At 39.8% G+C, this 57,671-nt stretch carries 49 protein-coding genes, 3 tRNA genes and 1 other annotated feature (2 of these 53 cut by a window edge); of the genes, 38 read left to right on the plus strand and 14 right to left on the minus strand.

What is annotated here, in order from left to right:
• The 6 genes from JG30_RS02675 to eno form a co-directional block, all read left to right on the plus strand.
• A tRNA-Arg gene (locus JG30_RS02675) sits at window positions 1–59 on the plus strand; it begins 13 nt to the left of the window's first position.
• Window positions 60–331: 272 nt separating this feature from the next.
• A complete protein-coding gene (locus JG30_RS02680) occupies window positions 332–1,372 on the plus strand; it encodes a sugar-binding transcriptional regulator (RefSeq protein ID WP_046315939.1) in 1,041 nt (346 codons plus the stop codon).
• A 30-nt stretch (window positions 1,373–1,402) separates the two neighbouring features.
• Window positions 1,403–2,422: a type I glyceraldehyde-3-phosphate dehydrogenase gene (gene gap, locus JG30_RS02685; protein ID WP_046315941.1), complete on the plus strand. Its 1,020-nt coding sequence runs from the start codon at window positions 1,403–1,405 to the stop codon at window positions 2,420–2,422.
• 100 nt (window positions 2,423–2,522) lie between these two features.
• Window positions 2,523–3,737 (plus strand): phosphoglycerate kinase, encoded by a 1,215-nt coding sequence (locus JG30_RS02690; RefSeq protein WP_046315943.1) that lies wholly within the window; start codon window positions 2,523–2,525, stop codon window positions 3,735–3,737.
• A gap of 20 nt (window positions 3,738–3,757) precedes the next feature.
• On the plus strand, window positions 3,758–4,513 hold the full coding sequence (gene tpiA, locus JG30_RS02695) for a triose-phosphate isomerase (protein ID WP_046315945.1): 756 nt from the start codon (window positions 3,758–3,760) through the stop codon (window positions 4,511–4,513).
• A 70-nt stretch (window positions 4,514–4,583) separates the two neighbouring features.
• Window positions 4,584–5,879, plus strand: coding sequence for a phosphopyruvate hydratase (gene eno / locus JG30_RS02700; RefSeq protein ID WP_046315946.1), 1,296 nt, complete (start codon window positions 4,584–4,586; stop codon window positions 5,877–5,879).
• A 73-nt stretch (window positions 5,880–5,952) separates the two neighbouring features.
• Here eno and JG30_RS02705 read toward each other — a convergent pair whose 3' ends face one another.
• Window positions 5,953–6,618 (minus strand): hypothetical protein, encoded by a 666-nt coding sequence (locus JG30_RS02705; RefSeq protein WP_046315948.1) that lies wholly within the window; start codon window positions 6,616–6,618, stop codon window positions 5,953–5,955.
• A 114-nt stretch (window positions 6,619–6,732) separates the two neighbouring features.
• Here JG30_RS02705 and JG30_RS02710 point away from each other — a divergent pair, with 114 nt between their 5' ends.
• From JG30_RS02710 to JG30_RS02720, 3 genes are all read left to right on the plus strand, one after another.
• Window positions 6,733–7,905, plus strand: a complete 1,173-nt coding sequence (locus JG30_RS02710; protein WP_046315950.1) for an SAM-dependent methyltransferase — start codon at window positions 6,733–6,735, stop codon at window positions 7,903–7,905.
• Between the two features lie 242 nt (window positions 7,906–8,147).
• Entirely contained in the window at window positions 8,148–9,356 is a 1,209-nt protein-coding gene (gene metK / locus JG30_RS02715; RefSeq protein ID WP_084616639.1) for a methionine adenosyltransferase, read from the plus strand.
• The gene (locus JG30_RS02720; protein ID WP_084616640.1) at window positions 9,356–10,849 is read left to right on the plus strand and encodes an MDR family MFS transporter; all 1,494 of its coding nucleotides are present in this window, start codon (window positions 9,356–9,358) and stop codon (window positions 10,847–10,849) included. Before metK ends, JG30_RS02720 begins: the two co-directional genes overlap by 1 nt.
• On the opposite strand, the gene JG30_RS08590 is transcribed toward JG30_RS02720, so the two are convergent.
• Complete coding sequence (locus JG30_RS08590; protein WP_052725170.1) at window positions 10,785–11,411, minus strand: phosphatase PAP2 family protein; 627 nt, start codon at window positions 11,409–11,411, stop codon at window positions 10,785–10,787. The two genes, JG30_RS02720 and JG30_RS08590, sit on opposite strands and share 65 nt — an antisense overlap.
• A gap of 139 nt (window positions 11,412–11,550) precedes the next feature.
• Between JG30_RS08590 and JG30_RS08595 the strand changes: the two genes are divergently transcribed.
• From JG30_RS08595 to JG30_RS02740, 3 genes are all read left to right on the plus strand, one after another.
• Window positions 11,551–12,819 carry a glycoside hydrolase family 73 protein gene (locus JG30_RS08595; protein ID WP_052725171.1) on the plus strand — a complete coding sequence of 423 codons (1,269 nt, stop codon included), beginning with the start codon at window positions 11,551–11,553 and terminating at the stop codon, window positions 12,817–12,819.
• A gap of 97 nt (window positions 12,820–12,916) precedes the next feature.
• Window positions 12,917–13,123 (plus strand) — a binding site (T-box leader).
• 42 nt (window positions 13,124–13,165) lie between these two features.
• Complete coding sequence (gene leuS, locus JG30_RS02735; RefSeq protein WP_046315952.1) at window positions 13,166–15,586, plus strand: leucine--tRNA ligase; 2,421 nt, start codon at window positions 13,166–13,168, stop codon at window positions 15,584–15,586.
• A 32-nt stretch (window positions 15,587–15,618) separates the two neighbouring features.
• Window positions 15,619–17,268: a putative polysaccharide biosynthesis protein gene (locus JG30_RS02740; RefSeq protein WP_046315954.1), complete on the plus strand. Its 1,650-nt coding sequence runs from the start codon at window positions 15,619–15,621 to the stop codon at window positions 17,266–17,268.
• Window positions 17,269–17,509: 241 nt separating this feature from the next.
• On the opposite strand, the gene nrdJ is transcribed toward JG30_RS02740, so the two are convergent.
• On the minus strand, window positions 17,510–19,726 hold the full coding sequence (gene nrdJ, locus JG30_RS02745; RefSeq protein ID WP_376856296.1) for a ribonucleoside-triphosphate reductase, adenosylcobalamin-dependent: 2,217 nt from the start codon (window positions 19,724–19,726) through the stop codon (window positions 17,510–17,512).
• Between the two features lie 689 nt (window positions 19,727–20,415).
• Window positions 20,416–20,499 (minus strand) — tRNA-Leu (locus JG30_RS02750).
• Window positions 20,500–20,557: 58 nt separating this feature from the next.
• Here JG30_RS02750 and JG30_RS02755 point away from each other — a divergent pair.
• Both JG30_RS02755 and JG30_RS02760 read left to right on the plus strand, forming a co-directional pair.
• Window positions 20,558–21,409 (plus strand): NAD(P)H-hydrate dehydratase, encoded by an 852-nt coding sequence (locus tag JG30_RS02755; RefSeq protein ID WP_046315957.1) that lies wholly within the window; start codon window positions 20,558–20,560, stop codon window positions 21,407–21,409.
• Window positions 21,410–21,487: 78 nt separating this feature from the next.
• The gene (locus JG30_RS02760; protein WP_046315959.1) at window positions 21,488–22,843 is read left to right on the plus strand and encodes an FAD-dependent oxidoreductase; all 1,356 of its coding nucleotides are present in this window, start codon (window positions 21,488–21,490) and stop codon (window positions 22,841–22,843) included.
• A 218-nt stretch (window positions 22,844–23,061) separates the two neighbouring features.
• Here the strand turns inward: JG30_RS02760 and JG30_RS02765 are convergent, their stop codons facing one another.
• A complete protein-coding gene (locus JG30_RS02765; RefSeq protein ID WP_046315961.1) occupies window positions 23,062–23,907 on the minus strand; it encodes a YitT family protein in 846 nt (281 codons plus the stop codon).
• Between the two features lie 74 nt (window positions 23,908–23,981).
• Here JG30_RS02765 and JG30_RS02770 point away from each other — a divergent pair.
• A tRNA-Gly gene (locus JG30_RS02770) sits at window positions 23,982–24,052 on the plus strand.
• A 49-nt stretch (window positions 24,053–24,101) separates the two neighbouring features.
• Here JG30_RS02770 and JG30_RS02775 read toward each other — a convergent pair.
• Together JG30_RS02775 and JG30_RS02780 are read right to left on the minus strand one after the other, a co-directional pair.
• Entirely contained in the window at window positions 24,102–24,281 is a 180-nt protein-coding gene (locus JG30_RS02775; protein ID WP_046315963.1) for a PspC domain-containing protein, read from the minus strand.
• Between the two features lie 304 nt (window positions 24,282–24,585).
• Entirely contained in the window at window positions 24,586–25,236 is a 651-nt protein-coding gene (locus JG30_RS02780; RefSeq protein ID WP_046315965.1) for an NAD(P)H-binding protein, read from the minus strand.
• Between the two features lie 585 nt (window positions 25,237–25,821).
• On the opposite strand from JG30_RS02780, the gene JG30_RS09250 reads away from it, so the two are divergent.
• From JG30_RS09250 to rbsK, 3 genes are all read left to right on the plus strand, one after another.
• A complete protein-coding gene (locus tag JG30_RS09250) occupies window positions 25,822–25,947 on the plus strand; it encodes a hypothetical protein (protein WP_255526339.1) in 126 nt (41 codons plus the stop codon).
• 371 nt (window positions 25,948–26,318) lie between these two features.
• Window positions 26,319–28,019, plus strand: a complete 1,701-nt coding sequence (gene argS, locus JG30_RS02785; protein ID WP_046317173.1) for an arginine--tRNA ligase — start codon at window positions 26,319–26,321, stop codon at window positions 28,017–28,019.
• Between the two features lie 76 nt (window positions 28,020–28,095).
• Complete coding sequence (rbsK, locus tag JG30_RS02790; RefSeq protein ID WP_046315967.1) at window positions 28,096–29,022, plus strand: ribokinase; 927 nt, start codon at window positions 28,096–28,098, stop codon at window positions 29,020–29,022.
• Here the strand turns inward: rbsK and JG30_RS02795 are convergent.
• Window positions 29,019–29,885, minus strand: a complete 867-nt coding sequence (locus JG30_RS02795) for an RluA family pseudouridine synthase (RefSeq protein ID WP_046315968.1) — start codon at window positions 29,883–29,885, stop codon at window positions 29,019–29,021. The two genes, rbsK and JG30_RS02795, sit on opposite strands and share 4 nt — an antisense overlap.
• Window positions 29,886–29,927: 42 nt before the next feature.
• On the opposite strand from JG30_RS02795, the gene JG30_RS02800 reads away from it, so the two are divergent.
• The 5 genes from JG30_RS02800 (at window position 29,928) to JG30_RS02820 (ending at window position 37,150) form a co-directional block, all read left to right on the plus strand.
• Window positions 29,928–32,036 carry a transglycosylase domain-containing protein gene (locus JG30_RS02800; protein ID WP_084616692.1) on the plus strand — a complete coding sequence of 703 codons (2,109 nt, stop codon included), beginning with the start codon at window positions 29,928–29,930 and terminating at the stop codon, window positions 32,034–32,036.
• Window positions 32,037–32,052: 16 nt separating this feature from the next.
• Window positions 32,053–32,394, plus strand: coding sequence for a YlbF family regulator (locus JG30_RS02805; protein ID WP_046315970.1), 342 nt, complete (start codon window positions 32,053–32,055; stop codon window positions 32,392–32,394).
• A gap of 69 nt (window positions 32,395–32,463) precedes the next feature.
• Entirely contained in the window at window positions 32,464–33,651 is a 1,188-nt protein-coding gene (locus tag JG30_RS02810) for a metallophosphoesterase family protein (RefSeq protein ID WP_046315972.1), read from the plus strand.
• Window positions 33,651–36,164 (plus strand): ATP-binding protein, encoded by a 2,514-nt coding sequence (locus JG30_RS02815; RefSeq protein ID WP_046315974.1) that lies wholly within the window; start codon window positions 33,651–33,653, stop codon window positions 36,162–36,164. Before JG30_RS02810 ends, JG30_RS02815 begins: the two co-directional genes overlap by 1 nt.
• Window positions 36,164–37,150, plus strand: coding sequence for a 3'-5' exoribonuclease YhaM family protein (locus tag JG30_RS02820; protein WP_046315976.1), 987 nt, complete (start codon window positions 36,164–36,166; stop codon window positions 37,148–37,150). The genes JG30_RS02815 and JG30_RS02820 overlap by 1 nt, the downstream gene beginning before the upstream one ends.
• Before the next feature lie 21 nt (window positions 37,151–37,171).
• Here JG30_RS02820 and JG30_RS02825 read toward each other — a convergent pair whose 3' ends face one another.
• Together JG30_RS02825 and JG30_RS02830 are read right to left on the minus strand one after the other, a co-directional pair.
• Window positions 37,172–38,350, minus strand: a complete 1,179-nt coding sequence (locus tag JG30_RS02825; protein WP_046315978.1) for a MalY/PatB family protein — start codon at window positions 38,348–38,350, stop codon at window positions 37,172–37,174.
• Window positions 38,343–39,209, minus strand: a complete 867-nt coding sequence (locus JG30_RS02830) for a DUF3737 family protein (protein ID WP_046315980.1) — start codon at window positions 39,207–39,209, stop codon at window positions 38,343–38,345. Before JG30_RS02830 ends, JG30_RS02825 begins: the two co-directional genes overlap by 8 nt.
• 281 nt (window positions 39,210–39,490) lie before the next feature.
• Here JG30_RS02830 and JG30_RS02835 point away from each other — a divergent pair, with 281 nt between their 5' ends.
• Window positions 39,491–40,531 carry a zinc-binding dehydrogenase gene (locus JG30_RS02835; protein WP_046315982.1) on the plus strand — a complete coding sequence of 347 codons (1,041 nt, stop codon included), beginning with the start codon at window positions 39,491–39,493 and terminating at the stop codon, window positions 40,529–40,531.
• Window positions 40,532–40,738: 207 nt separating this feature from the next.
• Complete coding sequence (locus JG30_RS02840) at window positions 40,739–41,038, plus strand: glycine cleavage system H family protein (protein ID WP_046315983.1); 300 nt, start codon at window positions 40,739–40,741, stop codon at window positions 41,036–41,038.
• 330 nt (window positions 41,039–41,368) lie between these two features.
• On the opposite strand, the gene JG30_RS02845 is transcribed toward JG30_RS02840, so the two are convergent.
• From JG30_RS02845 to JG30_RS02855, 3 genes are all read right to left on the minus strand, one after another.
• The gene (locus JG30_RS02845) at window positions 41,369–42,286 is read right to left on the minus strand and encodes a peptidylprolyl isomerase (RefSeq protein ID WP_046315985.1); all 918 of its coding nucleotides are present in this window, start codon (window positions 42,284–42,286) and stop codon (window positions 41,369–41,371) included.
• 106 nt (window positions 42,287–42,392) lie between these two features.
• Entirely contained in the window at window positions 42,393–42,680 is a 288-nt protein-coding gene (locus JG30_RS02850; RefSeq protein ID WP_046315987.1) for a restriction endonuclease subunit S domain-containing protein, read from the minus strand.
• Window positions 42,681–42,685: 5 nt separating this feature from the next.
• Entirely contained in the window at window positions 42,686–43,120 is a 435-nt protein-coding gene (locus tag JG30_RS02855; RefSeq protein ID WP_046315989.1) for an HIT family protein, read from the minus strand.
• A 94-nt stretch (window positions 43,121–43,214) separates the two neighbouring features.
• On the opposite strand from JG30_RS02855, the gene JG30_RS02860 reads away from it, so the two are divergent.
• The 3 genes from JG30_RS02860 to trmB are packed head-to-tail and all read left to right on the plus strand — an operon-like array spanning window position 43,215 to window position 45,857.
• The gene (locus JG30_RS02860) at window positions 43,215–43,952 is read left to right on the plus strand and encodes an ABC transporter ATP-binding protein (protein ID WP_046315991.1); all 738 of its coding nucleotides are present in this window, start codon (window positions 43,215–43,217) and stop codon (window positions 43,950–43,952) included.
• Window positions 43,949–45,154: an ABC transporter permease gene (locus tag JG30_RS02865; RefSeq protein WP_046315992.1), complete on the plus strand. Its 1,206-nt coding sequence runs from the start codon at window positions 43,949–43,951 to the stop codon at window positions 45,152–45,154. Before JG30_RS02860 ends, JG30_RS02865 begins: the two co-directional genes overlap by 4 nt.
• 13 nt (window positions 45,155–45,167) lie before the next feature.
• Window positions 45,168–45,857, plus strand: coding sequence for a tRNA (guanosine(46)-N7)-methyltransferase TrmB (trmB, locus tag JG30_RS02870; protein ID WP_046315994.1), 690 nt, complete (start codon window positions 45,168–45,170; stop codon window positions 45,855–45,857).
• Between the two features lie 5 nt (window positions 45,858–45,862).
• Here trmB and JG30_RS02875 read toward each other — a convergent pair whose 3' ends face one another.
• Window positions 45,863–46,177, minus strand: coding sequence for a hypothetical protein (locus JG30_RS02875; protein WP_046315996.1), 315 nt, complete (start codon window positions 46,175–46,177; stop codon window positions 45,863–45,865).
• A 120-nt stretch (window positions 46,178–46,297) separates the two neighbouring features.
• Here JG30_RS02875 and JG30_RS02880 point away from each other — a divergent pair, with 120 nt between their 5' ends.
• From JG30_RS02880 to thrS, 10 genes are all read left to right on the plus strand, one after another.
• On the plus strand, window positions 46,298–46,618 hold the full coding sequence (locus JG30_RS02880) for a thioredoxin family protein (RefSeq protein WP_046315999.1): 321 nt from the start codon (window positions 46,298–46,300) through the stop codon (window positions 46,616–46,618).
• A 134-nt stretch (window positions 46,619–46,752) separates the two neighbouring features.
• Entirely contained in the window at window positions 46,753–47,391 is a 639-nt protein-coding gene (gene ytpR / locus JG30_RS02885; RefSeq protein ID WP_046316001.1) for a YtpR family tRNA-binding protein, read from the plus strand.
• 10 nt (window positions 47,392–47,401) lie between these two features.
• Window positions 47,402–48,715, plus strand: coding sequence for a UDP-N-acetylmuramate--L-alanine ligase (murC, locus tag JG30_RS02890; protein ID WP_046316003.1), 1,314 nt, complete (start codon window positions 47,402–47,404; stop codon window positions 48,713–48,715).
• A gap of 136 nt (window positions 48,716–48,851) precedes the next feature.
• On the plus strand, window positions 48,852–51,506 hold the full coding sequence (polA, locus tag JG30_RS02895) for a DNA polymerase I (RefSeq protein WP_046316005.1): 2,655 nt from the start codon (window positions 48,852–48,854) through the stop codon (window positions 51,504–51,506).
• 6 nt (window positions 51,507–51,512) lie between these two features.
• Entirely contained in the window at window positions 51,513–52,343 is an 831-nt protein-coding gene (gene mutM, locus JG30_RS02900; protein WP_046316007.1) for a bifunctional DNA-formamidopyrimidine glycosylase/DNA-(apurinic or apyrimidinic site) lyase, read from the plus strand.
• Window positions 52,322–52,936, plus strand: a complete 615-nt coding sequence (coaE, locus tag JG30_RS02905; RefSeq protein WP_179854015.1) for a dephospho-CoA kinase — start codon at window positions 52,322–52,324, stop codon at window positions 52,934–52,936. The genes mutM and coaE overlap by 22 nt, the downstream gene beginning before the upstream one ends.
• A 10-nt stretch (window positions 52,937–52,946) precedes the next feature.
• A complete protein-coding gene (gene nrdR / locus JG30_RS02910) occupies window positions 52,947–53,459 on the plus strand; it encodes a transcriptional regulator NrdR (protein WP_046316011.1) in 513 nt (170 codons plus the stop codon).
• Window positions 53,440–54,795 (plus strand): DnaD domain protein, encoded by a 1,356-nt coding sequence (locus JG30_RS02915; protein WP_046316013.1) that lies wholly within the window; start codon window positions 53,440–53,442, stop codon window positions 54,793–54,795. The genes nrdR and JG30_RS02915 overlap by 20 nt, the downstream gene beginning before the upstream one ends.
• 12 nt (window positions 54,796–54,807) lie before the next feature.
• Window positions 54,808–55,722, plus strand: a complete 915-nt coding sequence (gene dnaI, locus JG30_RS02920) for a primosomal protein DnaI (RefSeq protein WP_046316014.1) — start codon at window positions 54,808–54,810, stop codon at window positions 55,720–55,722.
• A gap of 268 nt (window positions 55,723–55,990) precedes the next feature.
• Window positions 55,991–57,671 carry the 5' portion of a threonine--tRNA ligase gene (thrS, locus tag JG30_RS02925; protein ID WP_046316016.1) on the plus strand. It continues 263 nt past the right edge of the window, so 1,681 of the gene's 1,944 nt are visible here — the first part of the coding sequence; the start codon lies at window positions 55,991–55,993; its stop codon lies off the right edge, out of view.

The raw sequence follows: 57,671 nt of genomic DNA on the forward strand, positions 1-57,671 counted from the left end.
AATGGATAGCACACAAGATTCCGGTTCTTGGGATCTGGGTTCGACTCCCAGGTGGCGCATAATTGTCAGCACTGGTTGTTTAAACAGCCAGTGCTTTTTTGTTTTTAAAACTCAAGCATTTCTAAATATGCGGGAAGCATGAGGTTAACCCAAATTAGGCTAGCGTTCGCTGTAATTAACGCCAAACCGGATAGTTGCATTTTCTGGAGCAACTTGCTATAATTTCAAATGTGAGCTAAGGATTTTAGCTTGCATATATTTTTTGATTTGATGGGTCTGAATGTGACACACAGGGACGTTTTAGATCCCACCGTCAGGACGTGCTCTTATAATGGATAATTGGGATTGGATTAATACTGTGGCGCCTGATTTTTGGCAAGAAATTCAGCAGCGTTATCGTATTTTGCAGCGCATTCACTGGATGCAACCCATTGGTCGGCGAGTTTTAGCTGCCGAATTAGATTTATCCGAGCGGGTTTTACGACGTGAAACGGATCTTTTCCGCCAAACGGGTTTAATCGAAATGTCTAAGTCCGGGATGTTGTTAACAGAACTAGGAGTTCAAGTAACACAACAACTGGATCATTTGTTGCGCAATGTAAATGACAATTCGATGATGGGCGAGCAACTGGCTAAACATTTGGGAATTAAGCAAGCAATAATTGTTCCTGGAAATAGTGAGCGCCATGCTAAAGTTTTGGATTTAATGGGACGCGAATTAAATCGTCTTTTAAATCAATGTTTGCCTCCCGGTTGCAATACGGTGGCCGTTATGGGAGGCACCACAATGGCAGCAGTCGCCCAGCAGTTATTGCCTAGTTTAACGCAGAATCGACAGTTATTGTTTGTTCCCGCTCGCGGAGGTCTAGGTGAATCAGTTGCCATTCAGGCAAATACAGTTTGTGCCGAAATGGCTGCCCATAGTGGTGGTCGTTATCGCGCGCTTTATGTTCCTGAGGATATTAGTTCCCAAAGTGTTAAACCACTGCTCAAAGAGCCGGTGGTGAAGGCAGTTTTGGATTTAATTAATCAGGCTAATGTGGTGATTAATGGCATTGGCCGCGCTCAGGTAATGGCGCAGCGGCGACATATGTCATCTGCTGAAATTCAGTATTTGGAAGAAAAAAAAGCAGTTTCCGAAGCTTTTGGTAACTTTTTAAATGCTGCAGGTGAAGTAGTCTACCGCGTTCCGAAAATTGGCTTACAAGTTTCGGATTTAATTAACATTTCGTATGTGATTACTATTGCCGGCGGACCGCAAAAAGTTCAGGCAATCGAATCATATATGAAAATCGCACCTCAGCAGACAATTTTGATTACTGATGAGGCAGCAGCAAAATTGATTTTAAGGGGTCAAGAACCTTTAAAATAAAACATTTTTCCTGAAGGAGGAAATCTAAACATGGCTACAAAAGTAGGTATTAATGGTTTCGGACGTATTGGTCGTTTGGCTTTACGTCGTATTTATGAAGTTGCAAATGATGATTTGGAAGTTGTTGCAATTAACGACTTAACATCACCAGATATGTTGGCACATTTGCTTAAATATGATACAGCTCATGGTAATTTCCAACATGAAGTATCAGCTGCAGATAATGCTATTGTAGTAGATGGCAAAACAATCCCGGTTTATGCTGAATCCGATGCACGCAATATTCCTTGGGTAAAGAACGACGGCGTAGAACTAGTTTTGGAAAGTACTGGTTTTTACACTTCCAAAGAAAAGGCTCAAGCTCATTTAGATGCTGGTGCTAAGAAAGTCTTGATCTCAGCTCCTGCAGGTGATTTGAAGACGGTGGTTTATGGTGTTAACGACGATACCATTACTAAAGATGATCAAATTATTTCTGCTGCTTCTTGCACAACCAACTGCTTGGCTCCAGCAGCTAAAGCTTTGAATGATGCTTTTGGCATTCAAACAGGAACAATGACGACAATTCATGCTTATACAGCTACGCAAAAATTGCAAGATGGTCCTGATCGTGGTGGCAACAAGCGTAATGCGCGGGCTGCTGCACAAAACATTATTCCACATTCAACCGGGGCTGCTAAAGCTATTGGTTTAGTTATTCCAGAATTAAAGGGCAAATTAGACGGTCATGCACAACGTGTACCAGTAATTACCGGTTCTTTGACTGAGTTAGTAGCAGTCTTGGACAAGAAAGTTACTGCTGACGAAGTTAATGCTGCTGTGAAGAAAGTTACTGAAGGCAATGAATCCTTTGGTTACAACGATGACGAAATTGTTTCTTCCGATATTATTGGTACTGAATTTGGTTCGGTATTCGATCCAACTCAAACCCAAGTGGTTGAAGGTGCTAATGGTGCCCAAGTAGTCAAAGTAGTTGCTTGGTACGACAATGAATCTGGTTTTACTGCACAAATGATCCGTACTTTACAAAAATTTGCTAGCTTATTGTAATCGATAATTCAATTTATTGTATTAGTTTTGATTACGTGATGAAGGCGGAGGGAGGCTCACTCCTTCGGCCTTTTTTGTTGAAAATTAGGAGGCTGTTTGAATGGCAAAAATGATTGTTTCGGACATTGATCTCAAGAATAAAAAAGTTCTAATGCGGGCAGATTTCAATGTACCGGTCAAAGATAACCAAATTACCAATGATAATCGTATTGTAGCAGCTTTGCCCACGATTAAATATATTATTGAGCATCAGGGTAAACTGATTTTACTATCGCACTTAGGGCGCGTGAAAAGTGATGCGGATAAACAAGCTTTGACTTTAGCTCCTGTAGCACAACGTCTAGGCGAATTATTAAATCAGGAAGTCAAATTTGTACCGGTCAATGAAGGTGCCGAATTAGAAGCTGCGATTAACGCTATGCAAGCGGGTGAAGTTATTTTAATGGAAAACACCCGTTTTCAAGATATTGATAACGATTTTGGAAAACGTGAAAGCAAAAATGATCCTAAGTTAGGTCAATATTGGGCTTCTTTAGGTGACGTTTTTGTCAATGATGCTTTTGGAACTGCTCATCGGGCTCATGCTTCCAATGTCGGCATTTCTCAAGCCATGCAAGCAGCCGGCAAACCCGTTGCAGCCGGTTTCTTAATGGAAAAAGAAATCAAATTCTTAGGTAACGCTGTGGAAAATCCCGTACATCCTTTCGTGACGATTTTAGGTGGTGCCAAGGTTTCTGATAAAATCGCGGTGATTGAAAACTTAATCCCTAAGTCTGATCATATTTTAATCGGTGGGGGTATGGCTTATACCTTTTTAGCTGCGCAAGGACACCAGATTGGAAAATCCTTATTTGAAGAAGACCGAGTGCCAATGGCTAAAGATTTATTAGCTAAAGCTGGGGATAAAATTGTGTTACCAGTTGATCACGTGGTAGCGGCTGAATTTTCCAATGATGCTCCACATACAACCACTCCGGATGTGGAAATTCCTGCCGATCAGATGGCCTTAGATATTGGACCGAAGACAATTCAATTATTTGAAGATAAATTAGCAGGTGCTAAAACTGTCGTTTGGAATGGACCAATGGGTGCTTTTGAAATGAGCAACTTTGCTAATGGTACTTTACAAGTGGGTCGTGCTTTGGGTGATTTACAAGGTGCGACGACAATTGTTGGCGGCGGTGATTCCACTGCTGCAGCACAACAATTAGGTATTGCCGATAAGCTGACTCATATTTCTACCGGCGGTGGGGCTTCTCTGGAATACCTAGAAGGTAAAGAATTGCCGGGAATTGCTTCCATTTCTGATAAATAAAGCAAAGGAGAGTTACACATATGCGAACACCAATTATTGCGGGCAACTGGAAAATGAATAATAATCCAGAAGCTACGACACAATTTGTGAATGCAGTAAAAGATCATTTGCCAGCTAGTGATCAAGTAGAAGCAGTGATTGCTGCACCAGCGGTCGATTTGCCGGCTTTACTTGCTGCTGCTCAGGGCAGTAATTTAAAAACAGCGGCTGAAAATTGTTATTTTGAAAATTCCGGAGCGTTTACCGGAGAAACGAGTCCTCAGGTTTTACAAGAAATGGGGATTAATTATGTAGTCATTGGGCATTCGGAACGACGTGATTATTTCCATGAAACAGATGCCGATGTCAATCGGAAGGCTCAGGCCGTTTTTGCCAACCAGATGATTCCTATTATTTGCTGTGGTGAAAGCTTAGCCAAGCGTGAAGCTGGGGAAGCACAAACTTGGGTTCAAAGTCAAGTTACTGCCGCTTTAAAGGACTTAAGTGCCGACCAAGTATCCCAATTAGTCATTGCCTATGAACCGATTTGGGCAATTGGAACGGGCAAGACAGCGACTGCCGATCAGGCGCAAGAGATTTGTCAAGTGATTCGCCAAACCGTAGAGAAGCTTTATGACAAGACCGTAGCAGACCAAGTCCGAATTCAATATGGCGGTTCAGTTAAACCGGCTAATATCAAAGAACTAATGAGTAAGCCGGACATTGATGGCGGTTTAGTCGGAGGAGCCAGTTTAGATCCCGATTCTTATTTACAATTGGTGAATTATCAAGCGTAATGTATTTATTTAGATTTCTTGAAATGCTAAAATTAAGTTATCAAACAAACAATCAAAGGAGATTAATTAAATGTCTGTAATTACTGATATTTTTGCTCGTGAAATTTTGGATTCACGTGGCAATCCTACTGTCGAAGTAGAAATGTATACTGAATTAGGTGGTTTTGGCCGTGCTAGCGTGCCATCAGGGGCTTCCACTGGTGAACATGAAGCAGTAGAATTGCGCGATGGCGATAAATCCCGTTTCATGGGTAAAGGTGTTACGCAAGCAGTGAAGAATGTCAATGATGTCATTGCAAAAGAAATCATTGGGATGGATGTCACTGATCAACGGGCAATTGATCAAAAAATGATTGCTTTAGATGGAACTCCTAATAAAGGCAAATTGGGAGCCAATGCAATCCTGGGAGTTTCTTTAGCTGCCGCACATGCAGCTGCTGATGAATTAGGCATGCCTTTGTATGAATATTTGGGTGGACCGAACAGTCATGTTTTGCCAACACCAATGATGAATGTTATCAATGGTGGTAAACATGCCAATAATAATGTTGATTTTCAAGAATTTATGATTATGCCTGTAGGTGCTAAAAGTATTCATGAAGCTATTCGGATGGGTGCTGAAACTTTCCACAACTTAGCTGCGATTTTAAAAGAACGTGGCGACTCCACGGCAGTTGGTGATGAAGGTGGTTTCGCACCGAACAATATGCAAAACAATGAGGAACCTTTCCAAGTATTAGTCGAAGCTATTGAACGTGCCGGCTATAAACCTGGCGATGATATTGCAATTGCATTTGACTGTGCTTCTTCAGAATATTACAACTCCGAAACCGGCAAGTACGATATGAAAGGTGACGGCAAGTCCTATACTGCAGCAGAAATTGTTGATTTATTGGATGGCTTAGTTGAAAAATACCCAATTGTTTCTATTGAAGACCCATTAGATGAAAATAATTGGGAAGACTGGAAACTACTCACAGATCGTTTAGGTAAGAAAGTGCAAATTGTTGGTGATGATTTGTTTGTAACTAACACAGATTACCTCAAAAAGGGTATTGATATGGGAGTAGCCAACTCCATTTTGATTAAAGTTAACCAAATTGGAACTTTAACTGAAACTTTTGAAGCCATTGAAATGGCTAAAGAAGCCGGTTATACAGCTATCGTATCTCATCGTTCCGGTGAAACGGAAGATACTACGATTGCTGACTTAGTAGTGGCTACTAATGCTGGTCAAATTAAAACGGGTTCCATTAGTCGGACTGACCGAATTGCGAAGTACAATCAATTAATGCGAATTGAAGAACAATTGGGTGAGACTGCTGAATATAAAGGCGCTAAGAGCTTTTACAACATTCAAAAATAACTAAAAGTCAGTTGTTAAAAAAAGCAATTTCGTAATTGAAATTGCTTTTTTCTTTATCTAATAGAAACTCAATTTAAAAACTAAGCAGCAAGACTAAAATGATTCTTAAAAGACTAAAATAAGCTAAATTACGGGAATGCCGACCCCACTTTTGGAGAAAAAACATACTGCCGGTTCCGATAAAAAAGACTATGCTTTGCTGCAGTGTAAGTTGTTTAAGCCCCAGTAAAGCTAAAATTACCAAACTCAGACACACTATTGCTAAAAGAATTTGCCCCCGCGATTTGACTAAGTGAACAATGACCACTAAAACATTGATTAATAAAAGGTTTAGAATCATCTGAGCTGAAACGAAATGTAACAGCGAAAAAATTAACATTGCACTGGTGAAAAAGGGGAGCACTAAATTGCCGACAATAGCGCGCATGGGTGATTTTTGAACAAGAAAGCAAAGCAGTAATTGGCACACAAACAAACACAATAAATAAAATGAGGGCTTAATGGCTTGATGGCAGAGAATTAAAATAATGGCTAAAATACTATATAAAACATTAAAATATTTGTTTGGATGAAAAGGGCCGATCAATGCGTAATAAATAACTAACAACGCAACTAAGATAAAGGTGAATTTTGTTGGTGGATCCAGATGATAGGGATAATGCTGCATTAATAACACAGGATAGGCCGCGATGCTTAAAAAATAAAGGCATGTCGTAAGAATAGATTTCCAAATTTTCATTTTTTTACCTCATTATATAAAGCTGCTTTTATTCTACCTTAAATTAATCTTCGATTTGAAGATCAGATTTAAAAGGTGTAGTGTTACTAATTGATAATTATTGAGGTGAATTGAATGTTAGAGAAAACTTTTTATAAAGAATTGTTGAAGAATTCATTTAATATCCCGTTAAAGGTAACTTATTGGGATCAAAAGACCGAACAGTATGGCACGGGTGATCCAGACATTCATATTACTATTCACAAACCGATTCCAATTAAAAGTATCATGAACAACGCTTCCTTGGCTTTAGGGGAAGCTTATATGAATAAGACGATTGAAATTGATGGTAGTATTGAAAAATTGATTTTAGCAGCTTATCAAAGCCGCAACAGTTTTTTATACAATAAAAAATTCAAACAATTTATGCCGACGCATACCCATTCCAAAAATGATGAGGAAGAGTTCGTCCAAGATCATTATGATATTGGTAATGATTTTTATAAATTATGGCTCGATGATACGATGACTTACTCTTGTGCTTATTTTGAAAAACCGGACGACACCTTGAAACAAGCCCAGCTCAATAAAGTTCATCATATTTTAAAAAAACTCAATCCGCAACCGGGAAAAACTTTAGTAGATATTGGTTGTGGCTGGGGAACTTTGATGCTTACTGCTGCTCAAGAATATCATTTAAAAGTTACCGGAATCACCTTAAGCGAAGAACAATATGAGTACGTAGTACAGAAAATTAAAGATTTAAAGTTGACTGATTGTGCCGAGGTAAAATTAGTCGATTATCGGGAAATTAAAGATCAAAAATGGGATTACGTGGTCTCCGTCGGAATGTTTGAACATGTAGGTCATGAGGATCTGCCAGAATATTTCCGAGATGTAGCACAGATGTTAGTTGATGGGGGCACAGCTTTAATTCATGGGATTACCCGTCAAGGAAGCGGAGCCTTGAATGCCTGGATTGATAAGTGGATTTTTCCTGGTGGTTATATTCCGGGTTTGACCGAAAATATTGATAATATTTTAAATGCGGGGCTCCAGTTGAGCGACATGGAAATGTTGCGGCGCCATTATCAACGTACCTTAGAAATTTGGGAACAAAATTTTCAAGCTCATCGTGCTGAGGTGACTCAAATGATGGATGAGCGCTTTAGCCGCATGTGGGAATTGTATCTGCAAGCTTGTGCAGCCTCTTTTGCTTCAGGCAATATTGACGTGGTGCAATATTTAATTAGTAAAGGGCCTTCAGGCACTAATTTACCGATGACGAGAGATTACGTTTATCGCTAAGCAAACCAGCGCGGCTTTGTAAGAACACAGAATAATCAAGCTATAATGGCGGTTCATCCTGTTATCGAAAACAGACAGAACCGCTTTTTTATTTGTGCCAGCGGTTTTTTCTGAAATTATCAAAAAACAATTTTAAAATTGTACTTGTAATATTAAATTTTGTGATAACATGGTTAAGTTAATTAAATTCCTGATGGAGCAAATTATTTGCTTACCTGTAACCGAATTAAGGGGGAAAAATTTTGGAAAAAGAAAAACATTTTTTTACGTCGGAATCAGTGTCAGAAGGACATCCTGATAAAATGGCAGATCAAATTAGCGACGCCATTTTAGATGCCATTTTAAAAGAAGATCCCAAGGCTCGGGTAGCTTGTGAAACTACAGTCACTACCGGTTTAGTATTGGTAGCGGGTGAAATAAGTACCAGTGCTTATGTGGATATTCAAAAAATTGTCCGCGATACGATTCGAGAAATTGGCTACACGAATTCTGCTTATGGCTTTGATGCTGATACTTGTGCAGTGATTACGGCAATTGATCAACAATCACCGGACATTGCCCAAGGTGTAGATGATGCCTTGGAACAACGCGAACAAGTCAGCGATGACGATCCGTTCGATCAGATAGGAGCAGGCGATCAAGGCTTGATGTTTGGCTATGCTACAGATGAAACACCCGAATATATGCCGCTACCGATCATGTTAGCACATAAATTAATGCGGCAGGTCACTACTGTTCGTAAACAGGGCCAATTAACTTATTTGCGCCCAGATTCCAAAGCACAAGTCACGGTAGAATACGATGATCAGCATCGGCCATTAAGAGTGGATACCGTGGTTTTAAGCACACAACATGATCCGGAAGTATCCTTGACAGATTTAAAGCAAGACATCATTGAACAAGTCATTAAACCGGTTGTCCCGGCGCAGTTTTTAGATGAACAAACCAAATTTTTAATTAATCCTACGGGACGTTTTGTTTTAGGGGGACCGAGCAGTGATACTGGTTTAACCGGTCGTAAAATTATTGTGGATACCTATGGCGGCGCAGCACATCATGGTGGTGGAGCTTTTTCAGGTAAAGATGCCACTAAAGTTGACCGTTCTGCTAGTTATGCGGCGCGTTATGTGGCCAAAAATTTAGTAGCTGCCAAGATAGCTCATCAAGTAGAAATTCAATTAGCTTATGCGATTGGCGTTGCGCGTCCTGTGTCTATTGCAGTGAATACTTTTGGGACAAGCGCCTATCGCGATGATGAAATTGTCGCAGCAATTCGCCAAGTTTTTGATTTGCGGCCCGCAGGGATTATTCAAATGCTAGATTTACAACGTCCCATTTATCGTCAAACAGCGGCTTACGGTCATTTTGGGCGCACCGATATTGATGTACCGTGGGAGCATACAGATCGTGTTCAACAGTTACAAAAAATTTTAACAAAGCAGGATCACTAGTGAAAAAACAGAAACAAACTAATGTCAGTCTGGTAACCATTGCTGTCTTTATTGCGACCTTTATGACCGCTGTGGAAGGTACGATTGTCTCCACTGCGATGCCGACAATTGTGAGTGATTTACACGGCTTGAATGTTATGAACTGGGTCTTTTCCATTTATTTACTTATGAGCGCAGTAACGACTCCTATTTATGGAAAATTATCTGATCGTTTTGGCCGTAAACGTTTATTAACGATTGGTTTATTAATCTTCGTCATTGGTTCCTTTCTCTGCGGTATTTCGCAATCAATGTTGGAATTAATTTTAGCGCGTTTTTTGCAGGGATTAGGAGCCGGAGCCATCCAGCCTCTTACGTACACAGTTTTAGCTGATATTTATCCCTTGGAAAAGCGCGCGGGGATGATTGGTTTAAATGGGTCCTCTTGGGGAATTGCTTCGATTGTGGCGCCCCTGTTAGGCGGTTTTATCGTGGAAAAGTTAAGCTGGCATTGGGTATTTGCCATTAATATTCCGATTGGACTTCTTACCATTTTGTTGATTCAATTCTTCTTGCATGAACACATTGAAGCCAAATCTAGTGCAATTGATTATCGTGGCATTGTACTGCTGACTTTGACGTTAGTCTTATTAATGTTAGGTTTACAAAATTTAAGCAATATACAACACGCCGGCTGGAGTGTAGTCTTACTGCTTATTTCAGCAGTGTTTTTGGGGATTTTATTAAAGGTAGAACAACAGCAAGTTGATCCGATTTTACCGCTTAAATTATTTCGAAACCGGGCTTTTGTTGTTCAAAATTTAGATATGCTGCTCATTGCCGGTTTTTTAATTGGCTTTGACACTTATTTACCGATTTGGATGCAAAGTGTTTTAGGACTACAGCCGTCAATGGGTGGCTTTGTGGTCACTCCCAGTTCGATTGTCTGGCTATTAGGATCTTATTTATCCGGCAAGTTTGTAGCCAAATATCCACCGCATAGTATTACGGCGGGGGCTTTATTATTCTTAATTGGTGGATGTGCTGCTTATTTATTGATACCTTTCAATACGTCTTTTAGTGTTTTTCTCATCATTTCCGGTTTTGTTGGTTTTGGCTTTGGACTATCGATTACGACTTCGACTGTTACTTCGCAAAGTGTAGTGACAGCCGATGAAGTCGGTACGGCCACCAGTTTCAATACCTTAGCCCGTAATTTAGGGCAAACGCTCATGGTGTCTATTTTTGGCATCGTGATGAATATTGTAATGGCCCACGGAGTACAACAACATCCCAGCCTGACTGCAGCCATGATGAATAAAATGATTAATCCAGCAACTGCTGGTCAATTACCGGCCCGTTATTTAGTGCCAGCGCGTAAAATTGTTTTTGCGGGTTTACGAGGTATTTTTATAGTTGGAATGATTATTCTTGTTAGTGCTTTTGTGATTAATCTTTGGGATTGGCGTAGTAAGAAATTATTGATTGATTATCAAAAAAAAGCCACCAAATAAGTTCCGTTGTCGCAATCGCATATAAACTACCAGCGAGTACATCGCTCAGATAGTGAACATGTAATACTACCCGACTCAGTAGAACTCCGACAACGACAAGCGTGCCCACCAGAGCAGCTCCTTTGGGGGGCTTTTTTTGCCAGTATAATAAATAGATGGCTAATACTAAAACGGTGATGGCGTTGGCATGACCACTGGGGAAGCTATACCCACTAACGTGGATGAGATGATGTAATTGTGGTCGCGGACGACAAAAGAGTAATTTCAGCCAGTGAGCAGTTGCTAGATTAAAGAAAACGGCGCTGCTCAAGAAAAGTCGCTGTGACCAATTCTGAGCTAGCAAGACTAAAATGACCGTGACCCAACAAATGGTTGAAGGTGCACCTAAAGCTGTTATTTGCTTCCAGAATTGGTGGCTGGAAGCGGGTAAAGCATCAGTGAAATGAAAGCCCCATTGATCTAGTAAATTAATTACAGGATGGTGTAACTGGACTAAGCTGCAAAGTATAATAAATATTAAAAAAATTGTTAAAATTTGTTTAAGTTTTCGTGAAGTCTGCATAAGTCGAGGTTTCCGCCTTGCTTTCCTAATAATTTTAGTTAAGATAAAAGTGGAGTTAAATTAATTAGATTTTTAACAAGCAATTACGAGAATAATTTTATGAGTTTGTGATATTGGATTTGATTTGGGGATTGATAAATTGGCTAATAAAAAAACAACATTAACACAAAATGATTCTTTATTCCATAATGAAGTTAGTATACCATTGCGGCATCCTAAAAATCTTGGTAAATGGGGAACCTTGAGTGCCAGTCTCTTAATTTGCGGTGCGGCCCTGACCAGCCAAGCCCAACCGGTAATGGCTGCTGAAGCCGATGCACCTACCAATTCGATTGTTGTTCAAACCGGCACCTCCACTGATGATTTAATTGTTTCACAAGGTTATGGCGACCAAGATTTTTTGAATTATTTGGGCAGTTCAGCCCAAAAATTAGCAGAAAAAAATAATTTATATGCCTCAGTCATGGTCGCCCAAGCATTGTTGGAAAGTGGTTGGGGAACCAGCAGTTTGGCACAAGCACCAAATTTTAATTTGTTTGGCGTTAAGGGCACCTTTCAAGGGGCTGCAGTTAATTTGAGCACACAAGAAGATGATGGCAGTGGCAGTCTGTATACGATTCAATCTAATTTTCGTAAATATCCATCCTATCGTGAATCGCTAGAGGACTATGTGCGTTTATTACGTAGTAATGGGCGCTTGTACGCTAATGTTTGGCGGAGCAATGCTGCTACTTACCAAGATGCGACGAAAGCTCTGACAGGGCGTTATGCCACGGATACTTCTTATAATGAGAAATTAGATGCTTTGATAGAAAAGTATAATTTAACCCGTTTTGATGAAGCAACACCGGATAACGGCACCGCGACAATTAATGTCAATGCTGCAACTACTGCTGATCCAACAGCTGCCACAGTCCAACCTTTGGCTAGTGTAAAGCAAGTCAAAAAAGATGCCTATCAAACTAAAACGGCCCCGGTAATTGTGCAAAATGACTATAATCGCCATGATAGTGCGGCAGCGGCTTTGGATGATACTACACCAACCGTTAGCGATATGCCAATAATTGATAATGATGTGGCCCAATTAATCCATCAACAACAGCAATTTTTGGAGCTGATGAATACGCAGAATCATTCCAAAGTCTCCAATGGTTCGATTTATGCTGTCCAAGAGGCACCTAAAGTTCACGTTAATACTCGGCCAGAAACCAGCCAACCTAGTGACTCACAATCAACAGGTACGCAAACTCAACCATCGACACCATCTGAAACGAATACGTCTGCGCAAACTATTTCCAGTGACAATCCTGCAACAGATGCTGAACAGACGACTTCCGGTTTGTATCAGCGCACAAGTGCCGCGCCGGGAATTCAAGTTGAGCATTCCGATATAGCCTCTACAGATTAATCACTAATTTAAAGGGGTAAATTAATTAAATTTGAAAATTATTAGGATCGGACCTTGCATTTTGAGGTTTTCTTACTTTATAATGGCCTCATATATTTATTTAGCGAAGCGAGAAATTAGTAGCAGTCAGTTTTTGTGCAGAGAGTGAAAGGTTAGTGAGATTTCACCAAAAAGTGACGGCGAACTCGTTCTCAAGGCTGAACATTGAAGTAACAGTAGATGTTTCCGGGGAATCACCGTTATAGATTGAGAGGGCTACGTTTAACGTAGAACTTAGGTGGTACCGCGGTCAATCGTCCTATTGCACAGTTGCAATAGGACTTTTTTATTTTTCAAGGAGGAAAATATGAGTTATAACCATACAGTAATTGAAAAAAAATGGCAAAAATATTGGGCTGACCATCATACTTTTCGTACAACTGAAGATGATCATAAACCCAATTTTTATGCGCTGGATATGTTTCCCTATCCATCCGGCAAAGGTTTGCATGTAGGACATCCCGAAGGCTACACAGCCACGGATATTGTCGCTAGAATGAAGCGGATGCAAGGATACAACGTTTTACATCCGATGGGCTGGGATGCTTTTGGGCTGCCGGCAGAACAATATGCTATTCAAACAGGAAATAATCCTAAAGATTTTACCGAAAAGAATATTAATGTTTTTAAAAAGCAAATTAATTCATTGGGCTTTTCTTATGACTGGGATCGCGAAGTCAATACAACGGATCCAAGTTATTATAAGTGGACCCAATGGATTTTCGAACAAATGTATAAAAAAGGATTAGCTTATGAAGCCGAAGTTCCCGTCAATTGGAGCCCTGATTTAGGCACCGTGGTGGCCAATGAGGAAATCGTCAATGGAGTGACTGAGCGCGGCGGATTTCCAGTTTATCGCAAACCCATGCGTCAGTGGATGTTGAAAATTACCGCTTATGCGGATCGTTTAATTGATGATTTAGACTTATTAGATTGGCCGGAGAGCATTAAAGATATGCAGCGGAATTGGATTGGCCGCTCTACAGGTGCACAAATCAAATTTCAAGTGGCAAATACTGATTACGAGTTTGAAGTTTTCACCACGCGGCCAGATACGATTTTTGGAACAACTTACATGGTTATGGCTCCAGAAAAAGAATTAGTCAACCAAATTGTTACTGAACAACAGGCGACTGCTGTACAAGCTTACCAAGCAGAAACAGCACGCAAAAGTGATTTGGCACGAACAGATTTGAATAATGACAAAACCGGTGTCTTTACTGGTGCTTATGCCATTAATCCGGTTAATGGCAATAAAATTCCGATTTGGATTTCTGATTATGTTTTAGCCAGCTACGGTACAGGTGCTATTATGGCGGTACCTGCACACGATGATCGTGATTATGAATTTGCACGGAAATTTAAACTGCCAATTATGCCAGTCATTCAAGGAGGTAATGTAGAACAAGCCGCGTTTAAAGGCGATGGTCCACATATTAATTCTGAATTTTTAAATGGGTTAAATAAAGAGCAAGCCATCGCTAAAATGGTAGAGTGGTTGACAGAAAAAGGCTTAGGTACCAAAAAAGTTAACTATCGATTAAGAGATTGGGTATTTTCACGGCAACGTTATTGGGGTGAACCGATTCCAATTATTCATTGGGAAGATGGGGAAACGACTTTAGTGCCCGAAGAGCAATTACCGTTACGTTTGCCAGAAGAAGCAGATATTAAACCTTCCGGATCCGTGGAAAGTCCGTTAGCTAATTTAACTGATTGGGTCAATGTCGTCGATCACAATGGCCGCAAGGGCAAACGCGAAACCAATACCATGCCTCAATGGGCCGGAAGTTCTTGGTATTTTCTGCGTTACGTCGACCCACATAATGATCAGGCCTTAGCGGATTATGATAAACTGAAAAGGTGGTTACCGGTAGATCTATATATTGGGGGGGCGGAGCATGCGGTATTGCATTTACTGTACGCGCGGTTTTGGCATAAGTTTTTATACGATTTGGGAGTTGTGCCGACACCGGAACCGTTCCAGAAATTATTTAATCAAGGTATGATTTTAGGGGCCAATCACGAAAAAATGTCGAAATCTAAAGGCAACGTTGTGAACCCTGATGAAGTAGTCGAACAATATGGTGCCGACACTCTACGTCTTTATGAAATGTTTATGGGTCCGTTGGATGCTTCCATTTCTTGGAGTGAAAATGGTTTGGCCGGTTCATTCAGATTCATTGAACGTGTTTGGCGCTTATACATTAATTCCGATGATGAAAATACGTTACGTACCGATTTTATTACACCGGCAGCTAATCCGGAGTTAGCTAAAGTATATAGTGAAACTGTTAAAACCGTTACTGAACATTTTGAAAAATTACAGTTTAATACGGCAATTTCACAAATGATGGTCTTTTGTAACGCGGTCAATAAAGCCCAGCAGTTTCCACAAGAGTATGCTGAAGGGTTGATTAAAATGCTTGCACCGGTAATTCCACATGTGGCTGAAGAAATTTGGCAAAAATTAGGACACAATGAATCTATAACTTATGCTGCGTGGCCAACTTATGATGAAAATAGTTTGATTAGTGAAAAAACAGAAATTATTTTACAGGTCAATGGGAAATTACGGGATAAAATTACCGTACCACGAGATACTGCCAAAGCTGATTTAGAGGCCATTGCTCGTAAAAATACTAAAATCCAAAAATTTACGGCCGGAAAAGAATTACGCAAAGTCATTGTTGTCCCTAATAAAATTGTTAACTTTGTTGTAAAATAGAAACTCTAAGATCAACAGAGAGGAAGAAGTTAATGGACAACAACGTGAAGCAAACTGAACCTGATTATCAAGCTGCAGGACGCGCTTCTTTAGTCAAAGGTTCAGCATGGATGACAGCCGGCAGCGTCTTTTCACGTTTTTTAGGAGCTATTTATATTATCCCTTGGAATGCTTGGATGGCAACATCTTTAGCCAATGCCTTATTTGCACGAGGCTATAATATTTATAGCTTTTTTCTGATTGTTTCCACAGCTGGCATTCCGGGAGCTATTTCTAAGCAAATTGCGCATTATAATGCGCTCAATGAATACTCCACTGGTAATAAACTTTTTAAACAAGGCCTAAAAATCATGGCTTTAACAGGAATTATTACGGCTGCTTTAATGTATTTTGCAGCCCCGGCTATTGCACAGATTTTTGGGGACGGGGATCCGCATTTAATACCGGTACTAAAAGCCTTATCCGCTGCCTTATTGATTATTCCTGTTATGAGTATTTCTCGTGGATATTTTCAAGGTTATAATCAGATGGCGCCCTCAGCCATTTCTCAATTTGTGGAACAAGTGGGTCGCGTTCTGTATATGTTAGCTGCGACTTTTGTTATTATGAAGGTGCAAAAAGGTAGTTATGTGGGTGCTGTTGTTCAATCTACTTTTGCAGCGTTTATTGGGGCAGTATGCGGACTAGTTATTTTAGGAGTTTATTTTGTCAAACAATTGCCACGTTTGCAAAAATTAGCACGTGGCAGCCGGACCAATAACCAAGCAGAACAGCAAAACTTCTTTTTTGAAATATGGGGCCAGGCGTTACCCTTTATCATTTTAGATGCTGGGATTATTATTTTTCAGTTGTTCGATCAAGCAACCTTTGACTTTATGATGAAAACTTTCTATCGTCTCAGTAAAGAAACTTTGGACTCGTTGTATGCCTTATTTAGTTTCAATGCTAATAAGTTGATTATGATTACAGTCTCCTTAGCCACAGCTATGTCGGTCACGGCCGTTCCTTTGCTGTCTGCAGCCTTTTCTCGACGAGATCGGCAAAATGTACGGGTGCAAATTGCTAATACCTTGCAATTGTTTTTATTAGTCATGATTCCGGCATCTTTAGGGATGTATGCCGTAGCGCGCCCTTTATATATTCTATTTTACGGGTATGATCGCATTGGTATTTATGTGTTGCAATTTAATTCCATCGTAGCGATTTTAATGGGATTATTTACTGTTTTATCTTCCATCCTGCAGGGTGTTTATCAAAATCGGCTGGCTATTCGTTATTTCTTAGTCGGACTAATTGCCAAAATGATTATGCAATATCCCTTGATTTGGCTCTTGGGAGTCTTTGGACCCTTAGCAGCGACGGCGGTAGGAATGACCGTTTCTTGTTTATTAATGTTGAAATTGTTAATGCTGAAATTTGATTTTAGTCTAGGCCAAACAATCAATCGAACTTGTGGGATGCTTTGTTTAGCAGTTTTGATGTTGGTTGGAGTCATGTTAGTCGATCATGTGGGATATCACATGGTGCCCACCTTGAGTCGTGGTTTTGCTTTTTCCATGCTGTTGTTAGAAGTTTTTATTGGGGCCTTAATCTATGGATATCTACTTTTACGAACTCACTTAGGTGAGCGGATTTTGGGTCAGAGAGTGGCGCATGTGCGTCAAAGTTTGCATATAAAATAGTATTTCCAAAGCTTATCTTCTAATTACGAAGGTAAGCTTTTTTAAAACTTGCTAAAAGTCATATGGTAGAATGGGCTTTTAAATTAATTTGGACTGGCCGAAGACCAAATTGTAAATAACTTTATTATTACCCAGGAAATAAATTTCTTTAAATTAAAAACCCTACTAATTTATATTAGTAGGGTTATTTTCTTTGAATTGAAAGATCAAGAATTTATATTTAGAATACTGCGGCTTGTTATTATTTAATCGGGCAAGCACCACCAGCACAATCACTTTGATCGACCAATTCCAGATCTTGTTGATCTTGCATCTGATCGAAAACGACATTAACGTTATCGGCAATGTCTGCTTGTTTTTGCTGATACTGAGTTTTTGTAATGGGTTCTTTAGGAGCTTGTTTCAAAGAACCGCCATAATATGGTAACAAAGAAGTAGATTTGATAATTTGACGATACTGTTCCAGCAGTGGCGCAATCTGATTAGCCTCATTATTTTGGAAGGTCACTGTACAACTTACTGCATTATCCGACCAATAAGTTTGTAAGAAGGCTTGTGTCGCAAATTGTTCTGCTATAGAAACGCTGCCTGCAGAGGCAAAGTTAGGGTTATCAGCATTGGGAGCTTTTACTGGGAATTCAACGCAAATCGTATGCTCGGTGTAGATATCAGGTTCCATACGATAACCGCATTGTTGTAAAGCTTGTAACAGAGGATCACTATCTTGAAAACGAATTCTTTGAATCAAATAACCAGCATAATGAAAATGCATTCCCTCAGAAACACCAGCTAATTTAGCGACGGTGCCCGAAGGTTTGACAGTGGTATGTTTAATCGAAGGATGACAATGCAGTTGTTGGGAATAGTTTTGATCAGCAGCAACCACAGCTTGATATAATTGATTAAAGCAGTCAACTGCTCGTTGATCATAAATAGGTTGGTGTGTTTGATCGTTAAAACCAGTTACAACCCGGTTTCCAAACTTACTCAAAATCCAATCCTGAATGCCCGACATCGAAACACCGATGCGCCGATTTTGTTGAATAATTTTTCGTGAAATTTCCCAATCATAATTACTGAAGGTAACGCGCTTGGTGTAACGGGTGGCCAAGGTAAAGGCTTCTGTTAAATCCCAATTTTGTTTTTCGGCAATATAGGGAAAAACTTCAAACAGGTTGCAAGGCTCACCGTTGGCTAAAGAGATTTCACCACAAGGGTTGGTACCTTCTACTTGTTGATCAATACCCGGCTGATAGCCATCAACTATTCTGCCGTAATTTTGGGATAAATTTAAATTGACAATTCCCGGTTCGCCATTTTCTTGAATAGCATCCGCAATGGGTTGATAATCGGTCAGGTTTTTGGTCACATTAATACTATTATTGGAAGCCCAACGGTGATGATATAACTGGGTTTGATCTTGTTTCATTGTAATAAAATCCGCATCATCACCGGAGCCTAAGGCTAGTTCAGCAGAACGGCGAACGTTGCCGGCAACGACAGTTTTGCCAATCAAATTACAAATATCTGTACAATCCACAGCACTCAACTGTTGTTGGACACGGTGATTTAACAATGTATTAATGTCAAACAACATTTCGATTAAGGGCATCGGTCCCGAAGCTGTACCACCAAAGCCTTTGATTCGCTCGCCACGGGGACGAATTTTACTAATATCGAGGACTAATTTATTTTTATGCTGCAAATTGGTTTGATTAAAATGAAAATCAATGACGCGGGCATTGGCTAAAACCCAGCCTTCTCTAGTATCAGGTAATTCATAATAATAACTATCAGTTAGTGAATGATCGCGCAACCACTGTTTCTTATCAACGGCGCCCAATTGACAGGATTCTTGATAATCTTTATTTTTTGAATCAATTAACACTGTTAGTTCTAAAGGTTGATCAATTGCCGGCATTTGCCGGATATTGTTTTTCACTACTGAAAAACCTACACCGCCGCCTTTCATTAATTGATCAAACAAAAATGAAAATGGCATCGAAACAGCAACTTGCTCTGGTTGTAAATATTCGGGAACAATATGACTTTGACCATAAGCTTGCGGGCGAATAGCAATAAACCAACAGTTATTCAAGGCATCCCCATTGCGTTTTTGATAGTCCGTACCCGAAATCCAAAGATTCCGTCCAGAAGGAGTAGCTGCCAGGCCGTAAATTAGCTTAAAGAGTTGTTGGGCCTCCAAGGTCAGTTCTTTAATCAATTTAAAGTCGGGTTGATCGTGCAGACGGGGATCTAAATTGATGTTGCCTTCGACAACACGCTGTACAGTTTCGGCCCAATTTTCCGTTCGTCCTTTTTCGGGTAGCCACCGGGCATAAGTACGTTTATACGTAACCCAGCCTAAAGGTCCCCAGTGAGGTTGGATGTCCTGAATGGTTTGCGCGATAAATTTGGGATCTAATTTAATATTAGTGGTTGTTAGTGTAGTCACGATGTTGTCTCCTTTTTATTTATCCACCACATATGGTACAACGTTCAGATTTTAAATACAATATATAGATCTGGAAGATTAACGGACCTAATTTTTATAAAGTACTGGGAAGCCAGTGGAGCTCCAGTTTCAATTTCTTAAATTTACAAAAAATTTTTTTGAGGGCGCTTTTTTTAAGGTCCTAAAAATGATTTATCCAAAGAACTCTCTTAGAAAGATTTAAAAAAATAACGTAAAAGCGTTTACAAATTAAACTAAACATGGTACGCTTTAGGCTATCAAACCTTTCATAAAAGCAGCAACGTAAAGGACCTCACCAAATTGTTGGTAGAGGTCTTTTGCGTATTATTGTGTTTTAGATAATTAGAATTGCGAAAGGACTAATATTTTTACGCTTAGGAGTTACTAAAACCGCCGCCAAACCAGCCTTGAATCTTTAAAAGCCAAGGGAGATTCAAGCAATTAAAAATGACAATCAACAATAAAAAACAGCTTTTTATCGGAAACAAAAAGCTGCTCGAAACAATCAAATATGATCTGAAGTAAGCGTATTGGGAACTCTAAATTTTTCTAAAGCTTTAAAATTATGCTAAAATCATCATAAGTTCTATGCTACTGTTTAGATTGATAATCCAAGGATGAAGTCCATAAACATACTGCCGGGAACCAATACTCGATATAGGAAATTGAGATGCCGTTGACAGGAGTCGAACCTGCACATGGAAATCCATACAGCGACCTGAACGCTGCGCGTCTGCCAATTCCGCCACAACGGCCTTACAAATAAATATTCTACCAAAAAAAATAGTGAAAGTAACTAGGAAATTAAAAATAATGGAAAAACTTACAAATGAAATTTTAAAACAGGTAATTCAACCGCGGCCTCTAAAATCGCACAAGGGTACTTTTGGTAAAGTTTTAATTATTGCCGGTAGTCAAAATTATACAGGTGCAGCTTTAATGGCGACTAAGGCTGCAGTGTATACCGGAGCTGGTCTAGTCACTTTGGCAACGGACCCGCATAATTTTACCAGCGTGCATGCCGTTTTACCAGAAGCGATGGTGGTAGATTTACGCGATCAAACTGCTGTTTTACAACTAGCCCAAACGATGAACGTGATTGCTATGGGCCCCGGCTTACAGCCAACGCTTGCCAATACCGCTTTATTACAAAGAATAATTAACGCCGCCACGGCTTCACAGAGTTTAATTATGGATGCTACAGCATTAAATTTATGGTCTCAACAATCGCTGACGATGACTACTAACGCGCAGAAGATTGTTTTAACACCGCATGCCGTGGAATGGCAGCGATTGTCACAGTTGGCACTCAGTACCCAACAGCCATCAGCTAATCTACGATGCTTACGGCAAAAGGCTCCAAAACAGACAGTTTTAGTGCTAAAGGGAGCTCCGACGGCGATCTATGATAACCAAACCGGACAAATTTTTCAAAATACGGCCGGCACCGCGGCCATGGCCACTGGCGGCACTGGTGATACTTTAACGGGAATGATAGCGGGTTTTTTGGCCCAATTTTCAGTACAGACGGCCGCAATTTTAGCCGCCGTTTATTTGCATAGTTATATTGCCGAGCAGTTAGCCCAAAAATATTATGTGGTTTTACCGACGCAGTTAAGCGAAGCAATTCCTTATTGGATGCATTATTTTGCTGAACAAAATTAAACTTTGAGATATTTTCCGAGTTGCTTTCTAAATTAGAATGATTATAATTTAGGTTGAACAACGAATGGAGGAAAATATATGAAAGTTATTGTTGTCGGATCTTCACACGGTGGTTATGAAGCCGTCCGTGAATTATTACAAGATTATCCCCAAGCAGAAATTCAATGGTATGAAAAGGGTAATTTTATCTCGTTTTTATCTTGTGGCATGCAGTTGTATCTTGAAGGGGTAGTTAAAGATGTCAACTCGGTACGTTATGCGACACCGACGAGTATGGAAAAGCAAGGCGTTCATGTGTTTGTCCAACAAGATGTCACTGCAGTTGACCCCAAGCAGCATGAAGTCCAGGTTCATAATCTAGCCGACGATACTACACGCACCGAAAAATATGACAAGTTAATTTTAAGTACGGGGGCAGTACCTGCAGCTTTAAATGTCCCTGGTAAAGATTTAGACAATATTTACTTTATGCGGGGTCGCGATTGGGCAATTAAATTAAAAAAGGCTACCGTAGACCCAGCCATTCAACAAGTCGTAATAGTGGGTTCTGGCTATATTGGCATGGAAGCTGCCGAGGCTTTTGCTAAAGCTGGAAAACAAGTTACCGTTTTAGATATTATGCCGCGGATTTTAAATACCTACTTAGATCAAGAGTTTACCGAAGTTTTAGACCACACCTTAGCGCAGCATCAGATTAAATTAGGCTTGGGTGAAACGGTGCAAAAATTTGTGGGTAATGATCACAACCAAGTCCAAAAAGTGGTTACCGATAAAAAAACTTATCCTGCCGATTTAGTAATTGAAGCTACGGGTGTCAAACCGAATACAAACTGGTTAGCAAATACACTGGAACTGAATGCGGATCACACCATTAAAATCGATGCTTATCAAAGAACAAGTGCTCCGGATGTTTTTGCAGTCGGTGATGCCACCCATGTCCAATTTGCTCCCACAGGAAAAGAAGTTCCAATTGCTTTGGCTACTAATAGTCGGCGCCAAGGTCGTTATGCAGTCAAGAATCTGACCAACGCTAATCAACCGACACCAGCAGTGTCCGGTTCATCCGCTTTGAGCGTTTTTGAATACCATTTTGCAGCTACGGGAGTCAAAGAAGCTACAGCTGCTAAGTTCCAAGCGAAAATTGCATCTGTGTATGTGGAAGATACTTATCGTCCTGCTTTTGTTCCGGAGAGTCAAAATGCTAAGGTACAATTCAAATTATCGTACAATCCTGATAATGGTCAAATTATGGGCGCACAAATTATGTCCCGGGCTGATGTGACTGCCGATATCAATGTCATTTCGCTTGCTATTCAACAACATTTAACTGTTAATGATTTAGCTTATGCCGACTTCTTCTTCCAACCAGGATATGATCGTCCATGGAATATCATTAATGTTGCTGCTCAAAAAGCACAAGCACAATTAAAATAACATTTTAGCAGTTGGTTTTTTGCGTAATTCTCAATTTCTATTCGTAGGAATTGAGAATTTTTTATATTAATATCAGTGCTACACTGCCAGACCATTTTGTTAGGTACTAAAAAAAGAAGTGCCAATAGCACTTCTTCTCGTGTAATGAATGTTATTTTTTGGAACTACATAAATTATATGCCTTTTCAGACTTCTGTCAATTATTTGACAAAAACTTTTTAAAAACTACCATTATGCACTTCGGCTACAGAGTCGGCTAAAATAAATGCGTTTGGGTCAATCGCAAAAATAGTATTTAAAATTGTACCATAATCCTGAGTTTCAGCTACTAGCATCAACATTTCTTTCTCGTCATTAGAATGGCCCCCGCGAACGTCAAACACTGTGCTGCCGGCATTAAGTTGGTCGTTTAACTGTTGCCGAATAGCTTCTAAATGATGTTCGCTCATGATATAAACAACTAATTTTTTATCTAAACCAGTTTGAACATAATTCATAACGATGGTCGAAATTCCGACCGATAAAATCGCCAGGAAAAACTCCTCTAGACCAGAAACAAAAATATTCCCCAGACACACAATGCCGTCAATGACAAATAAACTATTGGCATTCCGAATATGGAAATACTTGTTTAAAATCATTGGCGGCACAGTAGTTCCTCCCGACGAGGAACCCAAACGATAAATAATGGATAAACCGAACCCAAAAATAATACTACCAATGATATCTGAAAGCAGTGCATTCTTGATAATCATGGTATTGGGCGTCAGTGCCAAAAAAATAGGTAAGACAATACTACCGAAGGTAATTTTTGCCGCTGAAACTTTGTCTAAAAAGATCAAGGTCAAAATTAACATGGCCACATTGAAAACCAATAGGGTCACGGACAACGGGACTTGCAGGACTTCTTGCACGAGTATGGCAATACCTGTAGCACCACCAGCAGCAATGGCATGGGGTTCAAAACACATGGAAACACTGATGGAAATCATGGCTAAACCAATGAGGATTCCACAAACACGCATTACTTTTTTGAGATAGAGGTTTTGTCTTATTTTTTGCATAAGATAATTATGACAGATTTTTTGAAAAAAATCGACACATAACTCTCATTTTTGTGTATAATAGTAAGAGTATTGCGGATGTAGTTTAGTGGTAAAACTTCAGCTTCCCAAGCTGGCGTCGCGAGTTCGATTCTCGTCATCCGCTTGAAAGTAAACTGAAAACAAGGACTGCTCATTAAAAAGCAATCCTTGTTTTATTTCATTAATAACCATAAAACCAAATACACTAGAATTCCAGGAAAACCGGGAGTCAAGGCTAAGACAATAAAAATCACCCGTAACAAATTGGAATTCCAATCAAAATGGGCCGCTAAACCTCCTACGACGCCAGCTAAATAACGATCTGTATGTGAACGTTCAATGGGAATTTTCATTTGGACTTCCTCCTTATATCTATTATACCTGATTATGATGTCCGTGATGGTAAAGATGAATCGAGCTATTAACAGTTAACACATCTTTTACTACCATAATCAAAAGTTGTTGTTCATTTTTTATATAATAGCGGGTAGAAGTAATATCAAACCTATTAGTTATTCAATAAAGGAAGTAATTATGCTGGTTACTTTTATCTATTAGAGTAAAAGTGGGACAGGTTTCCAGATTCCAGTCGTAATGGCCGAAACACAGACTGCTGGCTTTTATAAATAAACTTTTAAAATAGTTGCCCATAGATATTTAGACCTGCAGCCAAGCAGGTAAATTGCCTGCAGTATGTGGTTTATTCAGACCTACGCTGGTATGTGGATATAAAGTAGGATTTTTGATTACCCGAACCACAAAATCAGCTACACTTTGGCGGGAAACTTCAGTCCCTCGAAAGGGTTCGTCAGCGCTAGTAATCTCATAATTAATTTCATCTTTGTTAGTTAACCAAGCCGGTCGAAACTGTGTCGTATTAATTTGTGATTGTTCTTCAATTAGTTGATTGGCTAGTCTAAATCCGGGTAGATAATCAGCAATGGCAGTTTCGTTCCACGTACCAAATTTACCAGGTACTTCATGTAAAGCCCCCAAAGCACTATAGAAAAGAAGCCGTTGACATCCTGTTTTCTGCATTGCTTCTAAGATTAATTTGGTCAAGATGGCTAAATCGACACCGCCAATATTAGAATAAACTAGATCAGCTCCTTTTACTGCCAGTTGTAACGTACTAGGATCTTGGACATTACCTGCGATTATCGAAACTCGTGGGGCAGTTGCTAAAGAAGCTAGGCGTTCAGCACGACGCAAATATAAACGTAAATATAAATGTGTTTCTTGAATTAATTGCTGAGTGACGATTTGAGCTGTAGTACCATGAGCTCCGAGAATAGCAATAGTAGTCATATTTTAGTCTCCTTTTTATGTGATCGGCAATAATGTACACCTTGGGAAGAAATGAAAATTTATTATTGGTCCATAAAACCCAAATAGTTTAAGCCCACAACCTACATGGATTTATTTAAGGAAAATTTATTTGAAATAATCGGGTGCATTTTCATATTTCTTTTAATTAATTGGTAGTATTATCTAGTTAGGCCTTATTACTAAGTTTTTGTATTTATTAAGTAAGCTTCTTATTTAATATTGCAGTTATGAGGCATTTATGGATTGTGAGAGTTTTATAAGATCCATATTGTTGGAAGTAATTAGTTTTTGGGCTTAAATTGTTTTCTGGCAGGTTCAAATCAGCGCTTGAATAACGTATTTGATTTTAACAAATGGCGATATCAGATAATACGTGCTTTATATATTAAAAAAAATTTATTTAGTCTTGCTTTTTTAGAAAAAAAAGATTAAAATAATTAATCAATATATTTAGGGCTGTCATACATATTTTACTTGCACAATGTTAATATTTTTTAACGTTGATTTGACATTTAACAAGTTTGTGAGTAAAATAACATATATAAAGAAAGGGAGGTAATGAACATGAACAAAAAACTCCGTATTCAACTTGACACCGCTTCGCAAACGTTCATTGCCGTTGATCCAAACAGAAATGAAAGTGGACAAGGCAGAACTATTCAAGAAGCTATAAATCATTTAGGTAAATAATTTGTCAGCCACCTTTAAGAGGTGGCTTTTTTGATGGGGAATAGTCTTAGCAAAACCATAATTTATAAGCGTCCAAAAGTTTCAGAAATCCAATTAAAATTATCCGCATTAATTGCTTGAATCTCTTTGGAATTTCCTTTAAAATTAAGAAGCAAAGATTTAAGTATCATGTTAGGGAATAACAGTGAGCTTAGGACAGTGCAAACTGAGCATAAATAATGATACCGTCGCGGCTTTGTAACAACCAAATATAATATTTGAGTGGATTAATAATCAAATAGAGTGGTACCGCGGGCATGCTCGTCTCTTTCAGTTTAGTATGAAAGAGACTTTTTTTATTGAAGCATATTGGAGGAAATATTTTGAATTTAATGGAAGCACAACAAACGATTGCCAAACAATTAGAACAGGTTTTATTACAATTTGATCAGGTCGATTTAACGACATCACAAATTGCAGACTTAATCGAAGTTCCCAAAAATTCTGATTTAGGTGATTTTGCTTTTCCTACTTTTCAGTTGGCGAAGCAACTGCACCAAGTCCCGGTAAAAATTGCACAGCAAATAGTGGCAGATCTGGATTCTTCAGCATTTACGAAAGTGGTGGCTCAGGGCCCGTATGTGAATTTTTTCCTGCAGCGGCCAGCTATTGTGACCCAGACTTTAGCAACGGTGGTAACAACCGGCGAACACTTTGGAGATCAACAGACAGGACAGCAAGCCCGCATTGTGATTGATATGTCGTCGCCTAATATTGCTAAGCCGATGTCGATGGGGCACCTACGTTCGACGGTGATTGGGAATTCGATTGCTAAAATTTTAGCTAAATTAGATTACCAACCGATTAAAATTAATCATTTGGGAGATTGGGGAACCCAATTTGGCAAACTCATGGTTGCTTATAAAAAATGGGGAAATGAAGCAGATGTCAAACGAGATCCAATTAATAGTTTACAAAAATATTATGTAAAGTTTCATCAATTGGATCAAAAATATCCCGAATTAGATGAAGAGGCGCGCGCTTGGTTTCGTAAATTGGAAGCGGGCGATGAAGAAGCCACGCATTTGTGGCAATGGTTTCGTGATGAATCTTTAAAATCTTTTACGAAAGTATACGATGAATTAGGAGTCCAATTCGATTCTTATACGGGCGAAGCTTTTTACAATGATAAAATGGCCGAAATTGTCGATTTACTACAGCAAAAAGGGTTGTTACAAGAGAGCAAAGGCGCCGAGATTGTTGATTTAGGTCCTGATTTACCGCCGGCTTTAATCAAAAAATCAGATGGAGCAACGTTGTACATTACCCGAGATCTTGCCGCTGCTTTATATCGCAAACGTACTTATCATTTTGCTAAGGCTTTATATGTAGTGGGGAGTGAACAAAGCGTTCATTTTGAACAATTAAAAGCCGTTTTAGCTAAAATGGGTTATGCTTGGTCTGAAGATATTGAGCATATCAAATTTGGCTTAATTACGGCTGGTGGTAAGAAACTTTCCACCCGGCAGGGTCGAGTTATTTTATTAGAGAATGTATTACAGGATTCCGTCACATTAGCTCGGCAACAAATTGATGAAAAAAATCCGACTCTGGCTGATAAAGAAACAGTCGCACATGCTGTGGGAGTGGGGGCCGTTATTTTTCATGATTTAAAAAATAATCGGACCGACAATTTTGATTTCCAACTAGAAGAAGTGGTGCGATTTGAAGGTGAAACCGGTCCTTATGTTCAATATACACATGCGCGGGCAATGAGTATTCTTCGCAAAGCTGCGCAACAATCTGATGACAAAGTAGCTTGGGAACAAGTGGATGATAATACTTGGGAAATTGCAAAATTGTTAGCAGATTTTCCAAGAATTATTCAACAAGCTGGGACCCAACGTGAACCTTCAGTTATCGCTAAATATGCTTTACGTTTAGCTAAAGCTTTTAATCACTATTATGCCCACACCAAAGTACTAGTGGCAGATGCACAATTAGCAGCACGACTACAGTTGGTACAAGCGGTGGCAATTGTGCTGAAAGAAGCTTTGAATTTGTTGGGAGTACAAGCTCCGGATGAAATGTAATAGTTCAATTTGTTCTAAGGAGCAACTTATGCTAGGCTGAACTTAATACAACATTTCAATAGTGGAAGTGAGAGCTGTGACCAATAAAATTGTTGTTTTGGGAAGTTTGAATGTTGATCAAACATTGCATGTTCATCGTTTACCACAACCTGGGGAAACTATTAAAATGACTGCTCAAAGTTCGGCTTTAGGCGGTAAAGGTGCAAATCAAGCAGTAGCTGCCCGGCGTACTGGTTTGGCGCAGACGGCATTTATCGGTCGTGTGGGTGCTGACGCCGCTGGTAAGCGCCTGCTGCATAGCTTAGCCGCCGAACAAATTGATATTCAGCATATTCAGGTGGATCCGCAGCAAGGTACGGGACAAGCCTATGTTTTGCTTCAAGATTCCGGCGAAAATAGTATTATTATTTATGGGGGTAGCAATCAGGCCTTAACTACTGCCGACGTGCAGGCTGCGCATTCGCTCATTCAAGCCGCCGACTTTTTGATTGCTCAATGTGAAATTCCTTTAGCAGTTATTGCCGAGGCCTTTGCGTATGCCCAACAAGTTAATACCCGAACTATTTTAAATCCAGCTCCCGTAGTCCCACAATTGCCAGCTGAGATATTAGAGCATACCGATTTGATTTGTCCTAATGAAACTGAAGCCCAAGCTTTGACGGGGATTTCTATCAACGATGAAGCAACTTTAGTCCAATGTACACAAGCTTTGTATCAGCTAACACAGGCTTGCAGCGTTATTACTGTCGGAGATAAAGGCGCTTATCTGGTTGCAAAGGATATATCACCACAACTAATTCCGGCCTCTGCGGTCCCAGTTGTGGATACGACGGCGGCAGGCGATACCTTTATTGGGGCGATGGTCTCTCAATTACAGCCAGACTTTAAAAATTTGGTGGCAGCAGTGCGGTTTGCATGTCAGGCTTCAGCGCTTACTGTTCAAAGTTTAGGGGCCCAGCCTTCGATTCCTACCTATCAGGCGGTCCAAGCATCTTATAGTTAAGTGGTTAAATGATAAAATTCTGACGGCGCTAAGGTTTCGACCTGGCGCTGTTTTGCTGTAAAAGGAATTTGATAGGTCAATTTCATTGCATGTAGATACAATCGGGCTGCCGGCTCGTTGCCATATAACGGATCGCCTAAAATGGGCAGACCAATTTTTTGCAGATGTAGGCGGATTTGATGAGTACGCCCTGTCTTTAAATTCAGTTGTACCAAGGCATAGCGACGATTATGCTGTAAGATACGGTAATCAGTTTGGGCAAACAAACCTTGTGAATCCAAGCAGCGACGAGTGGAATGAAGATCCCTACGGCCAATAGGAGCAATGATAGAACCTTGTTTGGGAACCTGAGCTTGATAAGCTGTGACTGCCAGATATTGGCGTTGCATAGTTTTTTGTGCTAACTGCCGTTCTAAAATGGGGATGACCAGGGGATTTTTACCAACCATAATTAAACCACTGGTTAATTTATCTAACCGGTGAATCATGAGCGGTTGTTTGTTTAAATAAGTTCGGACTTGATTAAATAAGGTCTGGGTTTCCTGAGGAACATTAGGATGAGTTTTGATTCCGGCAGGTTTATTAATTATGAGAAGATCGGAGTCTTCATAAACTACTGTAAAATTAACTTGCGCAGCAGGTAAATAATGTTGTTGTGGTAATTGAAGATTCAATGTCAAATCAATTTGATCGCTGTCATGGACCAAGTGATTAAAGGGCTGATAAGTGTTATTTACTAAGATACTGCGTTGAACACGAAGTTCATGCTGCCACTTTCGGGGAATTAACCAGTGTTGTAAAGCGGCGCGGATACTTAGGGGTTGCGGTAAATCCGTGATTGTGAAATGACGTTCCAAAATCATTGTAAATTCCTTTCCTGGAAGTGATTATGATAAAATATGGCTATGAATACAGAAAAATCCCGCCATTGGCAAAAACAGTTGAAGTTATTGCTGAAGAAATCAGCACAAGCATTGCAACGATTTATCCAACGCTTTCATTTAGTTCGTTGGTGTTTATTAATTGTTTTAATTATTGTTTTCATCACTAGCGCTTTTTTGACTTTTAAAGCGAAAACCGCCAATGTTCAAAATTTAAAAGCAACTTTACAAACTACTACGAAAATTATGGATGTGCATGGCAATGATGCAGGTTCCTTATACGCGCAAAAGGGAACTTATGTTAATTTAGATAAAATTTCTCCGGCGATGCAGGCGGCCGTAATTTCGACAGAAGATCGGACTTTTTGGACTAATCCAGGTTTTAGCTTGCGGGGTTATGCTCGTTCAGCGCTAGGCCTAATACTATATCATCGCATCGTTGGTGGGGGGAGTACTTTAACGCAACAGTTAGCTAAAAATGCCCTGTTAACGCAAAAACAAAATTTTACACGTAAGCTGGAAGAATTCTTTTTAGCAGTTCAAATCAATCATGTTTATAGTAAAAAAGATATTTTATCAATGTATCTGAATAATGCTTATTTTGGCAATGGCGTTTGGGGGGTTCAAGATGCTTCTCAACGGTATTTTAATGAAAATGCTGCCGAATTGACCCCAGAGCAGGCAGCAACTTTAACCGCGATGCTGCGTAATCCCAGCTATTATGATCCGATTCAAAATCCTGGCAATTCCCGCAGCCGCAAAAATCTAATTCTACAATTAATGGTGGATAATCACAAGCTTTCAGCCAGTCAAGCACAAGCCGCCAAAAAACGCACCGTGACAATTGTCAACGGATATCAACAGCAAAGCGGTTACCGTTATCCGTCGTATTTTGATGCTGTCATTGGCGAAGCGGAATCGCGGTATCATTTATCCGAAGCGGATATTTTGAATAAGGGCTATACCATTTATACGACCTTAAATCAAGAAGTTCAGTCGCAAATGCAGGCAACCTTCGATAATGATGCGCTATTTCCAGATAATGCGAATGATAATACCTTGGTTCAAGGAGCTTCCATTGCGTTAGATCCCACTACTGGTGGAGTCCAAGCGGTGGTGGGAGGCCGTGGCAAACACGTTTTTCGCTCACTCAATCGTGCTACGCAAATGCGCCGGCAACCGGGATCAACCATCAAACCACTAGCTGTATACACTCCGGCAGTACAATCGGGCTATAAACTGGATTCAATGCTGCCTAATCAAATAACTAGTTTTGGTAAGAACCATTATACGCCTACTAATGCGGATGGTTCTTACGCAGATGAAATTCCAATGTACCAAGCCTTAGCCAATAGTGAAAATGTGCCGGCTGTTGCCTTGTTAGATAAAATTGGGGTTAAAAAAGGAGTGGCTGCAGTAGAAAATTTTGGTATCAAGGTTTCAGAGGACGATCGAAACTTAGCTTTGGCTTTAGGAGGTTTGCAAACAGGGGTTACTCCCTACCAAATGGCGCGGGCCTATACTGCCTTTGCTAATCAGGGCCGCTTAGCTAATACTCATTTTATTACGAAGATTGTCGATGCCACTGGCGCGGTGATTGCCGAACATCACAATGGTTTGCCTAAACCCATTATGAGTAAAAGCACTGCCAAGACGATGACCAGCATGATGCTGGGAGTCTTTGACGAAGGAACAGGACAAGCCGCCAAGCCGGCTGATTATCAACTAGCAGGGAAAACGGGCAGCACGGAAGTTCCTAGAGAATATGGAACTGCAGGTACCAAAGATCAGTGGATTGTGGGTTATACGCCCGATATTGTAGTTACTACCTGGCTGGGTTTTGATAAAACGGACCCGCAACATTTTCTTCAAGAAAAAACAGAATCAGCAGCTTCACAAGTATTTAATAACGAAATGACGAATATTTTGCCTTACACTAAAAAGACGAGTTTTAAAGTTACAGACGCTGCGACTATCGCTCAGCAAAATCAAAAAAATTCCCCCCAGAATTGGATTAATAATTTTGGAAACAATGTCAAACAAAAAGTTGAAGATACAATTAATGACTTTAATAATACTCGTCAAAATGTGACACAATGGTATAATCAAATCAAGGGATTAATCAGACATTAACTAGGAGGACAAATCAGTGATCAATGTTTATGACACTGCTAATCAGTTAGAACAAGAATTACGGCAATCCGTGGAGGTATTGGGGTTACAAGCTGCTTTTAATCAAATGAAGGCTGATCCTATGGCTTACGGTCTATTTCAACAATTACAGAAACTTCAAGCTGATTTGCAGCAAAAACAAATGAATAATCAAGAAATAAAAGATGAGGATATTAAGAAGCTACAAAACGTATCCGATCAATTAGCCAAATATGATAGTGTCAAGAAATTAATGGAACAAGAACGTACAGTGAACGCGATGATGGAAGAATTAAATAAAATAATTTCCAAACCGATTGCTGATATCTATCAAAATTAGAAAGATAAACCGGGAACTCAGTTTTGGATTGAGTACCGGTTTTTTAGTATCTAAGAAACGGAGGTTCTGATGAAATTTATTCATGCGGCAGATTTACATTTGGGTAGTCCTTTCAAGGGATTGACAGATTTACCTTTGCAGATCAAACAGCAGGTCTTACAAGCCATTACCCAATCGTTTACAGCGTTAATTGACACGGCCGTGAAGCAAAAGGTGGATTTTGTCATTCTTGCGGGCGATCAGTTTGATGATGTCCAACGCAATTTACAAGCCCAAGTTCTTCTCCAGCAACAATTAATTCGATTAGCAGATGCCCAGATCCCGGTTTTTATGGTTTATGGCAATCATGATTATTTAACTGCAGACCAAGCAATGATTAATTTGCCAGATAATGTACGGGTATTTGGCCCCAAAGTCACTACCAAAACGTTGCAGACTAAATCAGGTGTTACAGTAGCCGTCAGTGGTTTTAGCTATGATCAAAATCACATTACAACTGATCGTCTGGCGGAATATCCCCAACGACAGTCGCAAGTAGATTATCAAATAGGTATTTTACATGGTCAGATAGGCCAGCCGGGGGACAACTATGCGCCCTTTACTTTGCAGGAATTAATGAGTAAAGGCTATGATTACTGGGCTTTGGGCCACATACATCAGCGCTCGATTTTGGCTCAAAAACCCTATATTATTTATCCCGGTAATATTCAAGGCCGTCATCGTAATGAAACAGAAGCCAAGGGTTTTTATTTAGTTAATTACGATGGTCAGCAAACACGTCCGCAATTCCAGGCCAGTGCACCAGTGATTTGGCAAAATGTCACCCTCTCTGTGGCTGATCTGACAGATATTGACAAATTAATGGCTGCTATTCAAGCAGCGATTACCGTACCGGAAAATACATTAGTCGAATTGACTTTAACTCAAGTGCAAACATTGCCGCCTAAACTTTTAGAAAAAATTACTTCCGGTGAATTGTTGGCCACTTTACAAACTTTAGATCATCAGCAACACTTTAACTATGTCTATCGCTTAAAAACGGAGGCGCAACCGTTACAAGTTTATCAAAGTATCGACGCTCAATATTGGCAAGCGGCTGCCAAAGAAGTATTCCAAGCCGATGCGATCCAAAAGCACTTGGGAAAATTACAGCAAGTCGAAGCCATTCGAGAGCTGTACCAACAAAAAGATTTCCCACAGTGGATACAACAGCAAACGTTGACGTTATTGGAACAAAATGAAGGAGAGTTGCAATAATGCGAATTACAGGAGTAAAGATATTGGGCTTTGGCTGTTGGGTTGATCAAACTTTGGAATTTCAACCTGATTATCAGGTGATTTGGGGGAATAATGAATCTGGCAAAACAACGTTGCTCCATTTTATTCGCTCCATTTTATTTGGCTTTGCAACCGCTCGCGGCCATAAAAAATACTTACAATATATACCACATAACAGTAGTCAGTACGGAGGAGAAGTTTATTTAACTGTTGAGCAGACTCCTTGGACTGTCCGGCGGATCAAAAAAGGCAAAAAAAATGAAGAACTCAGTGTTTTTCGAGGAAGCGAACCAGTTGCGCTGGCGGAGTATCAGGATTTAATAGCACCGATGACTGCTACGTTATTTGGGCAAACTAATTTTATTGATCGCACTACTTTGGATCAAGTTTACCAACTGACCGATGACCAACTATTGGAAGCGATTATGACAGTTGGCGCCGTTGGTTCTAAAGATTGGCTCCAATTAGCGCATCAATTTACTAATAACGCGGATCAAATGTATCGGCCTAGAGGCAAAAAGTTAGTACTCAATCAATTACTGCAACAATCGGGCGAATTACAAACTCATTTAACTGATTTGGCACATGAAAATCAGGACTTTCAAAAGTTAGCGCAGCAAGTTACGCAAATTCAAAGCCAAAAAAAGCAATTACAAAAACAAATTACCCAACAACAGCACCAATTAGACCAACAGCAACACTTACTTCAACTTTGGCCGCAATACCAAAAGTGGCAAGAGTTACAAGCCACAAAATATCAACCTGAAATTGCGAGCGCTGATTGGCAACATTTTGAAAAATTACAGCAACAATTACAATCGCAACAACAAGTTCAAACTAACTTGCAAGCACAACAAGCTCAATTACAGCTCAGTCGAGCAGAACAAACACAACTGCAATATTATCAAGCACATGCGACTGAACTGCACCAATTACAAGCCACTAAACAACAATTGGATTTCACAGCCTCGCAAATGCAACAGCAGGTTAAACCGCAGCAACAAGAAGTTGAAGCACAAATTCAAACTTTATTACAGCAAACTGACGGCTTGCAGGCCACAACGCAGCCTTTGAGTTCTACTGAATTATCGACATATCAACAATTACAACAAAAAGTACAGGAGGCGAAAACAACTGCTAATGCAATCCCTGGCATTGCGCTACCTGCAACCTTTTCAAAGCCATCGGTGGTAATTGTGCTGAGTTTACTGGTAGGAGTTTTAACAGGAGGGATCAGTCATAATTGGTTTTTGGCCGGGGTGATATTTTTGCTGGCACTGGGTTTAAGTTGGTGGGGATTACATTATGTTCGCCGCCAATCTCAAGTTAGTGAGCAAAAAGTTGCGGCAGCCATAACAGCATTACAGCAATTTCAAACAAAACATCATTTACCACAAACCCCGGATTTGGATATTTTGACCTGGCAGACGCAAGCAGCACAAATGTCTCATTATCAAACGCGCTTAGTTCAGTTGCAAGAGCAAGTTCAACAATATCAACAGGCTTTAGATCATTGGCGCCAACAAACCCAGAATCAATTACCAGATGCAATTGCTCCAGCCGAGTTGGCGCATTATTGTCAGCGAATGGAAAAGCTGCAACAGCGCCAAGAACAGTTACAACAGCAGCAATTGACAGATCAAATTGCAGATCTGCAACAGCAACACAAGCAAACTCAAGCTGCATTAATTAAGCTATTGCAGCAGTACCATGTCACAACGGCCGAAGAATTGGAACAATTACACCGGCAAAACTTGGCAGATGTTCAGCAAAGAGAACAGCAGCGAGTTTTGCAGCAAACTTTGAAGACTGCTTTACCACAATTGCAACAAATTGATACAAACACCACTTTGGAGAATCAAATATCCGCATTGCAAACTACTATCCAAACGGATCAAAAACAATTAGCAGTCTTAAATGAACAGCAAGCACAGTGGCAAGCAGAACAGCAGCACTTAGCTGATGATAATCAATTTGCCCAAGTGCAACAAGAAGTGGAATTTAATAAAGCTGCTATTCAAGAAACTTTCACGCAATGGTTAAGTAATCAATTAGCTGCGCTTTGGATCAGTACGACTTTAAATCAAGCCAGTTCTAATCGGTATCCCCATATGCTAGCCCGGGCCCAGCAATTTTTTGCCCGTTTAACTAATCAACGATATCGTAAAATTGAGTTTATTAAACAGGAATTAGCAGTGGTGAATGCCCAAAAAGACCGTTTTACGGTGCGGGAATTATCACGTGGAACAGCCACGCAATTGTTTTTGGCTTTTACTTTAGCGTTTGCGTTAGAAGTCGCAGATCTGAGTGCAATGCCTTTATTGATTGATGATGCGCTGGTTGATTGTGATCAAGTACGACGTTCGAATATTGTTGGATTAATTCAAGAATTAGCTGCTACCACCCAAATTATTTATACTTGCACCGACATTCATACGGCTAATTTATTTGCGGCATCCAATGTGCTGCAACTAGGAAAGGATGATCATTAATGGTACAAAAACTGGCGGATTTGCAAGTCGGGATGGATTTTGAATTACCGGTTTTAATTAATCAGGTGAATGTCCGCACTGCTAAAAATGGCCGTCGTTTTCTCGATTTGATTTTTTCCGATGCTTCTCAAGAATTACCAGGTAAATACTGGGATGCTTCCGAAGCTGATGTCCAAACTTTTGTGGTGGGCAAGGTAGTCTTTTTAACCGGCAAATGTGAAACTTATCAAGGTAAGCTACAGATAAAAATCACAAAGATGGAGCGGACTGCCGACAGCCAATATGAGCTCAATCAGTTTGTCCCGCATGGGCCGTTGACGAAAACACAATTGCAAGAGCAAATTAAAGCGCTTTTGTTGGAAATTACGGTACCTAAGTGGAATCGTATGGTGCGCTACTTATTAAAGCAACATCAGAGCGCCTTTTATGAATTTCCAGCGGCCAAGTCCAATCACCATGATTATGCCGGAGGATTAGCGTTTCATACCTTAAGTATTGCCCGGTTGGCAGAGGACGTTTGCCGACATTATCCCCAAGTTAATAAACCTTTGTTGTTAGCGGGGACGTTGTTGCATGATTTAGGAAAAACTAGTGAATTGAGTGGTCCGGTGGGAACCCAGTACACGGTCAAGGGTAATTTATTAGGACATATTGTCATTATGGACGCGGAGATTGTGAGCGCTTGTGCACCTTTAAAAATAGATCCCGATGATGAAGATATTTTACTATTACGACATTTGGTTGTAGCGCATCATGGATTAAACGAATATGGTTCGCCCAAGCGTCCTCAGTTATTAGAAGCGGAAATTTTACATGACTTAGATGAGTTAGATGCAACAATTAATATGATTGTAAAAGCCGAAAAGAAAGTTCAACCAGGTCAGTTTACCGAACGTATTTTTGGGCTAGATAACCGTCGCTTTTATGTGCCTAAACGGAATAATTCGCAAACAGCGACCCCTAAGCAGACTAATTTAAATTTATAATGAAAAATCATTGACTAAAGGTCAATGATTTTTTGAGGGGACAAAATTAATTAAACCAGTTTGAAAACGACTTAAAGCTTGTTTCAGCATGGCCGGAGGACAAGCACTATTTAAGCGTAGAAAATGTGCTCCATTGCCACGGTAAACATTGCCGGCATTGAGAATTAAACCCGTCTGTTGTTTTATAAAAGTAGCTAGTTCTTGCGCATTTGCGGTCATAGAGCTTACATCGAACCATAATAAATAGGTGGCATTGGCACTGGCTAATTGTAAATTGACAGGCAGCTGGTTTAACCAAGCAGTTACTTGTTGCCGGTTAGCAGTTAAGACTTGGAGTAATTCCTGTAACCAAGTTTGGCCTTGTTGATAAGCAGCAATAGTGGCTGGAACGGCTAATAAATTGGGTTCGGCCAATTCATCATTATTGAAGCCGCGGCTAATTGTGGCTCGCAAATCAGGATCTGGCACAATCACACATGCAGAATGTAAAGCGGCCAGATTAAAGGTTTTGCTGGGGGAGATACAAGCTGCTACATTGGTTAACAAAGCCGGCGGTAAAGCTGCCACCGGAGTATAGGCTGGTTGTCCCAAAACTAAGTCTCCATGAATTTCATCGCTAATCAACCACACGTGGTATTGTTGACACAGTTGGATAATATTTTGTAATTCTACCCGCGACCAAACGCGACCAATGGGATTATGCGGATTACATAACAGCATAATTTTACTTAACGGCTGAGCAAGCTTAGCTTCTAAATCGGCCCAATCAATACTATAATGGGCTTGATGTGGATCATAGCTTAACGGGCTTTCTAATACGTGGCGACCATTATTTTCAATAGAATGAAAGAATATATCATAAACCGGCGTTTGCACTACCACTTGATCGCCAGGCTGACTCAAGCGGCGAATCATTGACGATAGTGCGGGCACTACACCATTACAAAACAACATCCATGCCGTAGATATTTGGGTTTGATGTTGGGTTTGATACCATTCACTGATGGCTTGAAAAAAAGCTAAGGGAACATATTCATATCCAAAATAAGGGGTCGTTAATTTGGTATGCATCGCTTTGACAATCTCTGGTGCTACTGCAAATTCCATATCAGCAATGGATAAGGGTAATTCATTGTCAGTACCTTGCCATTTAACCGAGTTCGTGTGGGAACGGTCGACTACCTTTGTAAAATCATACATTGGCTGTACCTCGCGCAGCGGATTTAGTGAGAATCACTTGGGTTTTGTGAGGATCGATTTTGGTGGGTTCGAGAATAATTTGGTCAATCGCTGGAGCTTCAATGCGGCCACTCAAAGGATTTTTAATACTATCAATTTTGGAATCGATTTGCGCATCAATATTTTCACAGTATTCAAATGCTAAGTCGGTGTGTAGTAATCGACAATGCTCTAATTTTAAATTTTTGATATAACAAAAGCCCTGATTACTTTCTACAGTACAGTTAATTAAAGTTAAATTTTCCGTATTCCAACCCAAATATTCACCATTGATAAAAGAATTTTCAATTGTCACATTTTTACAATTCCAAAAGGCATCTTTGCTTATTAGATGAGAGTTTTTAATCGTAAGGTTGCTGGCACCATCAAATGCATAATTGCCCACTAAATTGAAGTGATCAATATGTATTTGCTGACTATTCATTCCAAAGTAATCTCCCCGCGCTTGAATATTTTTCAGCTGGATAGCTTGGCAATTCCATAAAGTTTCATCAGCATTCGCAAAATAATCTTGCTGCAAGGTAACATCATGACAGCGGCGAAACAGTTTGGGTGCCTGTATCGTACTATCCGTAACTGTAATGTGATCAGTGTACCAGATACCCGAACGGGCCATGGTTTCAAACATGGATTGATCGACCTTAATGTTGTGGCTATACCATAGCGGATATTTCCACTGAAAAATGGTTTTTTGCAGTTTAATATTTTGACTATGCTTGAGTGGGGATTCTCCTTCGCCAAAAGTAGTATCTTCAATAGTAGCATTTTGTAAACCAAATAAAGAGCGTTCACCAGTAAAAAATTGTTCTTGATAATGCATATTAATACTCCCTCCTTCACCGCTTTATTATAAGTCTTGAAGTCACCTTGAAGTCAAGGAGGAGTCATCGAAGCTGCAGGTGAATGACTGGAGTATCAGTCCAAACTGACAAACTATGCACTCACTAATTGATTGGCAAGGGCTGGCAATATTTACAATAGATTCTGGACAGTAAGTTTATGATCCAACAATTTAATTTAAATTGTTTAAATGACGCTTATTGACTGAAGTTAACTCCAAGGTTCAAAATTTAGTTATTATAAGGAAAGAGAGGCTTATCTATGAAAGCAGCAGTTTTTGTAGAACCGGGTAAAATTGAAGTTCAAGAGCGGCCACAGCCCACAATTCAACAACCAACGGATGCAATCATTCGCGTAATTCGGGCTTGTGTTTGTGGCTCAGATTTATGGTGGTATCGCGGTCTGAAACAGCGCGAAGTTAATAGCACTGTCGGCCATGAAGCTATTGGTATCGTAGAACAAGTCGGTGCTGCCGTGCAAAATGTACAACCGGGGGATTTCGTAATTGTACCATTTACGCATGGATGTGGGCACTGTGCGGCTTGTCGCGCGGGTTTTGAAGGCAATTGTGTGAATGAAGAGCCGGGATTAAATCCCGGTTATCAGGCTCAATATTTACGGTTTACTAATGCGCATTGGGCACTAGTGAAAATTCCCGGACAACCTGAAGATTATGATGAAGAGCAATTAAATTCCTTATTAACGTTGTCCGATGTCATGGCTACCGGTTATCATGCTGCCATGAGTGCGCAAGTGCAGGCAGGTGATACAGTGGCCATAGTGGGTGATGGTGCAGTAGGTTTATGTGCAGTTATTGCAGCTAAGCTGCAAGGCGCTCAAAGAATCATTACTTTAAGCCATCATACCAAGCGTGCACAATTAGCTCAAAAATTTGGTGCAACCGATATTGTGTCTATGCGTGATGAGGCGGCCATTCAAGCAGTTTTGAAGTTAACTGATCAAGCTGGAGTGGATGCAGTATTAGAATGCGTGGGCACTGAGCAGGCGGTTAGCATGGCAGTGAAAATTGCCCGTGCGGGAGCAGTCATTGGTCGCGTGGGCTTGCCCCAAAATAGCCAAATGAACACTAATGATTTATTCTGGGGAAATATTGGTTTACGAGGCGGCATTGCCAGTGTGACCAAGTACGATCGGCAACGATTACTAGCAGCGGTTTTAAAACGGGAGATTAATCCGGGTCAAGTTTTTACACACAAATTCACTTTGGATCAAATTCAAGCTGCTTATGAAGCTATGGATCAGCGACAAGCCATCAAATCTTTAGTAATTGTGAATCAGTAGTGTGGTGACTCTTAAGTGAATTGCCAACTGGAACGAAGAATTATCCAAGTATACGGTAATCGTTTTTGTTTGTTCATTGATAACGAATAGCCCGATTGCAATAAGCTTAATTTGAGTGCATCTTTCTTTCAGTAGAAGTCCATCCTTTTTTAACGCAAATCTTTGTTATAATAAAGCTATACTGGATTTTTTAGAGGAGCATGAGTTATGGATAATGAAATGTCATATTTTTGGCAGGAAAAGCTTGCGAATGGGCATACGCGGATTGGGTTGAATGATACCGGACGTCAAGAAACCGGGGACATAGCCTTTATTGATTTTCCTGACAATCTTAAGCGATTACAAATTGGACAAACTTTATTATCGCTGGAGTCGGATAAAACTGTTTTGGAGTTGCCGGCGCCCATTACAGGTGAATTAGTTCAAATCAATCCACGTTTAAAAACGCACCCAGCAGATTTGAATAGTAGCGATCCTGCCAAAAATTGGATTGCCGAAGTTAAATGATTATTGAAAAACTGTGATGTTTCAACACCACAGTTTTTATATGGCAATTTTTTATTTTCAATTAGAAACTTCAAAACTGGGTACATAAAAACATAGCATAGCTTATAAGAAGTTTTTGGAGCAGCAAGCGAGGTTTCAGCTGATAGATGTACAACTTAAAATTTAATTTGTGTGTTGAAAAAACTGGCCACAGCAGAGTTGGTTATAAAGGTTAGTAATGGCGGCAGGGCATTTCGAACCTGTTTTTTTATAAAAAAAGCTCCAGAATATTAAATATATTCTGGAGCCAAGATATCCATCTCAGTACTTTTACCGCGCTGCTAATGAGAATTATTTGCTGTTCTTTGGTGTACTTTTAGCATTTTTATTATTAGATAAGTAGCCTGCTAAAATGTCTTTCATGTCATTGTCTTTAATAGAAATATCCGAACGTTTTAAGACTTTAGAAATAACTTTTTGTAAGACTACAGAGTCTTGCATCCGCGAATTATAAATTTGATTCTTTAATTCTGTTTCATGCTGTTTCATTGAGCCTTTAGCAGGACGCTTAACCATTTTGATGACATGATAACCATAAGAAGATTTTACAGGATCTTTAGTGTATTCACCTTGTTTTAATTTTAAGGCTGCCTTCTTAAAGTTAGCATCTAACGAAGAATCGCTGTTGTTAAATGGAGGTAATTTGCCACCATTATTTTTGGTACCAGAATCATTGGACTCTTTCTTCGCTAATTTAGAGAAATTGGCACCATCATCTAATTGCTTGATAATGTCTTTAGCCTTGTCTTCATCTTTAACCAAAATATGTTGTACAGTAACTTTTGGAGTATATTTCTTCCATTGTTGTTTTAGTTGGGCGTTAGTAACTTTCGTTTCTTTACGCACGGCAACTTTAGTAAGTAAATTGGTCCGGATAGTATCTTTAAAGGATGCAGCATCCATTCCATTTTGTTGTAATAAAGAGTTGAATTGAGCACCATATTTGTCTTTATATTGATTATATTGTTTATTAACTTCTTTATCACTAACGTCTTTACCATACTGTGACTTCAAAGCCTGTGCAATCACCATTTGCTGTAAAGCCTGCTGACCAGCTTGGGACTTCTTCATCTTTTGATAAAGTTGTTCCTGCGTAATTTTTCCGCCCTTCATGGTAACTACCGCTTTGTTACCCGAACAACCTGTTAAGGCAGAAACTGATAGCAATGCAACCACAGTCAAAATAACCTTATTGAATTTCTTTGACATATTTTTAATACACATCCAATCTACTTTTATCTGAGCTAGATAACACCTACAAACATAACATATTTTGATAATTTTGAACACAAAAATATCTAAAATTTGTGCAAAGTTACTTAACAGCTATTTTTTGCAATAATGCCTGAGTTTGATTTTGGAGAGTCTGTAGCTCTGCTTGTAATTGCGGTTGTTGCCGTTGAATTTCACTTATGATTTCTTGTAAAGCTGGTTTAACTTCAGTTTGCAATTGTTTTTTCGCCAGTTTTAATTGGCGGGGGATCGCCCACAGACTAGTTTCCGGAGCCGTATGCAATTTAGGTTTCAGTTGTTTTTGATAATACCATTGTCCTAAATTCATCCCCACACTACCTATTAAAAAACCGGCGGCAAAACTTTTCATCAGTCTTATTCTCCTAAGTTATTTTGGATTTTTTGAGCAATGGCCGTCAATTTTTCGTCATTATATTGCTCAGTGTTATCGGCCCAGTGCATTGAAAATCCATCTTCTTCATTATAACGCGGAACTAAATGGATGTGGGAATGAAAAACTGATTGATAAGCAATTTTACCATTATTCATACAAATATTCATGCCCGTGGAATCTGGGAAAGCGGCTTTGATAGCCCGAGCTACCTTAGGTACACGTGCAAAAACAGTTTGAGCTAAATCACTATCATATTCGAAAATATTAGCAACGTGCTTTTTAGGTACTAAGAGCACGTGTCCGGGAGTCACTTGTGACAAATCCAAAAAAGCTTTCACTGCTTCATCTTCATAAATCGTGTAACTAGGTATTTCCTGATTAACAATTTTACAAAAAACACAATCTTGTTCAGCCATAGTCGGTTCTCCTTTTTATTATAAAAATTTCAACTACATCTAATTTAATGCTATCATAATTACAACTCAAGAGGGGAGAGCGGAGGATAATTTAATGATTTTAAAAATTGAACATCTTTCTGGCGGATATGGCCCAATTTCTGTCTTAAAAGATGAATCTTTTACAGTGGCAGCAGGTGAAGTAGTCGGATTAATAGGACTGAATGGAGCAGGCAAGTCTACAACTATTAAACATATTATTGGTCTGCTACAACCAACATCCGGCTCCATTACCTTAAATAATCTACGTTTATCAGATGATAGTACAGCTTATCATCAACAAATTGCCTATGTTCCCGAAACTCCTATTTTGTATCCGGAATTAAATTTGCAAGAACATATTGAATTGACAATTATGGCATATAATCTGCCCCAAGAAGCTACTTGGCAACAGGCTCAAAAATTGCTCCGAATTTTCCGCTTGGACAATAAATTGAAATGGTTTCCGGTGAATTTTTCCAAAGGTATGAAGCAAAAGGTCATGATTGTCTGTGCCTTTATTACTCAAGCAAAATTGTATATTATTGATGAACCTTTCACGGGCTTAGATCCTTTGGCTGTGCGGGATCTTTTGAAGTTAGTTAATGAAAAGAAGTCTGCCGGCGCGGCTGTTTTAATGTCCACTCACATTTTAGCTAATGCGCAGCAAAGTGCCGATCGCTTTGTTGTTTTAAATCACGGACAAGTACGGGCCACAGGTACCTTGGCGGAGCTGAAAAAACAATTTCAAATGGATGATGCGAACTTAGATGATTTATATGTACAAATGTCCGAAGAGGAGTTTGTCGAATGAAGGACTTATGGCAACGCAGACTTCTGCAACACTGGCGTAATCAAAGTAAATACTTGCGCTTGGTTTTTAATGAATATTTTATTTTGGCCTTGATTTTTATTATTGGTGCTGTGGGCTTTTGGTATTCACAAGCATTGCAACACCTCACACAACCGGTCTGGTGGTGTCGACCCGTAGCCATTATTTTAATGAGCATTAGTGTGTTAGCTTTTAAATTGGCCACACTGATTCAGCCCGCAGATGCGACTTTTTTGTTGCCTCAAGAAAAAAATTTACAATTATATTTACGCTTAGCGCGGAATTATAGTTTAGTATTACCAATTATCGGCATTTCCTTGGTAGGTTTTTTTCTATCACCTTTTCTGGCGCAAGGAGCCAATCTACAATTACCAGTGATCGTTGGCTGGGTTGTTATTGCACTGGGCTCAGGGTTGTGGTCCGTGAATAATCAATTAACATTAATGTACCAATTTACGACCTCAGGGCATTGGCTGAACGTCTTGTTAGTTTGGTTTGTTTTAAGTTTGGGCCTTTATGTTCCTATTTACTGGGTTTATGTATTGTTGTTGGCGGCTTTAGTCGCCAGCGGCTATTATCAACATCAAATTTTACGCCAACGACCGTTAAACTGGCAGCGGCTAGTCGATGAAGAAACGCACCGCAGCTACCAATTAAAACGATTTTATAATTTGTTCACCGACGTACCGGGTTTGACCGGCAAAGTGCGGCAGCGGTCTATTTTTAATTGGCTATTGCAAAAAATTAAACCAGTGCACAAGAATACTTACCTTTACTTATTTGCCCGAGGTTTATTGCGCAATAGCGATTATAGCAATCTTTTTTTGCGATTAGTGGTTGTGGAATTATTATTAATTTATGCGATTCATCAGCTTTGGCTGATCACGGTGTTGACGGCCTTGTTTTTGTATTTAGTAGAATTTCAGTTATTGCCTTTATATAAAAATTATGATGGGAATGCCCTGCTGAAAATTTATCCCTTGCAAAAAACACAAAAATTCGCTAATTTTAAAAAGTTGTTATTGTTCTCTTTAAGCAGCCAATGGTGCTGCAGTAGTGTCGCACTAGTATTATTCAATCGTGGTCAAAAGTTAATCTTCATCCCCGTGGTGGTGAATTTGATGATAATATGGGGATTAATCTATATTTATTTACCACGGCAAATTAAAAATATAAATAGTTAAGGAAAGTTAAAATATGCGTTTACGAAATAAACCTTGGGCGCCGGCATTAATTCAACAGCACCCCGAATTTATTTTGGTGGATCCGCCACAAATGGCTGGCCAGTGGCAAAAGCGTTTTGCTAAAAGCCAACCTTTGGAATTAGAATTGGGATCAGGCAAAGGCCAATTTATTATGGAAAAAGCCCGCCAAAATCCCCAAATCAATTTTATTGCGATGGAAGTTCAAACTGCTGCTATTGCAATGATCTTGAAAAAGCAAGTAGTGGAACAACTGCCCAATTTACAGTTATTACAAGCCAATGGCCGCGATTTATTAAATTATTTTGCGGCCCAAGAAATTAGTAAATTATATTTGAATTTTTCTGATCCCTGGCCTAAAAAAAAGCACACTAAACGTCGCTTAGTGGCACCGAATTTTTTGCAAATGTACCAACAAATATTAGCTAGCCAAGGACAGATTGAATTTAAAACGGATAATCAGGGTCTTTTTGAATATGCCTTGCTGAGCCTGAATAATTTTTCGGCGCAATTTAACCGGATTTCATTAAATTTACATGCTAGTGCTTATGCAGCTAGCAATATTCCGACTGAGTATGAAGACAAATTTACTCAAAAAGGGCAACCAATTTTTTATTTACAAGCCCAATTACGACCACAAAAAAAGGACTGTCCCCTTAACAACACAGCAGAACAGTCCCTGTAAAATTGTTAAATGCGTTGAATATCCAATAAAGCCCCAGTCAATGCGGAAGCAATAAAATGATACTGAGCTTCGGCATTATCTTGAATCGTAGTTACGCCGCCAACTAAAGCCCAGACGTTTTGTCCGTCTACATTGACCTTTTGAAACATTGGTTCCACCCAAGTAGTAATAATGGTCGTATCTTCTCCTAAATGTTTTTTGATGCGGTCAATTACTTGTTTACTGTCAATTTCATGTAATAAATATAAGGCACCAGCACCGGCGCTTAAGACTGCTGTAGAAGCAATTGCAGTATTTTTTAATATTTTATTCAAGCTCATGTTTCAACCTCCTATAGTTGTTACCTGTATTCTAACATTATCTATTATCGAGTGTGTAATGTTAATTGACATCGGCTATTTTATTTGTAAGATTGATATTAAGAAAGAAGGCTGGTTTCTATGAAACAACTGACAGAATTTCCTACTACAGATTTAGCACAAATTACGCAAAAAGGTCAATATGTTTTATTCTTTCATGCTGATTGGTGCCCTGATTGTAAGTTTATTGAACCCGAAATGCCGAGTATTGAAGAAGATTTCCCCGAATATCAATTTATTTCGGTGGATCGAGATCAATTTTTAGATTTAGCTAAAAAGTTAAATATAATGGGGATTCCCAGTTTTGTAGCTTATGCAGATGGTCAAGAAATTGGCCGCTTAGTCAATAAGAATCGTAAAACTAAAGCAGAAGTAGAGGATTTTTTAAAATCCTTAGCTTAAGTGTATCTTAATTCAGTGAAAAATTTCTGTTAAATTAATTAAAAAAGTTTCGTTTTTTTTGGTGAGGCACATTCTTTTAATAGCGTTGTTTTAGTAATTGTTATTTATTTGGAAAGGAAGTCTTGAACTAGCAGATGTTGATTAGTGCGTATAATCCCGCTATCTTGGGAGATGTTTTGGTGGTCGTGTTAGGAGCTGATACCCCCACCCAATCCACAGTAACCAAAGCTAATATTGTCCAAATCTCAAATGATCATCAAGAAGTCATCGGTTATAATTTCTTTGGACTAGGAGCACAACTCGGTTTAACGAACACGGATCGGGGACAAGTTTTGTTATCAAAGGCGCAAATTGCCTTTTTAAACCAACAGTTAAGCCAAGCAGGTTTTGAACCACAGTTAATGGTGCAACAAGAATCGCATTTTGTAGTGGGTGAGGTTTTGAGTTGTGATCCACATCCTCATTCAGATCATTTACATGTGTGTCAAATTCAAGTTGATGAAGCTCAACCACTGCAAATTGTTTGTGGCGCCCCGAATATTGCGGCGGGCCAAAAGGTGGTAGTAGCTAAAGTGGGAACGATGATGCCGAGTGGTAAAATCATTTTTCCTAGTAAATTACGACACGTAGAAAGTTTAGGGATGGTTTGTTCCGCACGCGAATTAGCTTTACCCAATGCCCAGCCGCGTCCTGGTATTTTAGTCTTACCGGCGTCCTTTTCAGTCGGCGCACCCATCGATTTAAACAATTTGGCACAAAGTCTGAAGGCATGAGAGGAAACACATGGAAAAGGCAGTTTATCATTTTGTAGGAATTAAAGGTACTGGAATGAGTGCTTTGGCACTGATTTTAAAGGATTTGGGCTACCAAGTTCAAGGATCGGACATTACAAAAAAAACATTTACAGAGGCAGGCTTACGCCGGGCGCAAATTCCTATATTGGAATTTGCCGCCGCAAACATTCAGCCCACAATGACTATTATTGCCGGAAATGCCTTTGATGATAGTAATCCAGAAATTGCCCAGGCTCAGAAATTACATTTGCCGATTATTCGTTATCCAGACATGGTAGAAAAATTGGTTCAGACTTATACTTCAATTGCAGTGGCGGGTACACACGGCAAAACGAGTACAACTGGTTTATTGGCGCATGTTTTAGAAGGAATTGCCCCCACCAGTTATTTGATTGGTGATGGTACCGGAAAGGGTGTTTTAAATGGACGCTTTTTTGCCTTTGAAGCAGATGAATATCGGCGGCATTTTTTAGCCTATACGCCTGACTATATGATTATTACAAATATTGATTTTGATCATCCGGACTATTTCACTGATCGTAATGATGTGTTTGAGGCCTTTTGTAGTGCAGCGCGTCAAGTTCAAAAAGCCCTGTTTGCTTGGGGTGATGATCCTTTATTGACTACTTTGGCTGATCATGTTCAGATTCCCATCTATTATTATGGTTTCAGTGATGCAGTCGATTTTCAGGCAGTTAATGTTCAGCGCACAGATCAAGGTTCGCAATTTGATGTCTTGTATCAGGGCCAGCAAATCGGCCATTTTGCGATTCCAATGTTTGGCCAGCATAATATTTTAAACAGTTTAGCTGTTATTGGAGTTAGTTATTTAGAAAAAATTTCGCCGCAGCTTATTCAACAAGAACTGGCTACTTTTTCGGGAGTAAAACGGCGTTATAATGAGCGGATGGTAGGCGACAACGTTTTAATTGATGACTATGCCCATCATCCTTCCGAAATTCAGGCGACGATTGATGCGGCCCGCCAACAATATCCGGATAAGCAAATTGTGGCGGTATTTCAGCCGCATACCTATAGTCGTTTGACCGCACTGTTTGATGGTTTTGTTCGCAGTCTGGATTTGGCAGATCAAGTGTACCTCACACCTATTTTTGGTTCCATTCGGGAACAATCTGGTCATATCACCAGTTCCGCTTTAGCCGCCAAACTGCACAAGGGTGGAACAGTTCTGCAATTGGAAGATATGACGCCACTTCTACAGTATCATGATGCGGTAATTATTTTTATGGGTGCGGGAGACATTCAAAAATACGAGCTAGCTTATCAGAAATTATTACAATAATGGTGTAAATTAGAAGCTGGGACAAAGGGTATTTTGTTCCAGCTTCTAATTTAACTGGCTTTACAAATTTAAATCTAATGAAAGAACTAAAGTCCGCAGACTAGATTATATTGACGGATGAAGGTTGAGGTTTTGCATGACGAAAAAAAAATTAATCCTTTTAGATGGCAATAGCTTAGCTTTCCGGGCTTTTTTTGCCTTACACAATGTACTGGAAAAATTTCGCACTTCAGATGGTTTACATACTAATGCCATCTATGCGTTTAACACGATGTTAAATTTAATTTTATCTAAGGGCCAGCCGACAGATATGCTGGTAGCTTTTGATGCGGGTAAAACTACTTTTCGAACCCAATTATTTGCAGATTATAAGGGCAATCGCCCCCACACTCCGAGTGAATTCTTAGAACAGCTGCCGTATATTAAAGAATTACTAACCGCTCGCGGAATTAAATCTTACGAATTAGCTAATTATGAAGCTGATGATATTATTGGGACGATTGCACACCAAGCAGAAGCACAAGATTACGAAGTTATGATTGTTACCGGCGATAAGGATTTAACGCAATTAGTCAATGATCATACAACGGTGGCGGTTACCGTAAAGGGTGTTACCGATTTAGAATATTATACGCAACAACACTTTCAAGACAAGATGGGAATTAGTCCACAGCAATTCATTGATCTCAAGGCCTTAATGGGTGATCCTTCGGATAATTATCCGGGTGTTACTAAGGTCGGTGAAAAAACGGGCTTACGCTTAATAAAACAATACGGTTCCTTGGAAGCTATTTACCAAAACATCGATCAAATGAAGGCTAGCAAATTAAAAGAACATTTGATTGCTGATCGTGACCAGGCCTTTTTATCACAAAAGTTGGCGCGTATTGATGTGCAGGCGCCGATTACCATTAAGGTTAAAGATCTGACCTATGAAGGAGATCAACTTCCAGAGCTGATTAACTTTTATGAAAAAATGAATTTTCAATCATTTTTACGCCAACTAGATGCAGGAGAAAGTCCTACAGCATCCCAGCAGAAAAATAGTGATTTTCAGTTGTTAACAGCGGCTAATTTGCCACAGATTTTACAAACTACAACCACGACGACTGTGATTTTGGAAGCATTAGGGGATAATTATCATACTGCTGATTTAATAGGGTTGGCGTTAGGAAATGAGCATGGCATTTACGTCACGGATCAACCAGAAATATTGTCAGAACCGCAATTGCGTCAATTTTTGGCCGATGCGCAAAAGCCTAAAGCAGTTTTTGATTTGAAGCGCGATTATGTTTTACTCTGGCGCCAAAATGTTCGTTTAGCAGGAGTGGATTTTGATGCGTTATTGGCCTCTTATTTGTTGGACGTCAATAATAATTCCAATGATCTAGGTGAATTAGTTCGGGATTACGACTATAATGATTTACAAGCAGATGCTGATTTTTACGGTCGCGGCGCGAAACAAAAAATTCCAGCCCCAGATTTAGTCCGTCAACATTTAGCCAATAAGGTAGCTGCGATACAGTTTTTGCAACAAAAACTCCCGCCCAAACTCCAGGAGCATGATCAAGATCAATTATTTGATGAAATTGAGTTACCTTTGTCGCAAGTTTTAGCCCAGATGGAAATTGCGGGAATTAAAGTCGATGTGGCCACGTTAAATCAGATGCAACAAGATTACCGCCAGCGGTTACAGGATTTAGAGGCTGAGATTTATAAGAAGGCTGGGCATCAATTTAATATTAATTCGCCGCAACAATTAAGTCAGGTTTTATTCGAGGAATTAGGCTTGAAGCCTATTAAAAAAACGCAACGGGGTTATTCAACTTCGGTCGACGTTTTACAGAAATTAGAAAAACAATCCCCCATAATTTCAGATATTTTAGCTTATCGGCAAGTGGCCAAAATGCAATCTACTTATGTTGTGGGTTTGTTAAATTCGATTGCGGCTGATGGCAAGATTCATACGCGTTATCAACAAACGCTGACTCAAACAGGACGCCTCTCGTCAGTCGATCCAAATTTACAAAATATTCCAGCGCGTGATGAAGGCCGGGAAATCAGAAAAGCTTTTATTGCCAGTCATGAGGGTTGGGAAATTTTTTCCAGTGATTATTCCCAGATTGAATTACGAGTTTTAGCTCATTTGTCTGGGGATCAAAATATGCAGCAGGCTTTTAAAGATAATTATGATATCCATGCACATACAGCTATGCAAATTTTTGGTTTACAAAGTCCAGCTGAAGTCACTCCGGATATGCGGCGCAAAGCTAAAGCCACTAATTTTGGTATTGTTTACGGAATTAGTGATTACGGTCTATCGCAAAATATTCATATCTCTAGAAAACAGGCGGCACAATTTATAGCAGCTTACTTTGAGAAGTATCCTGCCGTCAAAGAGTATATGAATAAAATGGTTCAAAAAGCACGTACTGATGGATATGTGGAAACGATTATGCATCGTCGGCGTTACTTGCCGGATATTCATTCACGCTCGCATAATGTGCGGGCCTTTGCGGAAAGAACTGCTATGAATACGCCTATTCAAGGAAGTGCTGCCGATATTATCAAAATCGCGATGATTAATATGCAACGTCGTTTAACCCAAGAACAGCTTCAAGCCACCATGTTATTACAAGTACATGACGAATTAATTTTTGAAGCACCTGCACAAGAAATTCCAATTTTAGAAAAAATCGTACCAGAAGTTATGAATTCTGCCGTTCACTTGGATATTCCTTTGAAAGTAGAATCAGCACATAGTACTACCTGGTACGATGCTAAAGGATGAGATTGAATGCCAGAATTACCAGAAGTAGAAACCGTACGTCGCGGTTTAAATAAATTAATTACCAATCGTAAGATTACAGCGATTGAAGTTCGCTATCCCGGAATTATTGTCGGTCCCGTGACGGATTTTAAGAATCAATTAATTGGACGGCAGCTCCTAGATGTAGGGCGGCGTGCTAAATATCTGCTCTTTCATTTTGACCATGATTTAACGATGATTAGTCACTTACGGATGGAAGGTAAATATCAAGTCCGCTCCAGTTTGGGAGATTTTGATAAACATGTACATGTGATTTTTACTTTAGATGACGGTCAATATCTGGGTTATCGAGATGTCCGCAAATTTGGCAAAATGCAGGTAGTGCCTACAGATGCGGTCTTAAAAACCAAATCGATTGCTGCTTTAGGACCTGAGCCGTTAACACCCGAATTTACGCCGGCCGCTTTAGCAGCAGGATTAAAACGGCGCAAAAAAAATATTAAAGCAACCTTGTTAGATCAACATGTAGTATCTGGTTTGGGTAATATTTATGTAGATGAAGTTTTATGGATGGCACAAATTAATCCAAATGAACCAGCTAATAATTTATCCGAAAAGCAATTGGCGGCCTTATATCCTGCAATTAACGAAGAAATAGCAACCGCAATCAAAGCAGGTGGGACTACGATTCGCAGTTATGTGGATGCCATGGGACATAAGGGCAAGTTTCAATTGTCTCTGAAAGTCTATGATCAAGAAGGAAAACCTTGTGTTCGGTGTGGGCAACAAATACAAAAGATTAAAGTTGCGGGTCGGGGAACTCATTTTTGCCCACAATGCCAGGTTCTGAATCAGTAATGGGCCGCGCTTGGGGAATTACTGGCGGAATTGCCAGCGGGAAAACTACGGTCGCCCAAATGATTAAAAATCGCGGTTTTTTGGTCATCGATGCCGATCAAATAGCCCGGCAAATAGTAGAACCTAAAACACCAGGTTGGAAACAAGTCGTTAAGCAATTTGGGCCGCAGATTTTACAGGCGGATCAACAATTAAATCGCCAATTATTGGGTCAATTGGTCTTTAATGACTCTCAACAGTTAGCTCAGTTAAATAAAATTACCCAGCCCTTGATTCGGCAAGAATTATTGCAACAGATTACAAGCGCCCAGCGCAGTAATCATTTGGTGTTTTTTGAAATTCCGTTATTGTTTGAATACCATTATCAAACTTATTTAAATGGGGTTGTTTTGGTCGATTTACCGCGTAAAGTACAACTAAAACGCCTAAAGAAACGCAATCATTTAACCCAACGCGAAGCACAACGGCGCATTAGTGCTCAAATCTCACGAACAGCTAGACGGCATTTGGCGTCGAAGATCATTACAAATACGGGCGATTATGCTATGCTATCTAGTAAAGTAAACCAATTATTGCGAAATCTGACTAGCTAGGAGAATAATCATGATTTGTCCTCAATGTAACAAAAATGCCTCGCGAGTAATTGATAGTCGTCCCAGTGATGAAGGCCGGGTTATTCGCCGTCGCCGCGTGTGTGAGAATTGTGGATATCGTTTTACTACTTTTGAACGGGTGGAACAAACCCCAATTTTAGTCATTAAAAAAGATGGTAGCCGCGAAGAATTTAATCGGGAAAAAGTATTGCGCGGCATTGTGCGGGCCGCTGAAAAACGTCCGGTCACCTTAGAAGCAATGAATAAAATTGTCAATCGGGTGGAGAACAAACTTCAATCCCAGGGTGACAATGAAGTTCAGTCTCGCCAAATTGGGGAATACGTGATGCAAGAATTGGCGCAACTAGATGATATTGCTTATATTCGTTTTGCGAGTGTTTACCGGCAATTTAAAGATATTGATACGTTTATGCAAGAGGTACAAGTTATGTCGCACCAGAACAATAGTAAAAACCATACTCAATCCACTTTAGGATCTAATGATGACCACACCCAAGATTGATCCGCTTTGGGGTTATTTTGTTACCAGTGAACAACCCTTAAGTAATCTCGACCACGTTACGTTAATTGATTTATATCAACCCCTGGTGGGTAGTGCCGCGCTTAGCTTATATCAGCTCTTGTGGCAACATCAACAACCGCTGTTGTCCCAACGATCAGCTCATGCCCAACTTTTCAATCTTTTAGATATGGATGCGGTTACTTTTTATGAGGCACGGATTAAATTAGAAGCTGTAGCCTTATTGAGCACTTACAGGGCTCAAGATCAACTAGGTCAATATTTAATTTATCAGCTACATGTACCGCTAACGCCTCGAGAATTTTTACATGATAATATTTTAAAAACTTTTCTATATGAAAAAATTGGTGCTGCTGATTTTCAGCAATTATCAAAAAAATATTTAACAACCTTTAAATTGCCAGATCACAGACAAGAGATTACTAAGAGTTTTTTAGAGGTATTTACTTTATCTAGTTATGGTCTCATGCAAATGAGTACGGACTCGCCTAATGAGCCATCAGCTCAGCCAGCTGTGCCGCCGCATTATACGCCAGAGCAACTGGCAACCTTTGATTGGCAGTTATTGGAACAATTGTTGGAAAAATATCATATCACGTCCACCGAAATAGCTCGATATCAAAGTGAGTTGTTTAATTTGCACGCCTTTTATGGGGTGTCGGAAATCGAACTAGCAGACTTAATTATCAATACGTTAGATGTGCGAACTAATAAAATGGATTTGCCGCGCTTACAGAATTTAACTCAAAAACGTTTTGAAAAACGAGTTAATTTAACAGCACAAAAGACAGCTCGACTTCAGGCCACTGCCCCGACTGCCTCTTCTCAAACCGCAGATTGGAAACCGGCGCAGCGTCAATTACTGCAACAAGCACAACGCTTAGCTCCGGCCGATTTTCTGGCAGCTAAAAAGCAAACTCAAAAAGGCTTTGTAGGTAGTGCCGAGACGCGGGTGTTACGTCAATTACAAGAGCGGGCGGTTTTGCCTAATGAAGTGATCAACATTTTGGTGGATTACGTGTTGAATAATTCGGCTACTTTAACTCAGGGATTAGTGGAAAAGATTGCTAATGATTGGCTGCAACATAACATAACTACGGCAGCGGATGCGCTGCAATATTTAACAAATTATTCGAATCGTTTAACGACAACTTCCACCACGCCAAGGGCAAAAACAGCTTTCAAGCATTCACGTTCCCAATCTGTCCGCCAAGAACCAGTGACTGATTGGAAGCAACATCCAGCCCAAAAAGTGGATCCTAAAAAATTAGCCCAAGCAAAAGCCCAATGGAAAAAATATAAAAATCAATCTTCATAATAGGTGAAAACAATGAAAGATTTGGCAGCGCAATTGGCGCAAATTGTTCATCAACATCAATGGGATAAGCATTATGAAAATTTGTTACAATCGGCTTTGAAGGATCCTGATGTGCAATCCTTCTTGACCACTTATCAGATTCCTCCTGAATCTGCGGTGATTAAAAGAAATTTAGATGCCATTTATGAATTTGTGCATGCTAAAGGTCAAGCTCATTTTACCGGGGATTATCAACCGCATTTGATTTGGGTTAATCAAACAATTCATGTAAGTTATCAGCCGGATGCTGCTTTGCGTCAACGACAACGGCAACAATATTTTCAACAAAAGTTTCAAACTATTGATATGGCAAGTGACGTGCGGCAAGCTAGCTTGGAAGATTTTGCACAGGGTTCGGAGGGAAGGCTGGCTGCTTATGTGGCAGCTTTAGAATTTGTCTCCACTTATCCCCAGCACTCAGGAGAGTTTATCCCCGGACTCTACTTGGCGGGTGATTTTGGTGTCGGCAAAACGTATTTACTGGCAGCTATTGCCAACGAGTTAGTCCATAAAGATCATAATGTTTTGTTGGTTCATTTTCCTACTTTTGCCGTTCAAATGAAAAACGCCATTGGCGATAATTCGGTGTTGGAACGTGTGCATAAGATTCAAGCGGTACCGATTTTAATGTTAGACGACTTGGGGGCCGATGCTTTAAGTTCTTGGATTCGAGACGAAGTATTAGGGGTTATTTTGCAGTACCGGATGCAAGAAAAATTGCCTACTTTTTTCTCTTCCAATTTTACAATGCATGATTTGAAATTACATCTGGCTGTGAATCAGCGCGGAGATCAAGAACCGATTAAAGCGGCCCGGATTATGGAGCGAATTCGTTTTTTAGCGCGCGAAGTGATTGTAGCTGGTCCTAACCGCCGTTTTGAAAAATAATTAAATTAATATTTGCAAACTTTAATGAAACGTGTTTTAATATGACCATACCTTTTGAATTTCCAACTCAGGGAGAGAAAACCATCGACTGCAAGTTTCTCATTGGGAAAGCTTTACCATTACTAGTTTGAATAACGGGTTAGTCGCTTTATTGACTGTAGAGATAAAGTTTTTTCTGTGAAAACTTTAATGTGGGTGGAACCGCGTATCTAAGTATACGTCCCTCGGAAGTTACTTCCGAGGGACTTTTTGTTTGGAGGATAAAATTATGGCACAAATCAAATTAGAATTTCCAGATGGTTCACTACGGGAATTTGATAAGCAAGTAACACCTTTAGCTGTGGCCGGATCATTGAGTAATAGCTTAAAGAAAGCGGCGGTAGCTGCCAAAATCAATGGAGTTTTAGTGGATATTCTCCGACCAATTAATCAAGATGCGAAAATTGAAATTATCAAAAATCAAGATGCTGCTGCTTTAGAAGTAGTTCGCAATACTGCTATTTTCTTGTTAGGCGTGGCCGTTAAACAAAAATATCCTGCGATTCATTTTGGTGAAAAACAAGCCAATGATGATGGTTTTTATTTAGATACCGATAAGCCTGAATCGCAAATTAGTGTCGATGAATTACCTGAACTGCAAAAAGACATCGCAGCGTTAATTAAGGCCAATCAACCAATTGAACGAAAAATGGTCGCTAAAGCGGATTTGCAACAAGAGTTTCAGAATGACCCTTACAAATTAGCCTTGGTGAACGCTTATGATAGTGTGCAAATTCCAGTTTATCAAATGGGTGATTATGTAGATTTTGGGGAACCTGCTTTATTACCAAAAGCAAGCGATTTAAAACATTATCAGCTATTATCCGTGGCTGGCGCTTATTGGCAGGGAAAGTCAAGCAATCCGATGCTGCAACGCATTTATGGTACGGCTTTTGCCAATGAAGCCGATCTACAGGCTGATTTAAAACGGCGCGAAGAGATTAAAGAACGTGACCATCGGACTTTAGGCCGGGACTTGGATTTGTTCTTTGTTGATCCCAAAGTAGGTGCGGGCCTGGCTTACTGGATGCCTAAAGGCGCAACTATTCGGCGGACACTGGAGCGTTACATTATTGATAAAGAAGTCGCTGCCGGTTATCAACATGTTTATACCCCGGTCTTAATGAATGTCAATGCTTATAAAACTTCCGGTCACTGGGATCATTATCGTGACGATATGTTTCCGCCAATGGATATGGGCGAAGGAGAATTACTAGAATTACGGCCGATGAACTGTCCTTCCCATATTCAAATTTATAAACATCATATTCGTTCCTATCGGGAGTTACCTATTCGAATTGCGGAATTAGGAATGATGCACCGTTATGAAAAATCAGGCGCTTTGTCCGGACTCCAACGTGTGCGGGAAATGACCTTAAATGATGGTCATACTTTTGTAGCTTTGGATCAAATCCAAGATGAGTTTAAAAAAGTTTTACAATTGATGTTGGATGTTTACCATGATTTTAATATTACAAATTATTCCTTCCGCTTGAGCTATCGGGATCCGGCGAATACAGAAAAATATTTTGACGATGATCAAATGTGGGATCAATCCCAAGGCATGCTGAAGGCAGCGATGGATGAATTAGGTTTGGACTACTATGAAGCTGAAGGTGAAGCCGCCTTTTATGGTCCTAAATTAGATGTGCAAACCAAAACAGCGTTAGGTAACGAAGAAACCTTATCAACCATTCAACTGGACTTTATGCAGCCGGAACGCTTTCAATTAACTTATGTGGGTGAAGATGGTAAAGAACATCGTCCCGTCATGATTCATCGGGGAATTGTTTCGACGATGGAACGTTTTATTGCTTATTTGATTGAAATGTATAAAGGAGCTTTCCCAACATGGTTGGCACCTATTCAAGTTAACCTGATTCCTGTTAAAAATGAAGTACATTATGAAT

The organism is Bombilactobacillus mellifer (genome assembly GCF_000970795.1).
Taxonomy (GTDB): Bacteria; Bacillota; Bacilli; order Lactobacillales; family Lactobacillaceae; genus Bombilactobacillus; species Bombilactobacillus mellifer.

Coding starts and splice junctions, on each gene's coding strand:
- JG30_RS02680 (WP_046315939.1), top strand. CDS start 332: ATGGATAATTGGGATTGGATTAATACTGTGGCGCCTGATTTTTGGCAA.
- gap (WP_046315941.1), top strand. CDS start 1,403: ATGGCTACAAAAGTAGGTATTAATGGTTTCGGACGTATTGGTCGTTTG.
- JG30_RS02690 (WP_046315943.1), top strand. CDS start 2,523: ATGGCAAAAATGATTGTTTCGGACATTGATCTCAAGAATAAAAAAGTT.
- tpiA (WP_046315945.1), top strand. CDS start 3,758: ATGCGAACACCAATTATTGCGGGCAACTGGAAAATGAATAATAATCCA.
- eno (WP_046315946.1), top strand. CDS start 4,584: ATGTCTGTAATTACTGATATTTTTGCTCGTGAAATTTTGGATTCACGT.
- JG30_RS02705 (WP_046315948.1), bottom strand. CDS start 6,618: ATGAAAATTTGGAAATCTATTCTTACGACATGCCTTTATTTTTTAAGC.
- JG30_RS02710 (WP_046315950.1), top strand. CDS start 6,733: ATGTTAGAGAAAACTTTTTATAAAGAATTGTTGAAGAATTCATTTAAT.
- JG30_RS08590 (WP_052725170.1), bottom strand. CDS start 11,411: ATGCAGACTTCACGAAAACTTAAACAAATTTTAACAATTTTTTTAATA.
- leuS (WP_046315952.1), top strand. CDS start 13,166: ATGAGTTATAACCATACAGTAATTGAAAAAAAATGGCAAAAATATTGG.
- JG30_RS02740 (WP_046315954.1), top strand. CDS start 15,619: ATGGACAACAACGTGAAGCAAACTGAACCTGATTATCAAGCTGCAGGA.
- JG30_RS02755 (WP_046315957.1), top strand. CDS start 20,558: ATGGAAAAACTTACAAATGAAATTTTAAAACAGGTAATTCAACCGCGG.
- JG30_RS02760 (WP_046315959.1), top strand. CDS start 21,488: ATGAAAGTTATTGTTGTCGGATCTTCACACGGTGGTTATGAAGCCGTC.
- JG30_RS02765 (WP_046315961.1), bottom strand. CDS start 23,907: ATGCAAAAAATAAGACAAAACCTCTATCTCAAAAAAGTAATGCGTGTT.
- JG30_RS02775 (WP_046315963.1), bottom strand. CDS start 24,281: ATGAAAATTCCCATTGAACGTTCACATACAGATCGTTATTTAGCTGGC.
- JG30_RS02780 (WP_046315965.1), bottom strand. CDS start 25,236: ATGACTACTATTGCTATTCTCGGAGCTCATGGTACTACAGCTCAAATC.
- JG30_RS09250 (WP_255526339.1), top strand. CDS start 25,822: ATGAACAAAAAACTCCGTATTCAACTTGACACCGCTTCGCAAACGTTC.
- argS (WP_046317173.1), top strand. CDS start 26,319: ATGGAAGCACAACAAACGATTGCCAAACAATTAGAACAGGTTTTATTA.
- JG30_RS02795 (WP_046315968.1), bottom strand. CDS start 29,885: ATGATTTTGGAACGTCATTTCACAATCACGGATTTACCGCAACCCCTA.
- JG30_RS02800 (WP_084616692.1), top strand. CDS start 29,928: ATGAATACAGAAAAATCCCGCCATTGGCAAAAACAGTTGAAGTTATTG.
- JG30_RS02810 (WP_046315972.1), top strand. CDS start 32,464: ATGAAATTTATTCATGCGGCAGATTTACATTTGGGTAGTCCTTTCAAG.
- JG30_RS02815 (WP_046315974.1), top strand. CDS start 33,651: ATGCGAATTACAGGAGTAAAGATATTGGGCTTTGGCTGTTGGGTTGAT.
- JG30_RS02820 (WP_046315976.1), top strand. CDS start 36,164: ATGGTACAAAAACTGGCGGATTTGCAAGTCGGGATGGATTTTGAATTA.
- JG30_RS02825 (WP_046315978.1), bottom strand. CDS start 38,350: ATGTATGATTTTACAAAGGTAGTCGACCGTTCCCACACGAACTCGGTT.
- JG30_RS02830 (WP_046315980.1), bottom strand. CDS start 39,209: ATGCATTATCAAGAACAATTTTTTACTGGTGAACGCTCTTTATTTGGT.
- JG30_RS02835 (WP_046315982.1), top strand. CDS start 39,491: ATGAAAGCAGCAGTTTTTGTAGAACCGGGTAAAATTGAAGTTCAAGAG.
- JG30_RS02840 (WP_046315983.1), top strand. CDS start 40,739: ATGGATAATGAAATGTCATATTTTTGGCAGGAAAAGCTTGCGAATGGG.
- JG30_RS02845 (WP_046315985.1), bottom strand. CDS start 42,286: ATGTCAAAGAAATTCAATAAGGTTATTTTGACTGTGGTTGCATTGCTA.
- JG30_RS02850 (WP_046315987.1), bottom strand. CDS start 42,680: ATGAAAAGTTTTGCCGCCGGTTTTTTAATAGGTAGTGTGGGGATGAAT.
- JG30_RS02855 (WP_046315989.1), bottom strand. CDS start 43,120: ATGGCTGAACAAGATTGTGTTTTTTGTAAAATTGTTAATCAGGAAATA.
- JG30_RS02860 (WP_046315991.1), top strand. CDS start 43,215: ATGATTTTAAAAATTGAACATCTTTCTGGCGGATATGGCCCAATTTCT.
- JG30_RS02865 (WP_046315992.1), top strand. CDS start 43,949: ATGAAGGACTTATGGCAACGCAGACTTCTGCAACACTGGCGTAATCAA.
- trmB (WP_046315994.1), top strand. CDS start 45,168: ATGCGTTTACGAAATAAACCTTGGGCGCCGGCATTAATTCAACAGCAC.
- JG30_RS02875 (WP_046315996.1), bottom strand. CDS start 46,177: ATGAGCTTGAATAAAATATTAAAAAATACTGCAATTGCTTCTACAGCA.
- JG30_RS02880 (WP_046315999.1), top strand. CDS start 46,298: ATGAAACAACTGACAGAATTTCCTACTACAGATTTAGCACAAATTACG.
- ytpR (WP_046316001.1), top strand. CDS start 46,753: ATGTTGATTAGTGCGTATAATCCCGCTATCTTGGGAGATGTTTTGGTG.
- murC (WP_046316003.1), top strand. CDS start 47,402: ATGGAAAAGGCAGTTTATCATTTTGTAGGAATTAAAGGTACTGGAATG.
- polA (WP_046316005.1), top strand. CDS start 48,852: ATGACGAAAAAAAAATTAATCCTTTTAGATGGCAATAGCTTAGCTTTC.
- mutM (WP_046316007.1), top strand. CDS start 51,513: ATGCCAGAATTACCAGAAGTAGAAACCGTACGTCGCGGTTTAAATAAA.
- coaE (WP_179854015.1), top strand. CDS start 52,322: ATGCCAGGTTCTGAATCAGTAATGGGCCGCGCTTGGGGAATTACTGGC.
- nrdR (WP_046316011.1), top strand. CDS start 52,947: ATGATTTGTCCTCAATGTAACAAAAATGCCTCGCGAGTAATTGATAGT.
- JG30_RS02915 (WP_046316013.1), top strand. CDS start 53,440: ATGACCACACCCAAGATTGATCCGCTTTGGGGTTATTTTGTTACCAGT.
- dnaI (WP_046316014.1), top strand. CDS start 54,808: ATGAAAGATTTGGCAGCGCAATTGGCGCAAATTGTTCATCAACATCAA.